We start from the raw sequence: 57,671 nt of genomic DNA, 5'->3' as shown, positions 1-57,671 counted from the left end.
GAGAACAAACACATCGGGCAATGTGTCGGGGTAATGCTATAATGCGCCACAAAGATCAGGGGATACAAAATCAATGGCAACGACAACATTGCATGACGTGCTGGCACTGATTTGGGCATTATGCTGGTGGACCGGATATACATTTTATGCCGATAGCAGTTCCCGTCGACGTAAAAGCATTTCGGCCCTGATGGCCCGAAACCGCCATCGCTGGATGGAACAAATGTTGCAGCGAAACCTGCGCATGATTGATACGGCCATTGCCGGAAACCTTATTACGGCAATCAGCTTCTTTTCATCAACGACCATTCTGGTTCTGGTCGGTCTGGGTGCACTTCTGGGTTATAGCAAAGAAGGCATCGAACTGATTTCTGCCCTGCCCTATGCGGCACCATCGTCGGCCATGTTATGGAATTGCAAGGTCGTATTTTTAATGCTGATCTTTATCTATGCGTTCTTTAAATTCACCTGGGCCTTTCGCCTGTCAAATTATTGTTCAATCCTGATTGGCGCGGCACCCGACCCGTCACACGCCAAAGGTGCCCATGTCGCCGCCCAGGCCGCCCGCATGAGCATGATGTCCGCCCACAATTTCAACCGAGGCATCCGATCCTATTTTTTTGCGCTGTCTGCCCTTGCGTGGTTTTACCATCCCGTTGCGTTTATCATTGGCTCTAGCTGGGTGACCATTGTCCTGTATAACCGCGAATTTCGATCACACGCCTTGCAAATTATGATGGGACGTTAACACGCACCAGGCGCCCATGCCCGTTCGTGGCGGCAGGAAAAAGATTTAAATGTGCACAAATACCTTGAACAACTTTTGATCAGTATTTATGTGCCAAAAGTATAATTTCCACTACTTTTGAGCATATCAAAACTGTGGTTCCCAAAAGCTGTTGCAAGTTCAGAAAGTGTGTCGCATGGCGTTTTTTAAACCTTCACCCGAAATAGCCGAAAAAATCGAATGGCTTGAAATTTTGTCGCGTCACTCCGGGGTCGGGTTGTGGGACGCGATCCTTCACAATGGCGATGCCATGCATGCCAAGTCCAAATGGACATGGACACCTGAATTTCGCCGTTTGTGCGGTTTTGACAGCGAAAAAGAATTCCCCAATGTTGTGCAATCCTGGTCGGACCGCCTGCATCCGGAAGATGTTGCCCCAACTTTCGCGGCATTCACCAATGCGCTTGAAACCGGCAAAACATATGATGTTCTGTATCGTCTAAAGGTTAAAAACGGGTCTTATCGCTGGTTCCGGGCAACTGGCGGAACCACCAAAGACGCAAATGGTGTGCCGCGTCGCGCCTGCGGATCACTTGTTGATGTTCATGACAGTAAACGAGCCGAAGCTGAACGTGAGGAAATGCGCCAGAAAATGGCCAACAGTTTCGAGGCATCGGTTGGAAAACTGGTCGAAGCCGTTTCGACATCTGCTGGCACGCTCGACAAAGCCGCGCACTCGCTAACATCTACCGCCACAGAAACCACCAGTCTGTGCGACGTTGTTGCCTCGGCTTCCAGTGAAACCACCCAAAATGTGCAATCTGTAGCTTCGGCTACCGAAGAATTGTCTTCGTCCATTAACGATATCAGCAAACGCGTTAATCAATCATCCCGTATCATCACCACGGCGGTTTCCGAGGCCCAGGAAACCAACAGCAAAATTGAAGGTCTGGCAGTTGCAGCCCAAAAAATTGGCGACGTGGTCAAACTGATCAACGATATCGCCGGCCAAACCAACCTTTTGGCCCTGAACGCCACAATCGAGGCAGCTCGTGCTGGTGACGCAGGCAAAGGATTTGCCGTGGTTGCTTCGGAAGTTAAAACGCTGGCAACACAGACGGCGCGTGCAACGGAAGAAATCGCAAACCAGATTAAAGCAATTCAGGACGAAACCCAAAATTCGGTTCAAGCTATCCAGAATATATCCCGAACTATTAATGAAGTTGACGAAATTTCTGCAGCAATTGCGGAAGCCATTGAACAGCAAGGGGCCGCAACCCGGGAAATTTCAGCCAGCGTCCAACAGGCGGCCCACAGCACAGAGGCCGCACAAGCAAACATTCACGCAGTAACCCAGGCAGCCGACGAAACCGGCCGTGCTGCTGGCCGTGTTCAGGCGGAAACATCTGAACTGGCAAAAAATGGCGACAAATTGCGAGACCAGGTTGCCGAATTCTTGCGATCAATCCGTACCTGAGCCATTTGCGTGAGCAATCCGCAACCACCCCGACAACGGGGTGGTTGCGTTTTCACTGACCTACAGTGCTTTTCTTTTCAGGCTGTGTTTATAGACGCCATATATCGTCACAATTAACATCACCAACCCGACAGGCAATGCCGCCGACATCAACAAAACAGACCAACCTGCCCCGGCATAAATCGATCCGGCGGACAGCGACGCAACCGCGACCGTCCCAAACACTACAAATTCATTGATCGCCTGAATACGAGCCTGTTCGGATGGCCGGTAATTTTCGGTTAAAAGCGATGTTGCCCCGACAAACATAAAATTCCAGCCAATGCCAAGCAAAATCAGTGCGGGCCAGAAATTCGTCAGTAAACCAATCCCGGAAAGCCCGACAAGCAAACAGAGCAGTGTAATAACGGCCCCCACCTGAATAATCGCCAATGTACCAAAACGGCGAATAAGGTTACCCGTCACAAAGCCCGGTGCATACATGCCCACGACATGCCACTGAATAATAAATGCGGCATCCCCAAAGGCATAGTTACAATCAAGAATAGCCAATGGTGTTGCCGTCATCACAAAACTCATAACTGCATAGCCAAGGGCGGCACCAATGATCGCCACGACAACACCGGGTACGCGCAAAATTTCACCAAGGGGACGCGCGGGCTCAGTGTGGATTTTTTTATGGGTTTCGGGCAGACGCAATTGGGCAATTGCCAGCATCAGCAACAATTGCAAACCAAACAGGGCCACAAATGTCCCCATAAAGGGCACTGTATCGATCCAGTTGCGGGCATGACTGGCCAGATTAGGCCCGATAAATGCTGCTAATACTCCACCCAGCATTGTAAGCGAAATGGCGCGAGAGCGAAATTCCGCTGGAGCAGCCTCGGCTGCTGCAAAGCGGTATTGCATGGCAATGGCATTCGCCGATCCAATAAACGCCCCTGCGGCGCACATGAGCCAGAAATTACCCAGATAAACTGCGCCAATGCCACAAAAAGCCCCGCACATGCCGATCATACAGCCAATTGAAAACCCAATCCGGCGGCCATATTTTTTCATCATGAAGGCTGACGGTGCCGTTGTGATCAGCATTGCAATCATGGTGGCAGAAACCGGAAGTGTCGACAGGGATTTGTCAGGCGACAACGAATAACCAATGACTGCTGCAACTGTAAAAAGAAGCGACATTGCACTGGCAGAAAGTGCGACACACAGGCTTAGAACAATTACATTACGTCTGACGTCGGGGCTGGTCATAGTGGCATTTCCCTGATTGGCGTGGTGGCGCCTTGTGATTATTATGCGGCGAATTATTGAAATATTGGCCAGTTCCGGGTTGCCCGCAGGCAATAGCCTGTTATATTTGACCAGCAACAAACGGGAAAGCATCAATGCACGGCAAGGCCGACAAAAAATTGATGACGTCAGAATTGACCGCAGACCACAATGGTGGTGCGGCGTTTTTTGCTGCCCAGAAAGTCGCCTTTTCCGAAGTGCGAACTTGACCCCATCCCAAAATTCGTTTTCTTGTGCAGACTTCCCGTTATAACAACGGGTATAAGGTGTGCGCCTTGATTATTTCGCCCGCATAATAAGCAGAGTTGAGCAGAACATGATTGCCCTTACGCTTCCGGACGGCGCCGTACGTGAATTTGACGGTCCTGTTTCGGGTTTCGATGTTGCAAAAAGCATCAGCAGTTCCCTGGCAAAGAAATCCTTTGCCATTATCGTTAACGGTGAAGTCCGCGATCTTGGCCGCGAGATCGATACTGATGCAACCATCGAGATCGTAACCAAGGGGCATGACGAAGTTTTGCCGCTGATCCGCCATGACTGCGCCCATGTGATGGCCGAAGCCGTGCAGGAACTTTATCCTGACACGCAGGTCACGATCGGCCCATCCATTGAAAACGGCTTTTATTACGACTTTGCCCGCAAAACGCCCTTCACGCCCGACGATCTGGTCAAGATCGAAAAGCGGATGAAGGAAATTGTCGATCGTAACGAAAAGATCGAACGCGAAGTGTGGGATCGTAACGAAGCGATCAAGTTCTTTCTTGATAAGGGCGAAGATTACAAAGCCGAAATCATTCGCGATCTGCCGGAAACGGAAACGATCACCTGCTACCGCCAAGGCAATTTCATTGACCTGTGCCGCGGGCCCCACGCGCCCTCGACCGGCAAAATCGGCAAAGCATTTAAATTGATGAAACTTGCCGGTGCCTATTGGCGCGGTAATTCCGACAATGAGATGCTGCAGCGCATTTACGGCACCTGCTGGGAAACGCAGGAACAGCTTGACGCCTATCTGCACATGCTTGAAGAAGCCGAAAAGCGTGACCATCGCCGCCTTGGCCGCGAAATGGACCTGTTCCATATGCAGGAAGAGGCTCAGGGATCGGTTTTCTGGCACGATAAGGGCTGGAAGCTTTATCGCAAGGTCGAAAACTATATCCGTGGTCGGCTTGACAATGCCGGTTATCAGGAAGTGCGCACGCCGCAGCTGGTAGACCGTGTATTGTGGCAAAAATCCGGTCACTGGGAAAAGTTCCGTGAAAACATGTTCACGACGGCCCCTGATAGTGATGAAAAAGTTCTGGCCCTTAAGCCGATGAACTGTCCCTGCCACGTGCAGATTTTCCGTATGGGCAGCAAATCCTATCGTGACCTGCCGCTGCGTATGGCCGAATTTGGCTGCTGCCATCGTAATGAACCGTCCGGTGGTTTGCATGGCATCATGCGCGTGCGCCAATTCATTCAGGATGACGCGCATATTTTCTGTACCGAAGACCAGATCGTTTCAGAAACCAAGATTTTCTGTGACCTTCTGAAATCGGTTTACAAGGATTTCGGCTTTACCGACATCGTCGTCAAATTCTCGGACCGCCCGGAAGTTCGTGCTGGTTCGGATGAAATTTGGGACAAGGCGGAAAACGCCCTGCGTGAAGCATCCGAAGAAGCAGGCCTGAAACTGGAAATCAATCCTGGTGAAGGGGCATTTTATGGCCCGAAACTGGAATTTGTTCTGCGCGATGCCATTGGCCGTGACTGGCAGTGTGGCACGCTTCAGGCGGACTTTGTTTTGCCCGAACGCCTTGATGCCACCTATATGGGGGAAGATGGCGAAAAATACCGTCCCGTCATGCTTCACCGTGCCATTTTGGGCTCGCTTGAACGCTTTATCGGCATTCTGATCGAAAACTATGCCGGGCGCCTGCCCCTGTGGCTTTCGCCGGTTCATGCCGTGATCTGCACCATCACCAACGAGGCGGATGATTACGCCCGTGAAGTGAAAGAAGCATTGGTTGCCAAAGGCTTGAATGTTGAACTTGATCTGCGCAATGAAAAGATCAGTTACAAGGTTCGTGAACACAGCCACGCGAAAATCCCGCTGATTTTGGCACTTGGTAAACGCGAAGCCGAAGAAAAAACCGCATCCGTGCGCCGTCTTGGTTTCAAACACCAAAAAACGGTCGCAATTAATGAACTGGCTGAAAACATGGTCCGTGAAATTCAGGATCGGGTTATCGAAGCTGATTTTTAAGGCAATTGCCTGATCAGCAGGAAATTGAAGAAAGGCTCGCCATCCACCGGCGAGCCTTTCTTTTATCCTGTCTTCACTGTACTCTCACATATACGTTATGTTTAGTGTACGAGCTGTGACACCCCGATTGCAGGACAACGGCTATATTGGACGCGAAAGTTGCCTATCGCCCCCCTTAAAGCCATCCCCCTCTTTTAAAACGAGCTCCCGATGAACAGTCAGTCATTCGTCAAATTCGCAAAAATAACGACCATCGCAGGTGCGATCTGTCTTTACAGTTCAGCCGGTTTTGCCGCGGGCTTTTTTAGCAGTTCAAGCGACGACACACCGACCGATTTACCAGCTGTCGTTAAACTTATCGATGCCGGAAAATATTCCGACGCCATCGACAGCCTGGAAAAAATGAATGAATCTGACCCTGATAACGCTGACGTTCTAAATTACCTGGCCTACAGCCAGCGCAAATCAGGGGACCTCAAGTCGGCCGAAGCAAATTATGACAAAGCCTTGAAAATTAACCCGGATCATCCCGGGGCACTGGAATATCAGGGCGAGCTTTACATTCAAACCGGGCGCATCGATATGGCAAAAGACAATCTGGCCCGCCTGAAAGATGTCTGTGGTACTGACTGTGAACAATATGAAGACCTTAACGAAGCACTTGCCGGAAAATAAGCCCGTTTCGGGCCTGTTTTTCGATTAAACGTGTTGTGCTGAAAAACCTTTCCCGGCGGTTCGCCCGGAAAGGTTTTTCATTTCCGAGAGGATATCATCAGAGCGTTCAGGCATCTCAAAGCCATTAAACTTTCATTTTCTGTTTGATCTATCTTGTTTAAGCAACAACCCGAACAATATAAAATTAGACTTGAATCAAATTAAGCAAGGGAACGGTTCGTGTGGCCGGGCAATCGCACATTATTTATCCTTTCCTCCTGTATCCAGGCTGGAAAAACAACATATCGCACCGCAACAAGATATCCCTTTGTATAGATATACATTCCCGTAAGATCAGGGCATTTTATCGATTGAACCGTTTTAATTTGTGAGTACCTAATGGCTGGCAACCTGCTTCGCAAAACCTATACTGTTATGGTTACCCGCACCACCGGGGCTCAAATGGAGCTGGAAACTGCGACAGAATACGCCGCGGCCATGACATCGGCCAAAAATGCGTTGAACAACACCAATAATGTTGAAGCCCGCGTGGTTGAAAACAAATATGACGATGCAACGCGCCGCGAAAAGAAACAGGTTGTCAAAATTTTGAACCGGGAAAACCTGGCAGCTTCACAAAACGGAACCACCTCTTCCGGGTCGGGGCAAATGGTTCTTCCACCCGAAATTGTTTCGCGCGCAACCAAGTCTGTCATCAATATTGCATTAGCTGTTACTGTTTTGATTTTATTGGGTGGTATCGTTTTCCAGCTGTTGAACCGATAACACATTTTATATCCCGGATCGTATAACTGCGCCTTGACACTTCCCCACTCTACGACATGATAAGCGACAGAAAACGCTTTAAACAAACAATCGGGAAATGTGGGGAACAATGGCGAAATCCAGCTTTTCATTCGGGAACGGCACTTTTCGCCCGGCACTGCGCCTGTTATTAGCAACACTGCCTGCTGCGGCTGTCTTAACAGGGTGCGCGACAGGCAAAACAGGATCGGAACCGGAACGGCCAAATGTGATGGCCAATATTTCCGAACAACCGACGCCCCTTGCCGATTTTAGTATCGCCCAGCAAATGGCCGCCTGTTCCCTGTTTATCGATGCTGAACCTGCGCGGGGGATCTATCTGTCTTCCAGTCAGAAAAAAAACCTGCCGGCAGGCACAGGACGTATAACAATCAGCAACAGCCCGGAAAATGACCTGCGTAAAGCAATCGAACTGGAACTGGCCGGTTATCATACCGAAGCACGGCAATTGTATCTGTGGTTGACCGCAGCCAACCCGAACAGCGAATTTACCATGCCATGTGGCAATGGCGTTAACCTGTCGAGCAAGATTTCCCGGCTGGCACAACAGCGCCTGGCCGCAATGGACAAACAGAACCCGGACCTGGCCAAATCAGACGAGATCGATGAAAAGGTCGAACTGGCAAAAGTTGCGCCAGGCCCGACACTGCCGTCTCCCCCCAAAGTGAAACGCAACACCGATTTTTATCTTACCGCTGGCCCGGTTGATACCATGCCGGAAGATGACCGCCCCCCGGCGCCGCCTTTTGCCATCGAAGTTAGCCCCAATACCGAGGCATTGGCACGCGTAACGCCGCCCAGCGAACCGGTCAGCCTGACCAGCGAGAAAGCCGTAAGCATTAACAATGTAACAACCCGGCACCCCGATGACATGCCTGATGATTCTGACATTCTTGAGCTGACAGGCGGTGTTGGCGCAGCCAGTGTGCGTAGTGCGGGCCTGCAGCCTAATAGCAACCCGACCGAAGAAGGTAATCTGCAATCAATGCCTGCGGCACCAAAGGTTGCCGACTCCCCGCTCCCGCCCGTCGCAGACGACATGGTACCCGGAGCAGATGAACCCGCACCGGCAACAGCAACGTCTTTGCCACAAAACACGGAAGTGGCGCAGGATAAAACCACAACCACCCCGGCACCCAAAACAGAACCGGCGCAAGAACCTGCATCCATGATGCAAAGACCGGAGCGACAGGGACCACCAATGCCAATGCCGGAAACCAGTACCGCACCGGCACAGGTAACCGGCGGGCGTCCCTATTACGCCCTGCAACTTGCTGCCTATCGCAGCAGGGAAATGGCCGAAAGCAGTTGGCTGCGCATTCAGAAAAAATCACATGGCCTGCTAGATGGTGTTGACCACGAAATTAGGACCCTCGCAATCAAGGATAAAGGCCTTTATTTTAGATTGCTGACCGGCCATTTCGAGGAAAAATCGATCGCGGTCAAAGTTTGTGACGGTTTTAAAGCCGAAAAACTCGATTGCATTGTTCGCCATATCGAACCCTGACAATCCTCACCAATCACATCCAAAACACTTTCAAAACGCGCCAACACAGTTATCGTTTGGCGCGTTTTGTTGTTTGGCGTAAATCCTCTTTTGCTCGAACCCTGCCAGTCTCTGATGGTCAGAAATGATTAACCAACGTAAATCAGCGAACAAAATCAAATTGATATGGGGTTAACCACATTACATGCCATGCTGTGCCGTCTCCCCAGCCTGTTTTCCTGGCGTTACTATTGGCAAATAACGGTGACTAATCATCGCCCCGCACGTTAGTTACCCCCTGCCCCTATCATGTCGAAACGACAAACACCGGATTATAGATAATTGGTACAGGTCATAAATACCTGGGAGCAGGTCTTTTGTGCATAATAGCCACAGACGTATTTTGCGGCCTGTTTGCACGTTTTGCCATCAACCCTGTGTAGATGTTTTTTGGCGCAAACGGCGTTGAATGGGCCCGGGATCTGTTTTGCGCAAATGCACCACAATCCAGCCCGGCGCCTGATAAAGCGCTTTTTCCAGCACGTGATTGCGTTGTGCCAGTTTCCATCGGCATCTCTGGATCAACCTGCGCGCCCGTTTGGAACCACTACCCAGCATCGGTATCGCAATGGCAATAAGGACCATTCCAAAAAACGGCGGCGGTAATGGTATAAATGCCAGCCCCGTTACCAACAGCAATGTCCCACCACCAACCAGCCAGAATGACCGCAAGAACCGCATGATAACAACTTTCAGAATTGCCAAGAACGCACGGCCTGTCCTTGCTGGCATCGCAGCACAAACAGATAGTTGTGGCATTATGTATTTTCCCGCCAGGCGATTAAAACGAAACTATCAAGACAATTTGATGGATCGGTGATTGCACCAATTCAAAACCCCGCTACATTGCGGGTAACTTCTTTCCCTATTCAGACAGGTTGACCATGTTTAATTCTGTTCCGCCCGAAAAATCACGTCTCCCAAACAAGGCCGATGCCCTTCCCGGCCGTGACGAAGCCATTACGGTACCAGACGCCCACGTTGTAAATGGCAACCCGTTACAGCCTCCTTTTCCGGCTCATCTCCAAACTGCCATTTTCGGCATGGGATGCTTTTGGGGGGCAGAACGGCTTTTCTGGCAACGCGATGGTGTATACAGCACTGCTGCCGGTTATGCTGGCGGCTATACAAAAAACCCGACATATCGCGAAGTTTGCTCGGGCTTAACAGGTCATGCGGAAGTTGTTCTGGTCGTGTATGATCCGGCAATTGTAACCTATAATGACCTGTTGAAACTGTTCTGGGAAAATCATAACCCCACCCAGGGAATGCGCCAGGGCAATGATATCGGCACGCAATATCGGTCTGTCATTTATCCCGTGACCGACGAGCAAAAGACTATCGCCCTGCAATCACGCAATGATTATCTGGCTGCGTTGAACGGGGCCGGTATAGGCGACATCACCACCGAAATTGAACCCGCGCCAACCTTCTATTACGCGGAAGATTTTCATCAACAGTATTTATACAAAAACCCCGACGGATATTGCGGGCTTGCAGGCACCGGTGTTACCTGCCCCGGAAGCTAGGTTTTTCGTATATGTGACACGGCAGTTTTAAGTATTCTGGTTTACCCAAACAACAAACGGCCCGCCTTGCATTGGCGGGCCGTTTCGTTTGCTGCGGGCAACCCCAATTGTCATTTACTCGCCAGGGTACACGTTGCTCATCGTCACTCCGTGCGCAACAAGTGAAATTAGTCGCCCCCCAAGACCCGTCGCCAAATATTATAAACACAGCCAAATATGGTGGCCTAAACCGGCTTCCCACCATATTCCCGGCTTAGATCGGCGCAAACCCGGCGGATCAAACTGCCAAACACCGAAATGCGATCCTGGGGAATGCGAGCCGCCGGGCCAGACAACGACAGGGCAGCAATAGGAACCCCGGTTTCATCGCGCACGACACCAGCCACACAGCGCAAGCCGACAGCATGTTCTTCATCATCCAGAACCCAGCCCTGTCGCCTGGCTATTTCCAAATCCGCTTTCAGGCTTTGCGATGTTGTCCTGGTGCGTTCTGTCATTTGAGGCAAACCATGTTGCTCTATCACCATATCGACATCCTTGGCCGGCAAAAAAGCCAGCAGCGCCTTGCCCACCCCCGAACAATGCATTAAGGCCCGCCGCCCTGGTGTAACAAGGGCGCGCATCATTTTGCGGCATTCCACCTGTGACAGAAAAATAACTTCGCCGCCATCTGCAACGGCAAGATTAACCGTCTCACCACTTTCTTCCATCAATGCCCGCATATAAGGACGCGCGATCAGGTTCAAATTACGGTTTTTGGTAAAGGCATTGCCAACGCTGAATGCCTGCACGCCAACAGACCATAATGTTCGTTCGCCATCAAAGGTGACGTAACGTTCATGCTGCATTGTGGTTAGCAAACGGTGCACTGTTGACGGCGGTAATGTAACCCGTTGCGAAATCTCGGTCAGGGTCATTCCGTCGTCACTCTCGGCAAGAGTGTTTAAAATACCAAGGGCGCGCATCAGCGATTGAACCTGCTGCATGTATGATGTTCCTCCCGAACCGATTTGCGTTTTTCAATCCGGCAACTTCAGACAGGCAGCACGGCCCAAAAGCTATTGCCCGGCCTGCGCAGTTTCCCTGCTGCGCCACCAAACGACGCTGGAATAGCAAACAAGATAGATTGTCGCGGCCCCAAAAGCGAGAAGCGTTCCCTCGCCAATTCCAAAACGCGGATAGGTAAAGCTGACCGATACAATATAAATCAGCAATGCCCCCATTCCGCGAGGAAAATTACGAATAACGGTGTGCACCGGTGCGACACCATAGGACCAATGTAAAATCAGCATCATCGGATAAAGTGTTACCGGGAAACCGGAAAACAAACCGGACCAGCGCGGCCCGATAATGGCGGCAGCACCACTTATCGCAACGACAATCATCGCTGCCGTTGCCGCCCGCATGGCAACAATCTTATGTGTAATTTTAACGCGTTGCGAAATGCTGACATTTTCAATGGCACGAAACAGCACGATCGCCACAATCATGGCAGCGACCAGCGACAAGCTGGCACTAAGCAGCGTAAACCGGACCATCTGCCCAAGCCATGAAACAAAAACAAAGGTCGCAAATGCCCCCAGCGATGCCCCGGCAACCTGCACCAAAACCGCATGACGCAGCAACCACTTCGATATCAGATAATAAGCGTATAAAAATGCCAGCGTGGCAATCAGCCCGGGCAAGGCATAAACCGCACTTTCACCGGCAAAATGCACACCCTGTTCAATCGCGATGAAAAACAGCAAAATTGCCGTTCCCAGAGGATAGCCTGACAGGACACCGGCCACACGCGGCCCTGCCCGTTCAGCCAACATCGACAATCCCAGAACAACAAGGATCGAAACGGCAAGTTTGGCAAAAAACAGCGACATGACCATCCATCCGGTAAAAGAACAACGAAGACAAAACGTTATCGAATTGTTGCAATTTTACCTATATTGCGCCAGATTTTTTTCACCTGCATACTCATACAATGCAAAATGACCTTATTTCCTGCCGATATCAAACTGTCACGTTCGGGCACTTTGCCAACGCAGGTTATACGCCCGGTCACACAAAAGGCACACCAGGTGTTCGCGATTCCAGCATTCGCAGAAATACATGGCAAAGACAGGTAGCTATCGAAACTTACAGTCACGACAACTGATATGGCACACAATACTACCGTTCACTTTAGGAAACTGCAGGGCCATGCGTCCCCGGCCCGGTCCCGACTATGCCTGTGTCATGTCTTGAATTTGCAAGTCGAATTCTCCCTGCGCAACAACATGTCCATTCACCATAATTTCAATGCGCTGCATACCTGCATAGTATTTTCGCGTTGTAATAGCCCGGACCGGATGCCGACGGCTTAATGCAACTTGCTCGTCTTTTTTCAAGCGCAGCTTTTTCCACTTAAAAACTTTCGCCGTCTGGCTACCGTTGGCCTTACGGTGGTGAATTGCATAATCAATCATCAGATCGCGGGAGATATTTTCGCAATTTTTGATTTGCAGCGAAAATTCCACCGAGCCCCCCAATTGCACCACCGAATTTTTCATTACCAGGTCTGATGCAGTGACATTGACTGGTCCAAAGCCCAATGCTGCCAGCGTTGGCCCATGCCCTTGTTTGAGCAGACTGCGACACGCGTGCCGAATAATACGCTGGCGCGTTTCAGGTGCATCCTGAAGCCATTCTTTTGCAATAGACGCGACCCGATCAGGATGATCTTTCGAAATATCGTTCAGGCTATTGGCCACGGATCTGCGCACATATTCTGCGCGATCATCACGCAAGGTTGTTAAAAAACCAACGATCGGCGACGGATCCTGAACAAATGCGGGCAGTCTTATCCCCCAGGGTAAGCGCGGCCGTGTCCCCTCTGAAATCAATCGTCGTACATGCACATTAGGGTCATTAATCCAGCCTGCCAAAATTGCCAGCGTTTGTTCCGTATGGTTCATCAGAAACGGGCGAATGGCAAACTCTGCGGTAAAGCGCTGGGTTAAATGATAAAGACTATCCATTGATAATTCGACATTATTCTGACCATGCCTGGCAATATAATCGGCCATTGGCATAATCCCCCATCCTCGAATGCCCGGGCCTGCAGGGTGCTGTTGCGGATCAGTAATGTCGTTTATATTGCCGTCCGGCGCCGGGGCCAGGCTATTGACAATAATAGTTGCGGCGTCGCTAAATTCACGTGGCAAATGGGCCGACAACGCATCAAGAACCTGATTGCTACGCTGTTTAAGTTCGAGCTTATCCATGTCATGGCAAGCAACATGAACAAAACGATCCCGGTCAAATCGCTCGTAATGCAACGCAATATTGTCTGCCATTGCCGCGACAAGTTCAGGTGAAAACAAATCTTTTAGCAACGTCCCCATGCAGGCTCCTTGTCGGTATATCAACCATTCAAAGGTCTTACTGCCGTTTAATGAAAACCACCATGAAACACGCACTGGCATCCTGACATCCCCTGACAGCAGAGATTGCGGCAAAATAGAAAGAGCACAAAACCGCCCCGGTTATTCCTGCATGTTGAAGGCCACAAACAATAACAGGCAGACGCAAAACGCCTGCCTGAAATTAACAAGTCATTATCGAAAACAGTCTATCCGGCGACAGTTTCAAGCTGTCCCTGACGTACTTTAGACCGGGCACTTGCCACATGCCCCCGCACAGATCGCAAATCGTTGCGGGGCTTTTGCACAATCACCCCGCGCCAACCCAGCCCCTCATAAGTTTCGTAACCCGGCGTCAGGGCAAAGGCAACGATACTGCCATCTTCCAACAAATAGGAATCCTTGTCGTTCTCGCCCACCTGCAACATAAAACGTTCGTTACGGTTCGACATACCATCAGACGCGGCTATAACATTGTAATTGCGGTCAACAATCATGACCCGGGTTCGCGGGGCCTCTTCCTCGGCAAAGCTGATTGAATTTACCACGGAATCAGCCTGCACCTCCCAATCAAAGAAAATACCCATTGCGCCGATGATTTCCCCGTCCGCTTCACCTTCTGCCCGAACGGCAGTTGCATACGTTGCTGTTGCCTTGCCACCCAGATGCTGGTTTCGTTCAATATCAGCGACAGAATATTCGGTGCCGTCATGAGTCGCCATCGCCTGACGAAACCACGACTCATTGCTTACATTCAAACCCTTGACCCGATATTTGTCAGGCCGGCCATTGGCAATCACATTGCCATTTTTATCGGCCACCCACAAATCAAGATAAACAGTGTAACTATCAAGAATAACGCCTAACCGTTTGGATGCCCAGGCACTTGCCTTGGCATCGTCAGGGTCTGCACAGCCATCAACAACGGCACTATCCGTTGCCCACCAGCGCACATCGCAAGAACGTTCATAAAGATTACGGTCAATAAGTTCGATGACATAAAGCGCCAGATCCGAGAGACGTGCCCCTCGGACCATTTGCGCTGTACTCCGCAAGTCACGCGCCTCGGTTGCAAAAAGGTTTTGCAGTTCATTGGCAATGGATGTGACCTGTTGTGAAATGCTGTTTACTTCATTTGCCACCACAGCAAAGCCACGTCCGGCCTCCCCGGCCCGCGACGCTTCTATCAACGCGTTCAAGGCGAGAATTTTTGCCGCTTTGGTAACATTTTGTATTTCGTTGACCTTGGCTGTTGTCAGTTCTGACATTTTTGTAGCCGCATTCAAAATTCGCTCAGGCATGTTATCCCCCATTTTTATTGAAGTTCCTGATGAGAGAATGCTGGGCTGCCAAACCTGTTCGCACACGCAATATTTTTGTCATACAAATTAAAACGGTAATATTATTTCTATATTTTTCAATGACTTATACAGTTGTTTCAAATATCGAAAGAACTTTTTCCTAAACGTCACAAATGAAACACCAAAAATACGTAATACCAATTATTCATCAACACTATACTTAAGTGAATAGAAATAGGATCTTACATATAGATATACATCTACATTTTAATTTTTCACCCAACCTAATTTTAACACTCAAGATAGTGTTGTTAACAGAGTCGTCGCGGCATTTTTCCGTCCAAAATAGAATTTCATGCCGTATTTTTCATATTTTTAGAATTCCCTGCCAAATTGCCCTATACAACCGCTGAAAATGCAACAATCAGCATAAATTGCCGCACGGCCTCTTGGCACAAGGACGCCCCGACGAGGTATTATTCTATTTTATCGGCCAGATAGAAAATTTATGAAATTTTGTCACGACAGGCGGGGCTCCCCGCCCCTGCCCATACCAAAAGGGGCAGGATGAAATACACATCATCCTGCCCCGCACGATCCGATCACAAAATGAAACAACAGTCCCGGTTTTACAAAAAACCGTAATGTGTAAGGCCATCCCACAGCAGCTTAAGGCCCGTCATAAAAAGCAGCGCATAACAAACCCGATAAAAAAGCTGTTCGTTAATTTTGTCGTGCGCCCAAAGGCCAATCCATGTTCCCAAAATCGCAACCGGGGCCAAGACCACTGCGGTTTCAAGGTTTGATCCGTTAAACTGGCCCAACAACCAGTATGGAACCAGCTTGACGTAATTGACCACAATGAAAAACATTACGGTGGTACCAACGAAAACCGTTTTATCAAGCCGTTGTGGCAATAGAAAAACAGATATTGGCGGCCCGCCCGCATGAGCAACAAAACTGGTGAAACCGGAAATGGTGCCCCAGAACGTTCCCGGCAGCCATTTCGCTGATGTTGGCTGATCAACCGCTGACTTGCGCCGCAACCAGCGATCCATCGTAAAACCGATCGCAATCACCGCGATCAGCATTTTAACGGCCGCCTCGCTTAGATAGTTAAACGACAAGGCGCCAACCAATATACCGATCAACGCCGCAGGCACCAAAATCAGCATATTCCGCCGATCCCAGTTTTTACGATATGCCCAAACATTGGCCAGATCCATCAGGCACAATATCGGCAGCATGATTGCCGCAGCATCCTGTGGTGAAACAGCCAGAGCAATTAACGGTACGGAAATAATTCCCAAACCGCCACCAAACCCGCTTTTTGAAACGCCAGCGATTAACACCGCCGGGATCGACACCAAATAAAAAAACGGGTCGCTAATGATTTCCATGAGATATCCGTAACATATTCACTGGGTATTTAGGCCTTTCTGAGCATAACCAATCGTAAGACTGCATTCGATAAAGCCTGAGCCAATCGCGACACAACATGACTATGCAATGCAATCCAGCCAAACCATTACGCTGCGAGTGCAGCTCGCTGAAAATGGTGCATTTGCAAGCATCATTCTCGATTTAATTACCTGAAAACCGGGACCCTAACCATTATTTTTCCAGTAAGCGAGGCATCAGTTCAACGAAATTGCAGGGCCGATGGCGAAAATCAAGCTGATAGACCAGAATATCGTCCCAAGCATCCTTACAGGCCCCATTCGACCCCGGCAACGCAAACATATATGTCCCGGCAGAAACCCCGGCCACGGCCCGCGACTGAACGGTTGATGTGCCGATTTTTGCATAGGAAAGCCAACGAAACAGCTCCCCAAACCCGGTAATTTCCTTTTCATAAACAGCAAGATGGGCCTCTGTTGTTACGTCGCGCCCTGTAACACCGGTGCCCCCGGTTGAAATGATAACGTCAATATTCGGCTCATTGCACCACTCACGGAACTGCGCCACCAGCTGGTCAAATTCGTCGGGTAAAATTTTGCGCTCAACAATTGTGTGACCGGCACTTTCTGCCCGGCGCACCAGGATATCACCGGATGTATCCGTCTCCATATTGCGCGTATCGCTAACCGTTAATATGGCGATATTTACCGCCTTGAACGGCAGGGAAGTATCAATCTTTCCGGGCATTTCCTGTTCTCCGAAATGTATTTTACGGGCAACAGATTACTGCCCTTCGCCGGGCTTGCAAGCGATACATCGGAAAACTTTTTGTCGGGAATTTATCGCCGATACCAGCCCAAATGGATGCTGCGCCACACCAATGTGCCGGTTGTAACATCCATGCCACCGAGACAGTAATGCATCTCGCACCCTAGCCATGCAAAAATAGCTACATATATTATATTTTTCATCGCCTTATTTGCATAACCTGAAAAATCACATTAGATATATGTAATGCTGATTCGATAAACAACGGCATTGCAACGCCAGTTTTCTTGCCGTGCAACATATTTCGACGTAAAAAGCGGTAGGGTGATACCGAATTACCAACCGTATTCTCAAACCTTGGCATCCCCTTAATTCATAATAATGCTGACGCAGGAAACAGAGGTATCGACGATGACGGACATTCTTTGGCAACCCGGCCCGGAGCGCATTAAAAACGCCAACGTCACGCGCTTTCGCGAATGGATCAACGGGCGCAACGATGTGCAGTTGGAAAATTTCGTCGAGCTGTATGACTGGTCTGTCCGCGAGATGGAAAAATTCTGGCCCGAGCTGATTGAATATGCTGGCTTGAAAGCACAAAGCTGGGGCGATGTCGTTCTGGAAAATCCGAATAAAATGCCAGGTGCGGCCTTTTTCCCCGATGCCAGGCTGAACTTTGCTCAAAACCTGCTGCGACGCGATGATCAAACCGATGCCCTGGTTTTCTGGGGTGAGGACAAAGTGAAAACCCGTCTGTCATGGTGTGATCTTAACATTGCCGTCTCTCGTTTCTCGCAAGCCTTGCGCGCGCAGGGTATCAAGAAAGGTGACCGGGTTTGTGGCTATATGCCCAATATGTGCGAAACGGTCATTGCCATGCTTGCAACCGCCGCAATCGGGGCAACGTGGTCTTCCGCCTCGCCCGATTTTGGCGTTCAGGGCGTTGAAGACCGGTTCGGGCAAATCGAACCCAAAGTCATGATTACGGTCGATGGCTATTATTATAATGGTAAAAGCCACGATATTCGCGAAAAGGTGAAGGATGTTGTCGATCGCATCCCAAGCCTGGAAGCAGTGGTTATTGTGACCTATGCCTTTGATGGTGAAAACACCACAGGCATTCGCAATGCAATTTCCTATGCAGAATTTACCGGACGTTACGACGCCGAAAAAATCGAATTCGAGCAAGTAGAATTCAACCACCCGCTTTATGTAATGTTTTCGTCAGGAACAACAGGCAAGCCAAAATGCATTGTTCATGGTACTGGCGGCACACTTCTCAAGCAGGTATCTGAACATCTGATGCATTGTGACGTGGTGCCTGGCGACCGAGTATTTTATTTCACCACTTGCGGCTGGATGATGTGGAACTGGCTGATGGGCGGGCTTGCCGCCGAAGCCACCCTGCTTTTGTATGACGGATCGCCGTTTTATCCCAGCGGTAACATTCTGTTTGATTATGCCGATGCGGAACGCATGACCCTGTTTGGCACATCAGCCAAATATATTGATGCATTGGCAAAAGCCGAACTTAAACCGGCACAGACCCACGACCTGTCAACTGTTCGCGCCATGACCTCAACGGGGTCGCCCCTGGCCCCCGAAAGCTTTGACTATGTTTACAACAACATCAAACAGGACATTCATCTGGCATCCATTTCCGGTGGCACAGATATCCTTGGCTGTTTTGTTTTAGCCTGCCCGGTGTTACCCGTGCGTCGCGGTGTTATTCAAACCCGCGCCCTGGGCGTTGCTGTTAATGTGTATGATGACAATGCCAAGCCTGTTTTAAACGAAAAAGGCGAGCTTGTTTGTACCGCACCCTTTCCATCCATGCCGGTTGGTTTCTGGAATGACCCCGATGGCCAGCGATATCACGACGCCTATTTTGACCGTTTCCCCAATATCTGGTGCCACGGCGATTATGTCGAACTTGATGATACCGGCGGCATGATCATTTATGGTCGGTCTGACGCAACCCTTAATCCGGGCGGTGTGCGTATTGGCACCGCCGAAATCTATCGCCAGGTAGAGCTATTACCGGAAATTCAGGAATCAATCGTTATTGGCCAGGAATGGGATAACGACGTGCGCGTGGTCCTGTTTGTTGTTCTTAAACCAGGAGTAGTGCTTGACGATACCTTGTCTGATCGCATTCGCAAGCAAATCCGGAGCAACTGCACACCGCGCCATGTGCCAGCCAAAATCGTAGCCGTCGATGATATCCCCCGAACAAAATCGGGAAAAATTACTGAACTTGCAGTGCGGGATATCGTTCATGGACGCAAGGTAAAGAATCAGGAGGCACTTGCCAATCCCGAGGCACTGGATCTTTATGCCGATCTGGATATCTTGAAAAACTAATTCTTGCAACGCAACAAAACCAGTCTTTCGCCCCGGTATTCCGACAGGAATCCGGGGCATATTTTTTGCTAAATCCTTGTGATCAGCGCTCCCGCCAGAGCAATTATGCAAGCGGGTAACAAATGCTCCGATTCCGCATTGCAATGTCGGTTATTTTTTAATCAGAACGATTTTTTGCCATTTTTTTACACACAAATACATGATCAGAAAAAAAATGGCGCGAAAATGGCACGGCAACCTGTCCAAAAAGGCAGGAATACAATCTGTTGATATAAAAGAGTTTTCTATACGTTTGCATCAGATTTGCGATTTTCAAAGCTAATAAGATTACCCAAACGTTCCATTTTCATGCCGAAAATTGCCCTTCATTTTGAAGCGAAAATATTTTTCATACTTGACACATACGGCCCTAAAATTCCTTAATTTGGCTGTCCTCAACAAAAGGACAGAACAGATATGCTGTTTTGGCATGTCTGGGGTGGCATAGAAGTTACCAAAGCCATTAAGAATGCTTTGCTAATGAGGGAGCTAATAAATGAAAATGAAAACGATCCTGGCCGCTGGCGCAATGTCTGTTGCTGCCATCGCCGCAAACAACGCCCATGCAGGCGCGGTGCTTGATGGCATCAAGGCCAAAGGTTTCGTTCAGTGTGGGGTAAACACTGGGGTGCCGGGTTTCTCGGCTGCAAATGCAGAAGGCAAATGGGAAGGCATTGATGTTGACGTCTGCCGCGCAATTTCTGCGGCAGTGCTCGGTGATGCAAATAAAGTACAATATACGCCGATGACTGCTGCCCAGCGTTTTACTGCTTTGCAATCTGGCGAAATTGATATTCTGTCACGCAACACCACAGCAACCCTGACCCGCGATGCAAAGCTAGGCCTGACCTTTGTCGGTATCAACTACTACGACGGACAAGGTTTTATGGTCCCAAAAGCACTAGGTGTAAAAAACGTAAGCGAACTTGATGGCGCGACCATCTGCGTAGAGCCGGGCACCACGACAGAACTAAACATGGCGGATTACTTCCGCGCCAAAGGCATGAGCTTCCAGCCTGTCGTCATCGAAAACATCAACGAAACCACTGCCGCTTTCTTTGCTGGTCGTTGCGATGTTTACACCACCGATGCTTCGGGTCTCGCATCTGTTCGTCAGACCATGGCTCCGAACCCGGATGACTATGTGATTCTGCCGGAAATCATCTCCAAAGAACCCTTGGGACCGTCGGTAGCGCAAGGTGATGATCAATGGGCTGATGTTGCGCGCTGGGCTATGTTTGCCATGCTGGAAGCGGAAGAATATGGCGTTACCAGTGAAAATGTTGATGAAATGAAAAAAAGCGAAAGCCCCGCCATCCAGCGTTTGCTGGGTGTGTCGCCTGGCATGGGAGAAGCTTTAGGGCTAGACGAAGAATGGGCCTATCGCATCATCAAACAAGTCGGCAACTACGGCGAGAGTTTTAAAGTTAATGTTACCGACAAACTTGGTCTAGAGCGCGGAATCAATGCGTTATGGACCAACGGTGGTCTGCAGTATGCTTGGCCAGTCCGCTAAGCGTTAGAGACGGCTATTAAATCGCCTTTAAAGCTCCGCCCCAATGCCTGATCGCATGGGCGGAGCTTTTCGTTAGGCACCTAAAATTGGATACAATCTACACCTGAGGGTCAAATGAGTAAGACTCAAAATACTCCGGGGGGTGTTCGTTCCAAAACCGTCGCTGATTACCTGAATGACGAAAATATTCGCGCCATAATTTATCAAATCGTCGCGATTGGCCTCGTCGTATTAGCGGGCTGGTACCTGGTTTCCAACACACTGGCAAACCTGGAACGGCAAAACATCTCAACCGGTTATGGCTTCCTTAATCTGGAAGCATCGTTCGGGATCAGCGAAAGCATGATCGACTACACGCCGCAAAGCAATTATGCAACGGCGCTGATGGTCGGCTTTCTCAACACCGTCAAGGTGGCATTTCTCGGCATTATCTTATGCACCATCATTGGCACGATCTTTGGTGTTGCACGCCTTTCCTCGAACTGGATCGTTCGTAAACTTGCGACCGTCTATGTCGAGACATTCCGGAACATTCCGGTCCTGTTGCAGCTTTTTTTCTGGTATGCGATTATTCCCGGTGCTTTCCCGGCCGCACGGAATGCTTTCCAGCCCCTACCCGATGTCCTGCTAACAAACCGCGGGATGTATATCCCAGTCCCTGTCGCCGACAATGCCTACGACTTTATGGGTATTGCCGCAATCATCGCGTTCATTGTCATCTATTTCGTCAAGAAATGGGCGTCAAAACGTCTTGATGCCACGGGGCAGCCCTTCCCCATTGTCTGGGCTAGCCTGGGCATTTTCTTTGGTCTTGCTCTGCTTGCCTATCTGGTTGGCGGCGCACCAACCGCCATGGATATTCCCGCATTAAAGGGCTTTAACATCCAAGGCGGCTATAATATTTCGCCCGAATTTATGTCGGTGCTAATCGGGTTGACAATTTACACATCAACCTATGTTGCTGAAGTTGTCCGTTCCGGCATTCAGGCGGTTCCAAACGGCCAATGGGAAGCAGCCGAAAGCCTCGGACTTAAACGGTCTATAGCATTGCGGAAAATTATTTTGCCGCAATCGATGCGCGTTGCCATTCCGCCGCTGACCAACCAGTATCTGAACCTGACCAAAAATAGCTCTCTTGCTGTTGCAGTTGGCTATCCCGATCTGGTGTCAATTTCGAATACCACCATGAACCAGACAGGCCAGGCGATCGAGGCAATATCGATTTATATGGCAGTTTATCTGGGCCTTAGCCTGATCACGTCACTGTTCATGAACTGGTTTAACAAGAAAATGGCATTGGTGGAGAGGTAAGATGGCAAACAGTCTCAAACTACCACCGGGCCCGGTTGGTACCGTCGGCCAACGTTCTGTTACCTGGGTTCGCAAGAACCTGTTTAACAGCTGGTTCAATTCACTTTTGACATTGCTTTCTATTGCCTTTGTTCTGTGGATCGTGCCACCGATCATTGAATGGGCCTTTGTCAATTCCACACTCACCCCAAGCATTGATGCATGTCGTGCGGTTACGGGTGCCTGCTGGGGTTTCATTAACGCGAACCTGCGCCTGATCCTGTTCGGCGTTTATCCCTACGACGAACAATGGCGTCCGCTTCTGGCCATGATCGTTCTGTTTGGTGTAATTATCGCCAGCCTTGCAGGCGTTAAATATCCGCGCATGCAGAAACTGATCATTCCGATGTGGGTGGTTGGCATTCCCGTGATTGCTATTTTGATGTGGGGCGGCATGCTTGGCCTCACCTACGTTCAAAACAGCTCATGGGGTGGTTTGCCACTGACCTTGATCCTGTCGACAATCGGTATTGTCTTTGCCTTTCCGCTTGGCCTGCTGCTGGCCCTTGGCCGTCAGTCGAACATGCCGGCAATCAAGACCCTGTCGGTGGTTTATATCGAAGTCATTCGTGGTGTGCCGCTAATTACGGTGTTGTTCATGGCATCTGTCATGTTCCCGCTGTTTTTGCCCGATGGCGTTTCAATAGACAAGCTTCTGCGTGCCCAGATCGGCATTATCCTGTTTACTGCGGCCTATTTGGCCGAAGTATTCCGGGGTGGCTTGCAAGCCGTTCCACGCGGCCAGTTTGAAGCCGGTGATTCGCTTGGCCTTTCCTATTGGCAGTCCATGCGACTGATCATTCTGCCGCAAGCATTGCGGTTGGTGATCCCGCCAACGGTCAACAGCTTCATCTCGATGCTAAAAGACACGACACTGGTTGTCATTATCGGCCTGTTCGATCTTTTGGGAGCAGTGAAACTGGCTCTGCGCAGTGACCCTGCCTGGACCCGCTACTATGTCGAAGGTTACGTTTTCGCTGCCGCGATCTTCTTCCTGATCTGTTACTCGATGGGCCGCTATTCCGCATATCTTGAAAAAGAACTGCGCAAGGGCGAGCGCCGGTGAGGAGAGAGGAAAAACAAAATGACTGCTACTGAAACCATGAATAAAGTTGCTCCGCCGCCGTCCGATGAAGATGTGATCACCATCAACAAGGCGAACAAGTGGTATGGCAACTTTCACGTTCTAAAGGATGTGGACCTTACAGTTCGCAAAGGTGAACGTATTGTCATCTGCGGACCTTCGGGTTCGGGAAAATCCACCCTGATCCGCTGCCTGAATCGGCTTGAAGCCTATCAGACGGGAGAAATCACGGTGGATGGCATTTTGCTGGGTGATGATGTGAAGAACATCGAAGCCGTGCGCCGCGAGGTTTGCATGGTGTTCCAGCATTTCAACCTGTTCCCGCACATGACGGTACTGGAAAACCTGACACTGGCACCGATCTGGGTTCGCAAGACCCCGAAGAAAGAAGCCATTGAACTTGCCATGCACTATCTGCAACGTGTTCGCATCGCCGAACAGGCCCATAAATTCCCGGGCCAGCTTTCAGGTGGTCAACAACAGCGTGTTGCCATTGCCCGCTCATTATGCATGCAGCCTAAAATCATGCTGTTTGACGAGCCGACATCGGCACTTGACCCGGAAATGGTCAAGGAAGTGCTGGACGTGATGGTTGAGCTGGCAAAAGAAGGCATGACCATGTTGTGCGTGACGCATGAAATGGGCTTTGCCAAAGAAGTTGCCGACCGTGTCGTGTTTATGGATGCTGGCGAGATTGTTGAAATGGGCGAACCCCATGACTTTTTTGATAATCCCAAAAGCGACCGCACCAAACTGTTCTTAAGCCAAATCCTGTCGCACTAATCGACAAATTTGGTCTGAACACGCAAACGGCCCCGAAATTTTCGGGGCCGTTTCGCATTTCACACATTTCATCCTTGCACCCGGCCCACCAAGCAGCGACTATCGGCAATCCTTGTATTCCGATAACATTGATTGCCCCATGACATTCCCCAGCGATAACGACGAAAATTCAAAATCAAATGGTCCGGCCTTTTTGCAACTGGAAAAAGTCGGTAAAAAATTCGGCTCCCATACTGTGCTGGATAATGTCAGTCTTTCCCTTGACCGGGGGCAGACAATGGCAATCATCGGGCCGTCGGCGGCCGGTAAAAGTGTACTGCTAAAATGCCTTGCGGGTATTTATCCCGTTGATCAAGGTAACATTCTGATCAACGGTCAGGATATTTCTGAAAAACAACCCGCTGACCAGGGCCACTGGACCGATAAAATTGGCATGTTGTTTCAACAAAATGCCCTGTTTGACAGCCTGCCCATCTGGCAAAATGTGTGTTTCCAGCTTATCGAAAACGGAACCCTTAAACGCAAAGATGCGCGTGACAAAGCCGTTGATCTGCTAGGTTTGGTTGGCCTTGACCCGGACAGCAGCAAATTGCGCCCGTCCGATTTGTCTGGCGGGATGCAAAAGCGCGTTGGCATTGCCCGTGCCATTGCCAATGACCCCGAAATTCTGTTGCTCGACAATCCGACAGCAGGACTGGACCCGGTATTGTCCAATCATATTGAAAACATGATTGAAACCATCGCCAAAAAGCGGATGACAACGGTTATTACCGTAACCAATGACATGGAAATTGCACGTAATCGCTATGATTACCTTACCATGATGCATGAAGGTCGTGTTTACTGGTCCGGCTCGCGCAACCAAGTTGAAACAGCCCAAAACCCGCATCTGACACAAATGCTTAGCGGATCATCTCAGGGGCCGATTGCCATGCGAACCCAAAATAGAGGTCAACATCTGGTCGCATGATGACAGTGAAATTAACGTAACACCGGGCATCTTGCTACAATAACCTCCCTGCCCGCCTGGCGCGCAGGAGAGGCTTTTAGCATCTGAATTTCGTCATGCGGAAAGATTGTTAATCAGCGCAATAAACTGACAAATCGGCTTGCTCCAGAATACTGTCCCACGCCTTTCCTGGCGCAATATCGGTAAACAGGGCATCGACTTCGGATAAATGCCCAAGGCGCACCATCGCCCGGCGACCAAATTTCGATATATCTGTACATAAAAACGTTTGCCGGGAATTGGAGATAATTGCCCGGGCAACCCGCACTTCACGATAGTCAAAATCCATCAGGCTACCATCTTCATCAACGCCTGAAATGCCGATGATGGCATAATCCACCTTGAATTGGCTGATAAAGTCGATGGTTGCCTCGCCAATAATGCCAAAATCGCGCTGCCGCACCACCCCCCCGGCAATGATCACCTCAAACCCGGGATTTGCGGCGCAAATTTCGGCAACATGAAGATTATTGGTAATAATTTTCAAGTTTTTATGATCAGACAGGGCACGGGCGACTTCTTCTGTTGTCGTGCCGATATTGATAAATAAAGAGGCCCCTTCGGGGATATGCTGGGCCACCAGACGGGCAATTTTTCGTTTGGCATCCAGGTTCAAGACCTGACGGTCAGTATAGGCGGTGTTTTCCGTGGTAGACTGACTGGCCGCCCCGCCATGATAGCGTGCAATCAGGCCCTCTTCGGCCATTTCATTAATATCACGCCGGATTGTTTGCGGGGTAACATCGAAATGCGTCGCCAGGGCATCAATTGTCATAAAGCCGCTTGCGGCAACTTTTTCCAGAATTTCGCGGCGACGCCTGTCTAATTTACCCATTTTTGCTCCGATCCGGCGAATTTGATTTTATAAGGGGTTGTTGTCTTTCGCAGGTTCTAAAATGCGGGGATCGGACAAAAGATGCAAGACCATTGCCCAAAATCAAAATACAACCGGCACCAGCACGATGGCCAATATCACCAGCAAAACCAGTGCGCAAATATTCAATAGCAACCCGGCCCGCACCATATCGTCTATTTTTAAATAACCACTGCCAAAAACGATGGCGTTGGGGGGTGTCGCAACCGGCAACATAAACGCACAACTTGCCGCCAGTGTCACCGGCACGACCATAATCATGGGATCAATCCCCTCGCCGATCGCATAAGTCGCCAGCAAGGGCATAAAGGTTGCCGCTGTCGCCGTGTTGGAGGTTAAATGGCTAACCAGAATGATAACGGTGGCAATCAGACATATTTGCAACATCAATGGCATTTCGGGCATTGCCTGCATGTTCAACGCAATAACCCTGGCGAGGCCGGTATCGCTAATCAGGGCACCAAGAGACAACCCGCCCCCTACCAGTAACAATATCCCCCATGGCAATCGCAATGTTGCCTTCCAGTCCAGCACATACAGGTTTTGCCGCGCACGTACTGGCAGAGCAAACAAGCAAATGGCGGCAAAAACCGCAATCGCGGCATCGCTCAATGCAATGTGCGGAAAAATCTGGCTGATTATCGGGCGGAATAACCACAACAATGCCGTTGCCACAAATACAATAGCAACACGCTTTTCGCCCCCGCCCATCGGCCCCAACCGGGCAATCCGTTCCTTCAATGCTATTTCAACAGAATCAGGCAAATGATCACTTAACGGATAAATAACCCGACATAACAAATACCAGCAAATCACCAGCAAGATTGTGGCAAAGGGCACGCCGACCAGCATCCATTGGCCAAACCCGATTGTGATGCCGTAATTTTGCGCCATATACCCGGCCAGCAAGGCATTGGGCGGGGTGCCAATAAGGGTACCCACCCCGCCGATCCCGGCCCCATAGGCAATGGCAAGCAGCAAGCAGCGCGCAAGATTATGTGTAGCCGGGCTTAACCCGTCTTCAGGCAGAGGGGCATCAGCATTTTCGTCTGTTTTTACCGGCATGTCTGACGGGCCACCCGGTTCGGTTCTGTCCTGATTTTGGCTGCGATCAAAATTGCTGAAAAGCGTAATCAGCGAAACAGCCACCGGTAACATCATGGTTGCTGTAGCGGTATTGCTGACCCACATCGACAAGAATGCGGTTGCCGCCATAAACCCGGCCACCAATGCTGAAGGATGAAACCCGACCTTGCTAATGATCATAAGGGCAATCCGCAAATGTAAATTCCATCTTTCCATCGCCAAGGCAATGACAAAACCGCCAAAAAACATAAAGATCAGCGGGTTGGCGTAATTGGTACTGATATCGGCCGTGGTCCCAATGCCCAGAACCGCGCCAAGAGCCAACGGCAACAGGGCTGTTGCCGCCAATGGAATGGCCTCGCTGAGCCACCATATTGCCATCAAACTGGCAAGACCTGCGGTATGCCATGCAGCAACCGGTACATCACCAGGTGGCGAAAACACCAGAAAACCGGCAAAAACCAATGGCCCCGCCACCAACCCGATAATACGCCGCACGCTGCCCGGCCGCCGGGGTGATGCCGGGTTTGCCGCAGTGCCTGAAATCGGCAAACGATCGATTAATGGAAAACGGATCATTGCCGCCCCTTCGCACACATTTATTAAAACGGCAAATACCGTTGGCAATGTTTAGCGGAGGGGCCGTTTCTGGCAATTGAAACCGCGCCAGTGGTTGAATGGTTCTAAAAATCAGGGGTATCGGGCATATGTGCCGCTGTCAGTAAATCAGAGGCGGCGTGGGTTTCTTCTCGGATAAAATCGGCCAGCAATCGAATCCGTGCGACGTTGATCATGTCGCTATGGCAAACCATCCAGTAATCTCGCATGATTTTAACCGTTGCAGGCAAAACCGGTATCAGATCATCAAAATCAACGGCCATAAAATAGGGTAAAATACATAATCCAAAACCGGCCCGCGTGGCCTTTAGCTGGGCAAAAACGCTGGAACTTTGATATCCCGCGCGCAACCCCGGCAGCAGTTCCCCCAGATAGTTCAGCTCCTGGGTAAAAATCATGTCTTCGATGTACCCGACAAAAGGATGTTCCGCCAGTTGCACGCGATCCGTGATGGGAGGATGCCCGGCCAGATATTGTTTTGATCCATAAACATATAATGCGTAGCTGGAGATTTTTTCGCGATGATAGGACCCGGTTTTAGGCGTGTTGAGCGCCACCGAAATATCGGCTTCGCGCCTGGAAAGTGAAACAATCTGCTGAATATTGACCATTTCAATCGCCAGACTGGGGTGGCGTTTGGCAAAAAACGGCAATTTTTCACCAATAAAAAAATTACCAAAACCCTCCGGCACACTAAAGCGCACAACACCGCTTAGGGCAAAAGACCCGGTGCCCACCTCGCCCAGCAATTTATCGGCTTCCTGGGCCATCATTTCGGTCGGCCCCATTAAACGTGCACCTAACGGGGTTAAAACATATCCACGCGGGTTCCGTTCAAAAAGTTTGGCCCCCAAACGTTGTTCCAGCCGGTCAATGCGCCGGGCAACGGTGACATGACTGGTGCGTAATCGCCGTGCCGCAGCAGAGAGTTGCCCCTCACGTGCAACAGCCAAAAAATACTGTAAATCATCCCACGAAAAATTGTTCATCCAGCCTTCTGTTCATTTTTGTACAGATAATGTCCAAAATTATATATTTGTTGACGTTTTCGTCAATGTTAGCGTTCATATCGAACAACAAAACAATAACGTCACTTGCCGCAAGGTCAGAGCAGGTGAACACTATCAGGGCATCGATATAAATTCCGGTGCGTTACAAAAACAAACAAGTACACGGCACAGTGTACGCCTATCCGTCACCTGTCCCGCCGCTGTCGTATGACCAGTGGTCAAAACAGTTTTCGGGAAACAGGAACGTCACCCGTTCTTCACCATGAAGGACGGTAACAACATGGTTCAGTTAGGGAGGAACCTCAGATGAAGAAACTCGCGATGGCATCCGTTGCCGTCATGGCGGCCGCTGCTGCATTTCCGGCTTATGCGGCCGGTGTTTCCGACGATATCGTTAAAATTGGTATTCTAAACGACCAGTCCGGCGTGTATGCAGATTTCGGCGGCAAATGGTCTTATGAAGCAGCGAAAATGGCTGTTGAAGATTTCGGCGGCACGGTTCTGGATAAAAAAATCGAAGTCATCACGGCAGACCATCAGAACAAGCCTGATGTAGCAGCCAACATTGCCCGTCAGTGGTATGACGAAGACAAGGTTGACGCCATCATGGAACTGACCACATCGTCAGTTGCGCTGGCTGTTCAGGGTATTTCCAAGGAAAAGAAAAAGATCGACATCGTTACCGGCGCGGCAACAACCGCCCTCACCGGTGATCAATGCTCGCCTTACGGTTTCCATTGGGCCTATGACACCCATGCACTGGCAGTTGGTACCGGTGGGGCGCTGGTCGAAAACGGTGGCGATACCTGGTACTTCCTGACCGCCGATTACGCCTTTGGCTATTCACTGGAAGAACAAACCTCGAAATTTGTCACCGACAATGGCGGCAAGGTTCTGGGTTCGGTTCGTCATCCGCTTTCCAGCACCGACTTTTCATCCTTCCTGCTTCAGGCACAGGCATCAGGTGCCAAGGTCATCGGCCTTGCTGATGCAGGCCTTGATACCGCCAATGCCATCAAACAGGCATCGGAATTTGGCATTGTTCAGGGCGGTCAACGCCTTGCGGCCTTGTTATTTACCCTCTCCGAAGTTCATGGTCTGGGTGCCGAAGCTGCACAGGGCCTGTCGCTGACCGAAGGGTTCTACTGGGATCGCAACGACGAATCACGTAAATTTGGCGAACGCTTCCATGACCGTACCGGTCGCATGCCCAACATGATTCAGGCTGGGACCTATTCGGCCGTATTGCAGTACCTTAAAGCTGTCAAGGAAGTCGGTACCGACGAAACCGAAGCCGTTTCAAAGGCTCTGCATGAAATGCCGGTCAATGACGTCTTTGCCCATAACGGTAAAGTCGGCGCCAATGGCCGCATGATTTACGACATGTATCTGATGGAAGTCAAAAAGCCGTCCGAAATGAAGGGCGACTGGGACTATTACAACGTTCTTGCCACCGTTCCGGGCGACAAGGCGTTTATCAAACCATCCGAAAGCGGCTGCGCGCTGGCGCAGTAAAAACATGATGGCAACCGGAGAACGTCTAAATCCCGGTATGTCGCAAAACGCGAACGAGGCACGAGTGGTTCTCTCCGCTCGTGACCTTCGTCGCGATTTTGGTGGCTTTACCGCGGTCAACAATGTCAACCTTGATGTCGAACACGCCAAGGTGCATGCGCTGATCGGCCCGAATGGCGCAGGCAAAACCACTGTTTTCAACCTGTTAACAAAATTTCTTCAACCCACCAGTGGTAAAATCACATTGCTGGGGCAAGATATTACCAAAACCGCACCGGCCCGTGTGGCCCGTATGGGGCTGGTACGATCATTTCAAATTTCCGCCGTTTTCCCGCATTTGACCGTTCTGGAAAATGTCCGTGTCGCCCTGCAACGGCCGAGCGGACTGGCGGTTCAGTTTTGGCGATCGATGAACACCCTGGATCGGTTAAATGACCGGGCCGTTGAACTTTTGACATCAGTCGGGTTGGAAAAAGACATCGATAGCTATGCTGCAGATTTGTCTTATGGCCGAAAACGCGTGCTGGAAATTGCAACCACCCTGTCGCTGGACCCCAAGGTACTGCTGCTAGACGAACCTATGGCTGGCATGGGTCAGGAAGATGTGGGCCGTGTCGCCGAAATCATCCGCGAAGTTGCACGAACCCGTGCCGTTCTGATGGTGGAACATAACCTTAAGGTCGTGGCTGATCTGTGCGACCACATCACGGTTCTTCAGCGCGGCGAAATTCTGGCCGAGGGCAATTATGACACCGTCAGCAACGACGAACGCGTAAGAGTTGCCTATATGGGGACAGACGATGAGTGACAAGGAAATCCTTCTGTCCGTCAGGGATTTGAATGCCTGGTATGACGAAAGCCATGTTTTGCACGGCGTTAACCTTAATGTCCGGCGCGGTGAAACCGTTACCATTCTGGGGCGCAACGGGGTTGGAAAAACCACCACATTGCGTTCCATCGTCGGCATCTTGCGCAAACGCACCGGCGAAATCGAATTTAACGGCCATAACCTGATGCGCCTGCCCCTGCATAAAACCGCCAAAACCGGCCTTGGTTTTGTGCCCGAGGAACGGGGTATTTTTTCAACTTTAAGCGTTGAAGAAAATCTGATGTTGCCGCCAAAAATTTCCAATAGCGGCATGAGCATCGAGGAAATATACGACCTGTTTCCCAATCTTTATGAACGTAAAACCAGTTCGGGCACCAAACTTTCGGGCGGTGAGCAACAAATGCTGGCGATGGCCCGTATGTTGCGCATTGGTGTGGATATGCTGCTACTTGACGAACCGACAGAGGGCCTGGCACCGGTAATTGTGCAGCGCATTGGCGAAGTTTTGCAGACCCTGAAACAGCGTGGCATGACCATTTTGCTGATTGAGCAGAATTTCAGGTTCGCCAGCAAAATCGCCGACAGGTTTTACCTGATGGAACATGGCCTGGTTTCCGCCGGATTTGATGCGAATGAACTGCCCGACCGCATGGATATGCTGCACGAGGTTCTAGGAGTTTAAACGCCGTGATCATGATATTTGGAATTCCCATTCAGGCGTTTCTGGGACAATTGCTGATCGGGCTTATCAATGGCTCGTTCTATGCAATGCTCAGCCTTGGCCTGGCAATTATTTTTGGCTTGCTGCGCGTCATCAATTTTGCGCATGGGGCGCAATATATGATGGGTGCCTTTGCGGGCATGTTGTTGCTTACCTGGCTTGGCGTAAATTACTGGTTTGCGCTTATTCTGGCTCCGGTTGTGGTTGGCATTACCGGGATTATCGTTGAACGTTTTGCCCTGCGCCGCCTCTATAATCTGGACCATCTTTATGGTCTGCTATTTACCTTTGGTCTGGCGTTGGTGGTCGAAGGAACGTTTCGTTATTTTTACGGGTCATCCGGGCAACCCTATGCCACCCCAAAATTACTGAGTGGTGGGGTAAACCTTGGTTTCATGTATTTGCCAATCTATCGTGGCTGGGTCGTCGTTGCATCGCTGATCGTATGCATTGGCACATGGCTGCTGATCGAAAAAACCCGGCTGGGTGCCTATCTGCGTGCGGCAACAGAAAACCCGATACTGGTGCAATCCTTTGGCATCAATGTGCCACTTTTGCTGACTCTGACATACGGTCTTGGCTCGGGCCTTGCCGCATTGGCCGGCATTATGGCCGCCCCGATTTATCAGGTCAGCCCGCTTATGGGGTCCAATCTGATCATTGTGGTTTTTGCCATTGTTGTGGTTGGCGGCATGGGATCCATCATGGGGGCCATTGTTACGGGCTATGCCCTTGGCATCATTGAGGGCCTCACCAAGGTCTTTTACCCCGAAGCCTCGAATATCGTGATCTTTGTCATCATGGCACTGGTTCTTCTGGTCCGGCCTGCCGGTCTTTTTGGTCGGGATGCGTGATATGAAAACATCTTCCATGACATCCACTGCAACCACCAGCACCGCTACCCGTATCCAGTTGCTATTGCTGGGAATCGCCCTTTTAGGGTTGATCATTGCCCCCTTCACTTTCTACCCGATTTTCCTGATGAAGGTTCTGTGCTTTGCCTTGTTTGCCTGCGCATTCAACCTGCTGCTGGGCTATACCGGCCTTTTATCATTCGGCCATGCCGCATTTTTTGGTGGCGCTTCCTATTTTACTGCCTACGCGGTCAAAGAATGGGGCGTCCCACCGGAAATTGGCATTTTAATCGGGGTTATCGGCGCAGCTTTCCTTGGGTTAATAATGGGCATTTTTGCCATTCGTCGCCAGGGCATTTACTTTGCCATGGTCACACTTGCACTGGCGCAAATGTTTTATTTCTTTTGCCTGCAGGCCGAATTTACCCACGGTGAAGACGGACTGCAAGGTGTGCCGCGCGGTCATTTATTTGGCTTTATCGACCTGAACCAGCCGTTGAACATGTATTTCTTTGTGCTGGGAATTTTCGTCATTGGTATTTTTGCCATCTGGCGCATCGTGCATTCTCCCTTTGGCATGATCCTGAAATCGATCCGTGAAAACGAAGACCGGGCCATTTCGCTTGGCTATTCGGTTAGCCGATACAAACTGGGTGCTTTTGTCATGTCGGCAGCCCTCGCCGGTTTGGCGGGCGGCACCAAGACACTGGTGTTCCAGTTTGCCACCCTGACCGACGTTGCATGGCAAATGTCTGGCGAGGTTATTCTGATGACCCTTCTGGGCGGCATTGGCACGATTTTTGGCCCCATCTTTGGTGCCGGATTTGTCGTGACACTGCAAAACTACCTGGCAGCATCGGCTTTTCCGGTAACCGTTCTCACCGGGTTGATCTTTATGATCTGCGTTCTGGTGTTTCGTCGCGGCATTATTGGCGAATTTAATGCATCACGTTTGGGTGTCCGTCTTGGTTTACGGACAAAGCAGTAAGGTCGCCGCCTCATGAGCGAAGAAACATTCGACTATATCATCGTCGGAGCAGGTTCGGCGGGCTGTACGCTCGCCAACCGCCTGTCAGAAATCGGCAATGCCACCACCCTGCTACTTGAAGCCGGGGGCAAGGACCGCCACCCGTGGATCCACATCCCCGTCGGCTATCTTTATTGCATTGGCAACCCAAAGGTTGACTGGTGCTTTAAAACCGAAAACGAAGCCGGGTTAAACGGTCGTTCACTTTCGTATCCACGAGGCAAGGTTCTGGGCGGCTGTTCTTCAATCAATGGCATGATTTACATGCGCGGTCAGGCTACCGACTATGACCAGTGGCGTCAGGCAGGATGTCAGGGCTGGGGTTGGGACGATATTTTACCCCTGTTTAAAAAATCGGAAGATTATTATCAGGGCAAGGACGAGCTGCACGGCGAAGGTGGCGAATGGCGCGTTGAAGAAGCCCGCCTGCACTGGGACATTCTTGATGCGTTTCAGAACGCCGCAGAACAGGCCGGTTTCGCCAAGATTGACGATTTCAATCGAGGCAACAACGAAGGGTCCAGTTATTTCAAAGTCAACCAGCGCCGCGGTATTCGCTGGAACACCGCCAAGGCCTTTCTGCGCCCTGCCCTGGATCGCCCTAATTTACACCTGCAAACCCACGCCCAGGTTCGTCGGCTGATTATTGAAAATGGGCGCGCTGTAGGTGTGGAATTTGATCATCACGGCGCCATCCGCACGGTACGTGCGCGGCGCGAAATCATCCTTTCAGCCGGATCCATCGGCTCCCCGCATATTCTGGAGTTGTCGGGTATAGGCCGGGGCGACGTTTTGCAAAAAGCAGGTATCGCCGTTACCCATGAAAACAAATCGGTCGGCGAAAACCTGCAAGACCATTTACAATTGCGCTGTGCCTATAAGGTCGAAAATATCAAAACCCTGAACGAACAGGCAAACTCGCTGTTTGGCAAAGCATCCATTGCGCTGGAATATCTGTTCAAACAATCTGGCCCAATGTCGATGGCGCCCAGTCAGCTTGGCATGTTTACACGCTCGTCCAGTGCGTATGACATGCCAAATCTACAATATCATGTGCAACCACTTTCACTTGATAAATTTGGCGACAGTGTTCATCCGTTTCCGGCCTTTACTGCCAGTGTGTGTAATTTGCGCCCCGAAAGCCGTGGTTCCATTCATCTCACCAGTCCGGATTTCAAACAACAGCCTGCAATTGCGCCCAATTACCTAAGTGCCGAGGCCGACCGGCAGGTCGCGGTTGATGCCATTCGCCAAACCCGGCGGATCGCTTCGCAAAAAGCATTGCGGCCCTATAATCCGCAGGAATTTAAACCCGGTCCCACTTACGAAACAGAAGATGATCTGGTTCGTGCAGCCGGCGACATTGGCACGACTATTTTCCATCCTGTGGGCACCTGCCGTATGGGGGTAGACCCCGATGCGGTGGTTGACCCCACCTTGAAGTTCAATGGCATTGCCGGACTGCGAGTAGCGGATGCCTCGATCATGCCAACGATTGTTTCGGGTAATACCAATTCACCAACCATCATGATTGCCGAAAAAGCCGCGCAATTGATCAAGGCTGATGCCGCCTGATTCCATATGGCAAAATAATGCAAAAAGAACAGGGCCAGACAATTGATGTCTGGCCCTGTCTGTATTTCATGATAATGAAATTATGCCATCACGTGCCGGGCCGCTGGGCAACAATTCGTTCCCGCACAGCACCGGCAGTGCCCGTTTCTGCAACATCGCCATCGCCAATCACGATGGCCTCATGTAGCATTTTTTCGGCCAGACGCACCTGGTTTTCATCGCGGGTATGCGCCACACATAACGGCGATGCTGCCGACACTGTTTGCCCAACCCGAACAAAATCGGTGAAGCCAACAGCATGATCAATTTCCTGGTCGGCACGTGTTCGCCCGCCTTTCAGAGCAACCAGCGCCAAACCCACCTTGCGCGCATCCATCGACATAATTCGCCCGGTTTTGGTCGCCGCAATTTCCGACACCATCGGCGCTGCTTCCTGATGTTTGTCGATATTTTCAACAAAATCAACAGGCCCGCCCAAAGCGCCAACCATACGGCCAAAGACCTCGGCGGCACGCCCCGAGGACAACGCAGCCGCAGCCTTTTGCAAACCATCGGCGACATCAGTGGCAATGCCGGTCAACGCCAGCATTTCGGCGGCCAATGCCATGGTCACATCGTAAACGCGCTGTTCCTGGGTTTTACCGGTCAGAAAATCGACCGCTTCTTTCATTTCCAGCGCATTGCCAACTGTTTCGCCCAGTACCTGGTCCATATCGGTCAAAAGGGCTGTTGTCGGCACCCCGTTCCGCGTTGCGACCTCGGTAATGCTTTGGGCCAATTCACGGGCGCGATCATATTCATTCATAAAAGCGCCAGAGCCAAATTTGACATCCATCACCAGCGCATCAAGCCCCGCCGCCAGTTTTTTTGACAGGATTGACGCCGTAATAAGCGGGATGGATTCAACCGTCGCCGTAACATCGCGAATACCATAAAACCGCTTGTCCGCCGGGGCCAGATCCGCAGTCTGGCCGATAATCGCGCAGCCAACCTCGCGCGTTACCTTGGCAAATTCTGCCAGATCCGGCGCGGTACGATACCCGGGAATGGAATCAAATTTATCCAGCGTGCCACCAGTATGGCCCAATCCCCGACCTGAAATCATCGGGACATAAGCCCCGCAAGCCGCAACAATCGGCCCCAGCATTAAGCTTACCTTGTCGCCGACACCACCGGTGGAATGTTTATCCACCACCGGGCCCTTTTCCAAACCCAGTTTTTTCCAGTCAAGCACCGTGCCGGAATCGCGCATATTACGGGTTAATGCCGCGCGTTCGTCCATTGTCATGCCTTGAAAAAACACAGCCATGGCAAATGCGGCGACCTGACCTTCGCTAATAGAAAGGTCAGCGATCCCTTTGACAAAAAAAGCAATTTCATCTTCGCTTAAAACATCACCCTGACGTTTACGACGAATAATTTCCTGCGGCAGCATTTTTTTCCCCTGCTCGGCAGTTGATTAAAAATTCAAGGCGGGCGCCATAAAGCTGCCCGCCCAAAAACCCTGTTATAGCGGACTGTTGTTAATGGCTCCGGGCAAAGTAACGCAACAAAATGCGGATCAGGTTTGCCGATCCTTCCTTCGCCATTTCCAGTGTCTGTTCATGGCTTAATGCTGTTGCACTCATGCCGGCAGCAAGATTGGTAATATTGGAAACCGCTGCCACCCGGAAACCAAGACGCCGGGCCAAAATGTTTTCCGGCACAGTCGACATACCAACCGCATCGGCCCCCATTACCCGCAACGCACGAATTTCGGCAGGCGTTTCAAAGCTGGGACCAGTACACCAGGCATATGTTCCCTCAAACAGGGCAATACCAAGCTCTGCTGCCGTATGATGCAGGCCTGCACCAATTTCCGGGTCATAGGGAACATTCATATCCACGAAACGGTCCGTACCATGATAGCCAATTAACGGGTTGGGCCCAAACAGGCTGATATGATCAGTGATCAGCATCAGGTTTCCCGGGCCTGCTTCGGAAACCAAAGACCCCGCCGCATTGGTTAAAATCAGGCGATCCGCACCCAGCTTGCGTAAAACTTCCAACGGTTCCGCCATCAGGTCTGACCGGCCATGTTCATAATAATGCGCCCGCCCCTGCATTACAGCAACCGATACGGCGCCAATCCGCCCCAACACCAGTTGCCCGCCATGCCCGACCACAGTTGGTTTGGGAAACCCCGGCAAGTCGGCATAGTTGATGGTAATGGCATCGCTGACCGCATCCACAACACCGCCCAGCCCGCTTCCCAGAACCAACGCAACATCAGCGCTAAAGCCCGGTGCTTTTTGGGCAATAACAGCAAGGGCAGATTCAATATCGCTCATGACAAATTCTCCGGCCCAAAGGAATGCGGGATCAGCTCTTCGCGGGTTAATGTCAGCAGGGTTTTCCCGGCTTCGTTAATCACAAAAATGGTTGCGTCCGGGCCGGTAAATTCGCGAATTTTCTGACGGCAGCCGCCACAGGGTGTACAGGCAACGTCGCCACTGCCCACCACCACAATTTCGTTAATCTTGCGTTCACCGGCCAAAACCATCGCCGAAATGGCACCACCTTCGGCACATACGCCTTCGGGATAGGCGGCATTTTCAACATTGCAGCCCGCAATGACCACACCATTATCGGTTCGCAATGCCGCACCAACCAGAAATTTGGAATACGGCGCATAAGCATTTTTGCGCGCAGCTTGTGCCGCAGCCACCAGATCATCTGGTGCAGTCAATTTTGCGCCACTATGAGCCGAGTTATTTTCAATCATTTCTTCATCCAGTCGGGGCCCCGCCCCATAAACCACAAAATTTTAACGTTCCTTGACGTAAGGACGCCCCAGCGATTTTGGGGCCACCGCACGGCCAATGAAGCCCGCCAGCAAAATTACCGTCAGAATATAGGGCAGTGCCTGCACCAGCTGCACTGGCACCTCGCCAATACCAGGTAAAACCACGCCCTGAAGACGGGTTGCCGCCGCATCAAGAAAGCCAAATAAAATGCAGGCAAACATCGCCGGGAATGGCCGCCATTTACCAAACACCATGGCCGCCAGCGCGATATAGCCCTTGCCTGCGGTCATGTCCGATAAAAACGAAGCGCCCTGTGCGGTCGAAAGATACGCCCCGGAAATGCCGACAAGAAAACCGCTACACAAAACAGATTTATAGCGCATGCCAACCACGCTGATACCAGCGGTGTCAACCGCGCCGGGGTTTTCCCCCACAGCCCGCAGGCGCAAACCGAAACGGGTACGATACAAAATCCACCAGGAAGCGGGAACGGCCAGGAACGCAACATAAACCAGAATGTTGTGGCCGCTGATCAGTTCGGAATACAACGAGCCCAGGATCGGCACATCAGCAACAGCATCCGCACCCGGCAGGGTGATCGGCTGGAAACGGGCATCATGGTCAAGTGCCGGGGTTTTACCGCCCTGGGCAAACAGGGCAATACCCACAAGTGCTGTCAGCCCGGACATCAGAATGTTAATCGCCATGCCCGACACAACCTGGTTGCCCTTATGCGTGATGCAGGCAAAACCATGCAGCAGAGACAGGGCCATTGTTGTCAGCACTGCAGCACCAAGCCCCAGCCAGTGGCTGTCGGTATAATAGGCAACACAGGCCGCCGAAAACGCCCCACCCAGCATCATGCCTTCAAGGGCCAGATTAATGGTCCCTGCCCGTTCGGAAAACATCCCGGCAAGAGCAGCAAGGATCAGGGGGGTCGATGTCCGCATCGTTGCGTCAAGCAACAGGACGACCATTTGGAAATTATCCATTATGCTGCCTCCTGCGCACGCTGGCGCAACCGCCAGGCCGTATAGATCCGGGTGACACGCGGGCGGAACATATGTTCCAGCGCACCGGTGCACAAAATGACCAGGCCCTGAATAACCACAACCATGTCATTGGTAATGGTTGGAATTTCAAACGAAAGCTCCGCCCCACCCTGATAAAGCATGCCAAACAACAGGGCTGAAAGAAAAATGCCAAACGGGTGATTGCGGCCCATAAGGGCGACAGCAATACCGACAAAGCCATACCCGGCGGTAAAATCGATCAGCAGGCGATGCTGAACCCCCATGACTTCATTAAGTGCCATAAAGCCGCCAAGCCCGCCCGAAATCATCATGGCAAGAATGATATAACGGCCCGGTTCGATCCCGGCGAAGGTTGCTGCTGCGGCATTGGCACCCACGGTACGAATGGCATAGCCCCAGCGCGTATGCCAGATAAACAGCCAAACCAGCACGCAGCACGCAATCGCATAGACAAAGGAAAAGTTCAGCGGGCTGCTGGTCATATCAAACCCGAACCAGCCCGCCATATCGTGGATATAGGGCAGCGTCAGGTTTTCATCGATTGCGGCACTTTCAGGTGTCATCGAGCCTTGCGGGCGCAACACATTTACCAGCAGATAAACCATCAGCGATGAGGCAATGAAGTTAAACATGATGGTGGTGATCACCACATGCGACCCGCGCCGTGCTTGCAAATAAGCCGGGATATAGGCCCAGGCCGCCCCAAAAAGCGCCGCAGCAAGGATGCTGACAACCGGCATAAGGGGGGCTGGAATCCAGTTAAGGTAAAGGGCTGCCAGTGTCACGCCCAGACCACCAATATAGGCCTGCCCTTCAACACCGATATTGAACAGCCCGGCATGAAATGCCACCGCAAAAGCCAGACCGGTAAAGACGAAATTGGTGGTGTAATAAAGGGTATAACCCACCGCTTCTTCATAGCCGAATGCACCATACAGCATGATGCGCACAACTTCGGTCGGGTCTTCGCCAATGGCCATCACCACCAGCCCGGAAATAAGAAAGGCCAGCACCAGATTCATCAATGGCAAAACGCCAACGTCAATCCAGCGCGGAAGTTGGATGGTATCACTCATTTTCCGGCCTCCGCTTCTGCCTGTTTCGGGTCTACACCCGCCATCATCAGGCCCAGAACCCGTTCGTTTGCATCCGCGGCATTCACTTCACCAACAATAAAGCCATCACACATCACCAGGATACGGTCCGATAGCGACATGATTTCGTCAAGCTCAACCGATACCAGCAATACAGCCTTGCCAGCATCACGCATGGCGACAATCCGTTTATGAATAAACTCGATCGCACCAATATCGACACCGCGTGTAGGCTGCCCCACCAGCAACAAATCCGGGTCACGCATTATTTCACGCGCCAGAACCAGCTTTTGCTGATTGCCGCCTGAAAAATTTGCCGCCTTTAAGTGCGGGTCCACCGGGCGAACATCAAATTCTTCCATCATATGGCGGGTAGCATCGGCAACCTTGCCCCAATCAAGCAACAAGCCCTTTTGATACGCCGTGTCATCCTGATAGCCCAGAATAGCAGCTTCTTCGGCAGAAAAATTCGTCACCATTGCCATGCGATGGCGATCTTCGGGCACGTGGGCAACCCCACGCTGCCGCAGTTCAGCCGGGCCAACCCCGCGGCCAGGCGTTACATCCTGACCATTTAGCATAACCTGGCCTTCCGATACGGCCCGGATTCCCCCCAATGCTTCCAAAAGTTCGCTTTGGCCGTTCCCCGAAACCCCGGCAATACCCACAATTTCGCCTGCCCGCACGGTAAAGCTGGCATTTTTGACCTTGCGAACACCCGCACGGGTATCAACACACAGATTATCGACCTGTAAAACCGTTCCTTGCGGATTGGCGTTGCCTTTTTCCAAACGCAACAATACCTTGCGGCCCACCATTAATTCAGAAAGTTCTTCCGGGCTGGTGTCGGCCGTATGACGATGCGCCACCATTTCGCCCTGGCGCATCACCGAAACATTGTCTGTTGCGGCCATAATCTCGCGCAATTTATGCGTAATCAAAACAACCGTTTTGCCCTGTTGTTTCAGGGTACCCAGAATGCGAAACAAATGGTCCGCTTCCTGTGGTGTTAAAACGCCGGTTGGTTCATCAAGAATAAGAATTTCAGCCCCACGATAAAGGGCCTTTAGAATTTCAACGCGCTGTTGCAACCCGACCGACAACTCACCGACAATGGCGTCAGGGTCGATATCAAGGGAGTATTCGCGTTCAAGTCGGCGCAGTTCTTCACGGGCCTTGTCCACACCTTCGCGCAGTACAGCACCGCCTTCAACACCCAGTATCACATTTTCCAGCACACTAAACGGTTCAACCAGCATAAAATGCTGATGCACCATGCCGATGCCCACGGCTATAGCGTCTTCCGACCCGTTAATGTTGCAAAGCGTCCCGTCAACGTGAATGGTGCCTGCGTCTGCCTGGTAAAAGCCGTACAGGATGCTCATCAACGTTGATTTGCCAGCACCGTTTTCCCCGACAATGCCGTGGATGGTGCCTTTTTCTACTTTCAGATCGATTGAATTATTGGCGTGAACCGCACCAAACCGCTTATCAATTCCGCGCAGTTCAATGGCGGGCGGCACGGTACCGGTTTTTCCGGTACCGTGCGCTGAATGTATCGTATCCGACACGTCAAATCCCCGATTGTCTTGACGACTTACATCGGGCAAGCGCTGTCAGTCATGTAATCATGAACCTTCAGCGAGCCGTCGATGATTTCTTCTTTCGCCTTGGCAACGGCGGCTTTCATGTCGTCGGTGATCAGCTTCTCGTTATTTTCGTCGAGAGCCCAGTCAACGCCGCCATCCTTAAGGCCCAGAACGCTGGTACCCGAATGCCACTTGCCATTCGCAGCATCGTCAAATGCCTGATAAACGGCAACGTCAACACGCTTGAGCATCGAGGTCAAAACCGAACCCGGGTGCAATGCATTCTGGTTTGAATCCACACCAATACCAAGTTTGCCGGCATCAGCCGCCGCCTGAAGCACACCAACGCCAGTGCCACCAGCCGCATGATAAATAACGTCCGCACCCCGATCGAACTGCGATTTGGCCAATTCACCACCCTTTACCGGGTCATTCCAGGCCGCACCGGTCGTACCGGTCATGTTCTGGAAAACTTCGGTGTCGGCATTGGCATATTTAACGCCCTGGGCATAACCGCAGGAAAATTTATGGATCAACGGAATATCCATCCCGCCAACAAAACCGACCTTGTGCGTTTTGGAAGCCATTGCCGCTAACACGCCAACCAGAAACGAACCTTCCTGTTCCTTGAACAGGATCGACTGGACATTCGGCAGATCGACAACCGAGTCAACAATCGCAAAATTGGTATCCGGAAATTCAGCCGCAACTTTTTCAAGGGCGCTTGCCTGCGAGAAACCGATAACAACAATCGGGTTCATACCGCGGCGCGCAAAGTTACGCATGGCCTGTTCGCGTTGGGAATCGTTCTGGATTTCAAAATCGCGATACGCGGTGCCGGTATCTTCTTTATATTTTTCGGCCCCCATATGGGCGCTCTGATTAAATGAACGGTCGAATTTTCCACCCAGATCATAAACAACCGCCGGCTTGATTTCAGCAGCCGAAGCTACCGTTGCATAGCACGCGACAGCCGCGACCATTGTGGTCAGAAGCTTTTTCATTCCGATGCCCTTCTGTTGTTTGATTGTCTTATTTTCATTCCCGCCACTGCCCTTGACGGCGGAACTCCCTCATCGAAAAATTGTGCCCGTACCTTTTTATGAATTATTCGGGTCTGAATGCGCCTTTCCCCTAAAACCGGATACGGACACCATATGGTAACTACAAAATATGGGCCTGTGTAAATAGGCGAGGAACATTATCAGGTATAAAAGCTGTCCGTTTGGTCAGAACCGCCTTCGAAACATGTTCGCTTTACCCTGCCCTATCAGTGATTTCCCTTACATTGCCCGTTTAATAGGCACTAAAATAAAATTCAAGAAATTTACCCGGCCTTTGACTGATAGTTGTCCGAAAAAGTCACAACCCACACCGCGTTAACGCCACTGCCATCTCATAAACAACGGGTCGATTCTTTTTAGACTCGCCAAAATACCGGTTTTCGAGACCATGAAGATACCCTGCCATCTTTCCGACAGTCGCCATAACCACAAGTTTTGATCTCCGGTGCGTCCACACCCAAAACCATGCATGCCGTAACCATAGTTTCAGTCGACATTGGCGTGCGCCTGGCTACCATATCAAAGACCGAATTTTTAATAGATGTTTTCGCGATTTGACCGGAGCAAACAAATGAAACAGATGACATTGGGCCTGCTGGCAGCCTGTTCAATGATTACACTTGGCAGTGTACCTTCTTTTGCTGATTATCAACTGCGAATTTTACACACAAATGACGTTCACGACCGGGTAGAATCAGTCACGAAATATAACAATACCTGCGATGCGGCCGACGAAGCCGAAGGAAAATGTTTTGGCGGATATGCCCGCCTTGTAACGGCAATCCGCGATATCCGCGCCAAAGGCGACAATGTTGTGTTGCTTGACGGCGGCGATCAGTTTCAGGGGTCACTCTTTTACACCACCTATAAAGGCGACTTCACCGCCGAATTAATGGCTATGGCTGGCTACGATGCCATGGCCATTGGCAACCACGAATTTGATGACGGCCCCGAAAACCTGGTCCGCTTTATTGAAAACAATAAAACACCGGTTTTGTCTTCAAATCTGGTTGCCGGTCCGGGATCTCCGTTACATGAAAAGGTGAAAGCCTATAAAATACTGAGCGTTGGCGGACAAAAAATTGGCATCATTGGCCTGACAACCGAAGAAACACCTGAAATCAGCTCCATCGGCCCTGACGTGACATTTATGAAGTCCGAGGAAGCACTTCGCATTGCCGTTGCCAAACTGAAACTTGAAGGAATTAACAAAATCATCGTTGTCGGCCATGACGGGTCCTATCGTGATTTTGCAATTGCCAAACAGGTCGACGGTATTGACGTTATTGTTGGCGGTCATGATAACCAGTTATTTTCCAACACCGCCAAAGATGCCAATTATCCCTACCCGGTGGTCGAGCATACCCCGAATGGCGATCCTGTACTAATTGTTCAAGCCTATGCCTATAGCCGCTATCTCGGCGATTTGAAGGTAACCTTTGACGATAATGGCACACCGGTTAAATGGGACGGCAACCCGATCGCACTTGATAGCAGCATAAAACAGGCACCAGATGTATTGGCTGCGATTGAGGCCAAACGTGGCCCGGTCGATGCCATTCGCAACCAAACTGTCGGCGAATTTAGCACCTCCGCCGACGGATCACGCGAAAGTTGCCGGGCAAAGGAATGCGCCATGGGCGACCTTATAGCCGATGCCATGCTGTGGAAAGCTGGCGATGATTATCAAATAGCTGTGCAAAACGGTGGCGGTATTCGCGCCAGCATTGATGCCGGAAAGGTTGATATGGGTGAAGTCATGACAGTTTTGCCATTTCAAAACACGCTGGCAACCTTCAAACTTTCTGGCAAGGACATGATCGCGGCTCTTGAGCACGGTGTTTCAGGTGTTGCCGATGGTAAAGGCCAGTTTCCGCAAATTGCCGGGTTGAAATTTGAGCTAGACCTTGCTGCAGGCGATGGCAAACGCGTGTCGAACGTGATGGTAAAGGAAAATGGTACCTACACCGCGATCAACCCAGATCGGCAATATGGTGTCGTTTCAAACGATTTCATGCGTCGTGGTGGCGATGGCTATAGCATATTTCGCGATAATGGCATCGACGCCTATGATTATGGTCCCAACCTGGAACAGGCTGTTGCCGAATTTATAGGTGCAAATTCGCCAATGGCACCAACAACACATGACCGCATCATCATGAAATAGCATTCAGTTTCACTGACACAGATACCGAAACCGCTAATCAATAAATGACGGGGTGGCCAATTACGGCCTCCCCGTTTTATTGTTACAAGGATGGGATAAGGGCTGGGCGGTGTTGGCCTTTTCCTTGCCAGCACGCAAACAGATAACTATCAATCAGTCCTGTATGTGACTTTCGACACCGGCCTGCCTCCGCGCATTTTCATAACCCCGTTTCAAAGACGCCCCACATGTCCCTGTCTGCCAACATCCTGTGTCTGGGCGCTGCCCATTTTGACAGAACCATGCAATGCCTGAACCCTTTTGTAGCCGGGGCATCCAACCCGGTTAAAACATTGCATCGCAAACCGGGGGGTGTTGGGCGCAACATTGCCGTTCATTTACGGCTTTTGGGATGCAATGTTGGCATGGCCGGTGCCGTGGGCCGGGATGGCGACGGCACCCAAATCGTTCAGTCGCTATCGGAAATTGGCGTTGATACCCGGCTTCTGGACCGCCTGCCGGGCCAGCACACCCCCGGTTATACGGCCATTCTTGATATGGCAGGAGATTTGGCACTGGGCCTGATAGATGCCGAGACCTACGATAAATTAACGCCTGCGCATTTTCAAAGCCGCCTGCCCCAGCTAAAAAAATGGGATTGGTGGATAGCAGACGCCAATTTGCCAAGCGATACACTGGCATGGCTAAGCCGCAACAAAGGCAGTGTTCCATTATGTGCGGCAACAGTTTCCCCCTCCAAGGCACAGCGATGGAAAGAAATCGTTGGGGATATTGATCTGTTAATTACCAACCGGATTGAAAGTGAAATTTTAACCGATCAAACCGTTACCAATGTCGACGAAGCTTTGCGCGCAGCTCGGAAATTACATGCCAAAGGCGCGCCCCGGATTATCATCACCCTCGGTGCTCAGGGCATTGTCGCTTTAAATAAAGGGGAAACATCTTTCTGGGCACCACTACCGACACAGCTTGTCGACGCCAATGGTGCGGGCGATGCCTTTTTTGCCGGCTTTGCCGCCGCAATCGCGACTAATCGCACTGAATTTGATGGCGCTGTTGCCCAAGGTCTGGCAATGGCCAATCTGACAGCAGAAACACACGGCACCACCGTGTGGGACCTGGATTTAAAAACCGTGCAGGAACGCGCACAAACAGCCGTTAAACAGATGCAACCATCGTAAGATCAGGCCATGAAACAGCCCTGATGCCCCCATTATTGGCCGTTATCTCCGGCTCCGATGATAGGGGCGCACAAGATACTCCAGCCAGTTTTGTAATTCGATCAATCGTGAAGGCGCCTTTAAAACATCTTCACCAACGCCGTAACGCCATGCGAGGTCTGTTCGGGTCGGTGTTTCATGCAAGGTAAACCAGTCTGCGGCCATTTCATCCAGGGCCTGCTGGTTCTTAAATAATCCAGCGTCGATCAGGCGTTGTCCGTAACGGCGAAAAATGGCGGCCAGTTCAGCCAATGAATATTCCGGGTGATATTGCACACCCCAAAAACGATACTGAGATGTTTCAAATACGAACGCCTGAATAGCAGAATGGCGATTTGCGGCCAAAATGACCGCGCCGTCGGGCACCTGTGACACTTCGTCCATATGCACCGTCATGGCACTATAACAGGCGGGACGTCCGGAAAATAACGGATGTTTCATCCCCGCCTCGTTCAGCAATATTTCACGCCCGATGCCAATTTCGCGGCCTTTTTTACAAGGTTGCACCGTTCCACCAAAGGCCTGGGCCACAATTTGCATACCCCAGCAACTGCCGAAAACCGGCACTCCCGATTCAACACAGGCGCGTGCCAGCGGTAGCTGGTTGGTCACAGCAATTTCGTCCGAATAGGCATTCAAGGCCGATCCCGTCCAGGCAATGCCATCAAAATCGGTGAAGGTGACACCGGCAGGCAAACAATTCGGCCCATCATCAGCCGGGTGGACAATGGTCGCGTCAATTTCGGGATCAAGCGATTGCAAGGCGCTTACATAACCTTCGCCTGACGGCGACCCGCCCAGCGATTTATTAAGCTGGTTAACTGCTGCCAGGTTGCCATCAACAATCAGTATTTGTAAGGCCATTACATGTTCCCCGATCCCGAAAATTCCGGTCTGTAGTTAATCAGCCCAATTCACCAGCACAGGCACGACGATATATCGCTGCGTAATCCGCCACCGATAAATCAATCGGGTTACCACCGTCAGACGGATCCGCCTTGGCCTTGGTCGCGATTTCATCGGCACGGTCAACATCAACGCCAATTTCACGCAGGGTATTGACAATACCAAGCCGCGACCGGAACCCCAGAACCCAGTCAAACATGCTTTCAAAGCCAGGTGCTGCAGTGTTCAGCATCCGGCCCAAAACCACCATTTTATCATCGATGGCCTTGCGGTTGGCCCGCATGACATAGGGCATTAAAATAGCGTTGGTCAGGCCATGATGAGTATCAAAAACAGCCCCGATCGGGTGTGCCAGCGCATGAACACCGCCCAGTCCTTTTTGAAAGGCCGTTGCCCCCATCGATGCAGCGGCCAGCATATCGGCCCGTGCCTCGATATCATCGCCGTTATCATAGGCACGCGGCAGGGCTTCAGCGATCAGACGCATGCCTTCCAGGGCAATGCCATCTGCCATCGGGTGATATCCCGGCGCACAAAAGGCTTCAAAACAATGCACAAAGGCATCTACCCCGGTGGCTGCGGTTATATGTGCTGGCAAACCAACGGTCAGCTCCGGGTCGGAAATAACAATGCCGGGCAGCATTTTAGGGTGGAAAATGATTTTCTTTTCGTGGGTATCCTCGTTGGTAATAACACTGGCACGCCCCACTTCCGACCCGGTACCCGAAGTGGTTGGCACGGCGACAATCGGTGCTATTCCATCAGGATCAGCACGGGTCCAATTGTCACCCACATCTTCAAAATCCCACATCGGGCGGGTCTGCCCGGCCATCAATGCCACGGCCTTGGCCGCATCCAGCCCCGATCCACCGCCAAATGCAATCACACCATCATGGTTACCTGCGCGGTAAACCGCCAAACCGTCGTCAACATTTTTACCAACCGGATTTCCTTTTACGCCGGCAAACAGGCCTGTTGGTACTCCGGCTTCCTCGTTTGCGGCAATGGCATTGCGTACCATCGGCAAGTCTTTCAGGCCTTCATCGGTAATCAGCAGCGGTTTGGTCATTCCCAATGCCTTGCAGGCATCAGCCAGTTCAGCAATTCGGCCCGGCCCAAAACGCACGGGGGTCGGATAATTCCAGTTTCCGGTAATCTGTTTGCTCATGATCATTTCCTTTGGCGCGCTTGCGCCCATCCTTAAATTTTGGTCCGCAAGTGAAAACTTTTCGGGCGGGTCAGGCTTTCATAGCCGATTTTCGACAAGGTACAGCCCCGGCCCGAATTTTTAACCCCAACCCATGCCAGTGCCGGGTCAAGATAATCTGCCCGGTTCATAAACACGGTACCGGTTTCAAGTTGATCACCAATGCGTAATGCAGCTTCCTCGTCAGCCGTCCAGATCGATGCTGTCAGGCCAAATTCACTATCATTCATCAGTTTGATCGCTTCTTCATCCGAAGCAACTTTCATGATGCCAACAACCGGACCAAAACTTTCCTCGCTCATCACCCGCATCGAATGATCAACGTTGATTAAAACCTGCGGGGCCAAATAAGGGGAGCCTTCTGCGTTGGCGGTAAATTTGGCGGGATCAATCAATGGCTTTGCCCCTGCTGCAATGGCATCGGCAATTTGGCCCCGCACAAAATCGGCCGAACTGGCCCGCACCATCGGCCCCAGATTGGTGTTCGTATCAATCGGGCTACCCAATCGATATTGCGAAACCAAATCGGCTGCTTTGTCGGCAAACGCGTCAAAATGGCTTTCATGCACATAAATGCGCTCGATCCCGCAGCAGGACTGCCCCGTATTAAAAAACGCGCCGTCGATAACGTTTTCGACAGCATGATCCAGATTGACATCCGCACGAATATAGGCCGGGTCCTTGCCACCCAGTTCCAGCCCGGTTGCAATAAACTTACCCGTCACGGCACGTTGCACGGCATGGCCACCTGGAACAGACCCGGTAAAATTAACAAAATCGACGCGACGATCGCCCATCAGTTTTTCGGCATCTGCATGGCTTAGGTGCAGATACTGAAAAACACCATCAGGCAAACCCGCCTTGGTAAAAGCCTCGGCAAAGCGTTCGGCGCAAAGCGGGGTTTGATGCGAATGTTTAAGCACCACGCTATTGCCCGCCATCAAAGCCGGAATAACCCCGTTAACAGCTGTCAGATAAGGAAAATTCCACGGCGCAATAATAGCGACAACACCCAATGCCTCCCGGCGAATGAAACGGTTAAAACCCGCTTTTTCGCCAGGGTTATAATCCCCAAGGGCTTCGGGTGCTATGTCGATCATATAGGTGGCACGTTCTTCAAAACCGGCGACTTCACCCCCGGCCTGCGAAACAGGCCGCCCCATCTGCCAACTAATCTCGGCAGCGATTTCATCCTTTTTGCCAACAAACGCGGTAACAGCCTTGCGCAAGATTTCCTGCCGTTCGACAACGGGCACATTACGCCATGTGCGCTGGGCATCCTGCGCTTTATCAAGTGCACTATTAATTGCCGTTGCGTCTGCCAATGGCCGTTCGACATAAACAGATCCATCAACAGGCGAGATGGTTCTTAAAGTCTCTGACATTATTCCTCACAGGATAATAAAGATGGAGGTCTTGGTTGATTCTTGATGATGTAGAATGCAAGAAAAACAGCGCAAACTTTTGAAAAAAGATAATTTTACAAAAATCATATGATTTCAAAATAGCGCTGCATCTCCCAGTCGGTTATCGCTTTACGAAATTCGCGTTCTTCCCATTCACGCGACTGGGCGTAATGTTCAACAAACTTCGACCCGAACAAATCGTTAGCTGCCTTTGACTGGCGCAACCTTCCGGCTGCTTCATAAAGTGTCGCCGGAATTGTCAATTCAGCGGGAAATTCCTGTTCATAAGCATTGCCAACCACCGCAGCAGTCGGTTCAATTTTATGTTCAATGCCCCACAAACCCGAGCCAATACAAGCCGCCAGCGCGATGTAAGGGTTAATATCCGCCGCCGCAATGCGATATTCCACCCGCTGCGATTTACTGCTACCGGGGATCACCCGCAAGGCCGTGGTTCGGTTTTCAACACCCCATGTCGCATTGGTTGGTGCCCAAAAACCGGGAATAAGGCGGGAATAGCTATTTACCGTGCAAGCCACCATCGACAGCAATTCCGGCATCAGTTTTTGCTGCCCGCCAACAAACCAGCGCATTTCATCGGACATATTGTGGGGCTTGGCATCGTCAAAGAAAACGGATTTTCCGTCCTCTATGCCAAACAGGGATGCATGCATATGACCGGACTGCCCCGGCCACTCTGGCGACCATTTTGCCATAAAGGTCGCCATCCATTCGGATCGCTGCGCCAGAACCTTGGTAAAGGTTTTAAACAGGGCTGCCTTATCGGCGGCACGCAGGGCATCATCATGGGCAATGGCTGCTTCCAAAACTCCTGGGCCGGTTTCAGTATGCAGCCCCTCAATCGGAAAATCCATGGCCTCGCCCAGATCAAGAAGGTCACGGTAAAATTCGGCATGAACCGAGCTTCGCAACATCGAATAGCCGTAAAAGCCCGGCGTGATATTTTTAAGGTCACGATAGTTTTTTTCGCGCACACTATGCGGGGTTTCTTCAAACAGGAAAAACTCGAACTCGCACGCAGCTGTGGCGCGGTAGCCCATATTTGCCGCCTTGTTCAAGACCCGGCGCAACACCGCACGCGGACATACATTTTCCGCCTCGCCGTCAAATTCGCCTAAAAACAGAATGGTATCTTCTTCCATCGGCAATTCACGGCAGGTTTCGGGCAACAGGCGCACCGGCGCATCAGGATAGGCCGTATGCCAGCCGGTAAATTTGGCGCTGTCATAAAGCTGATCATTGGAATCCCAACCCAACACCACGTCACAAAAGCCAAAACCACCGTTTAACGACGACAGGAACTTGTCCTTATGCATGTATTTGCCACGCATAATACCGTCGACATCAAAAACACCGACCTTCACATATTTGATCTGGCGTTCTTCAATTAATTTCCGGGCATCTTCGGCAGTTTTAACCTGTTTCGCCTCCATGGGCGGCCTCCTGTTTGATCGTTTTTCAAGGATCGATCTTTTTATTTTATGGTTTTCCGCCTCTTCGTGCGGTGATGTCACAGATATTATTGTAACAAATTTTACAAAATTCCATCATTTTTTCGATAATTTGATTTATTTGTATAATTTATTACAATTAGTCAAAATCACAACGCCAAACATCACACGATCAGCCGGGAAACAGGCAGGCATTACAAAGGAATACCTGCCTGCAACACTTTATCCCGCCAGACAACCAACGGCAGAATCAGCTATAGCGATAAGGTGCGCCCGCCTTTTCCATGGTTTCGGCATATTGCTTGAGAATTTCAACAACCTTGGCGCATCGAGGGCTGGTCTGCGCTATTTCATCCCAGAACTTATGCGCTTCGGCTTCAACCTGTTTCCATTCCGCATCAGGGATGGATGTCAGTTCCATTTTGGTTCCCTGGGTCCGCAGCTTGGCTTCCCCCGCCCAATACCAGTAAAGCCGGTGGTAATGCGAGCTGTCCATACAGGCCCGGAACAGTTCCTTTAAATGGTCGGGTAATTCATTCCAGCGTTCTTCATTGGCAAAGTACGAACCACACCATGCACCGGAGATATTGTTGGTCAGGAAATATTTAGTCACATCGGCCCAGCCCACTGTGTAATCCTCGGTGATACCCGACCATGCAATGCCATCAAGCTCGCCGGTTTGCACCGCGACTTCCACATCTTCCCATGGCAAGGTTACCGGGACCACGCCAAAACGTGACAGGAATTTACCTGCTGTTGGAAACGTAAAAATACGTTTGCCTTTAAGGTCTGCCAGACTTTTGATCGGCGCAACCGTGGCAAAGTTGCATGGGTCCCACGACCCGGCAGAAAGCCATTTGACACCTTCCACTTCGTCATAGGCCTCTTCCCAGATCTTATCGAGGCCGTATTCGTAAAACAGGGTCGGCACATCAAGGCTGTACCGTGATGCAAACGGGAAATAACCACCAAAAACCGACACATCAACCGGTGCGGCAATCGAATCATCATCGGACTGTACCGCATCAATCGTGCCGCGCTGCATGGCGCGAAAAAGCTCGCCCGTCGGCACCAGCTGGTCGGCATGGTACAATTCAATTTCCATTTCGCCATTGGCAATTTTATTAAACCGGTCAATCGACGGTTTAATCACATGTTCCGCCAGTGCCGGGCCCGCATAGGTTTGCAAACGCCAGGTAATTTTCGCATTTGCCGCCTTCACATAGGGGGCCGCAAATGCCGTTGTTCCGGCTGCGGCGGTGGCCAACCCTGCTTTTCTAAAAAATTCGCGTCTTGAAGTCATTTTTTATCTCCCTGATCAATAAACAGGCGGGATTTTCCCCGCAATTTTGGCTCGCCAGACCGGCGAAACCGCCCCTCTCCGTTTCTCGAGTATCGGTCCCTCGGATGGTTTCTGTTTGTTGGACCTGCGTTCGGATTGTCACGAAATACAGGTCAATAGCGCATCTGTGGGTAATCAGTGACCGTATTGGACACCGGGTAACCACAAGGCGATCTGCGGAAACGCCATCACAAGGACCAGGGCCAAAACCATGATCAGCACAAACGGCGTAATGGATTGATAAATGTCTTTAAGAGTAACTTCCGGCGGAGCCATCGCCCGCATTAAAAACAGGTTATAGCCAAAAGGCGGCGTCATATAGGCGATCTGGCAGGTGATGGTATAAAGCACGCCATACCACACCAGATCGAAACCAAGGTGGCCGACCAATGGCACATAAAGCGGTGCAACAATCACCAGCATCGCCGTATCATCCAGGAACATACCCATAATGATAAACGATACCTGCATCAGGATCAGGATTTGCCATGGCCCCCACCCCATTTGATCGACGAAGAAATTTTCGATCGCACGCACGGCACCAAGGCCATCAAACACCGCACCAAAACACAGGGCAGCAAGAATGATCCACATGAACATGCAGGTAATGGACAGGGTTTTGCGCAGGGTTTCTTCCATCACATGGGATGTCAGGCGGCGCTTGAATATTGCCGCAAGCGTTGCCGCCAATGCCCCCACGGCCGAACTTTCGACCAGCGAGGTGTAACCCATCAAAAACAGACCGGTCATGGAAAAGAAAATGAACAGCGGGATCAAACCGGCCTTCAGCAAACTGACCTTTTCCGACCAGCTGACAGCAGCACGTTCTTCACGGCTAAGGGCCGGTCCCATTTCAGGCTTTAACCAGCACCGCACCGCAATATACAATACAAACAGGCCTGCCATCATCAGTCCGGGGAAAACTCCCGCCAGCCAAAGCTGACCGACAGGCTGACGCGCAATCATGCCATATAGCACCAGAACAACACTGGGCGGCACCAGAATACCCAGCGAACTGCCCGCCTGAATAACCCCTGTGACCATGATTTTATCATAACCGCGCCGCAACAATTCGGGCATGGCAATGCTGGCCCCAATCGCCATACCGGCAACGCTTAATCCGTTCATCGCCGAAATAGCGACCATCAACACAATGGTGCCAATGGCAAGCCCGCCGCGCACCGGCCCCATCCAAACATGGAACATACGATACAAATCATCGGCAATGCCCGATTCAGACAGCATATAGCCCATGTAAATAAACAGCGGCAGGGTCAGAAGCGGATACCACTTCATCAGCTTCATCGCGGCACTAAAGGCCATTTCAGACCCGCCATCGCCCCACAGGGCGAGCGAAAACACAACCGCAACAACACCAATCGCGCCAAAAACGCGCTTGCCGGTCAATAACAGCAGCATCATTGATGCAAACATCAACAACGCGATCATTTCATAACTCATTACAGAACCTCCCCGCGAATACGGGCCAGATCCCGAAAGAATGTCGCTATCGCCTGCAGCAACATCATAAACACGCCAAACGTCATGATCACCTTGATTGGTGCCATAGGCGGCGACCAGCTGGAATAGCTGGTTTCGTTATACTGCAGCGCATAAGAGGTAGAGGAAATGCCGCCATATAGCAAAAATGCCAGATAAAAAATCAGCAGCAGAATCGTTATGGCATCAACAATGGCCTGGGTCCTGGGCTTCCAAGATCCGTAGAACAGATCCATGCGCACATGGCTATCAAGCTGCATGGAATAACCACCACCCAGCAAAAAATAGGCAACCATTAAAAACTGCGCCGTTTCCAGTGTCCAAAGGGCAGGAAACAGAAAAACCTTGGTAAAGGAAGAATATAAAAGAACCGCCAGCATCGCAAAAATCAGATACATGGCAAACCGCCCGATAATGCGGTTTATCCGGTCCACCCACCGGACATAAGCTTTAATCACTTCAGGCATCGTACAATCCCATTCCCCGATGTCTTGGTCTCTATTTATGTGCCGGCCCTTTAAAACCGGCACATCAGATTCTGGATCAAGGCTGGCCAACCGGCGTGTCATGCCTGCAACACAAAATGACTACCATGCGTTGCAGGCCGGGCTATCGGGTTGTGATAAAAGCCGCAATTCACCAGTTCTCAAAGCAACCTGCCTTAAGAATGGTCGATTCAAGTGATGCAAGGAAAATGCATCTTCTTGCGGGCAAAATCCCATATGACGTCAACCCCTGCATTGCCGAAACAATGGACGTTACGTTTGTGCCGCCTCCCGGGCGATCAACTGCCAATTCAGACAGCCATTTTTAATTCGCGCCACCTTTGGTGGCATAGGGCATTTTTGCCTCTATGTAATGAACGTTACATCAAGCCTGTTTGAATGACAAGATTGTTAGTTGATGTAAAATTCATTACAATTCCATCCAAGGTGATGTGACAAATTGAGCAAGATGAACTATAGGAACCTTCCCACCGCTTGCCGCTGCTTGCAAAACCAGCCCTTTCCAGCTTTACCGCACGGGAATCACCGATTTGGACGCCATGGAAAAAACCACCCGGCCCAGTGTTGCCGAACTGATCACGCAAAAAGCGGACGACCTGACGGCTTCCGAACGTAAACTTGCGCAGGCATTGCTTGGTCATTATCCGATGGCGGGCCTTGAAACTGTTGCCACCTTTGCCGAAAGATGTGGGGTTTCTGCCCCAACTGTGCTTCGATTTGCAGGTAAGCTGGGGTTTGAAAGCTACCCCGAAATGCAATCGCGCCTGCGCGGTGAACTGGAGGCACGGCTGCAATCCCCCCTTACGCGAAGCGCCCTTCCCCGTGCTGCCGTGGCTGCAACCGGCCACCCGATGGGCGAATTACTGCATCATATGATTGACGCGGTTACATCAAACATCCGCTCGTCACTCACCAATATTGCCCCCACCGAACTGGCAGGCGCCGTTCAGCTTCTGGCCGACCAAAAGCGCGCTGTTTATGTACTGGGAGGGCGGTTTTCATCGGCATTGGCGGTTTATGCCTATGAGCATTTGCGTTCAATGCGCGGCAATGTGCGCCGTGTTTCCGGTCAGAATACCAAGTGGACGGAAGATTTACTTGATATCGGCAAACGAGACGTTTTGCTGGTGTTTGATGTCCGGCGCTATCAGCATGATGTTATTACCTTTGCTGAAACCGCCTCGCACCAGGGTGCCAGGGTTGTTTTGTTTACCGATCAGTGGCTAAGCCCGATTGCCCGGTTTGCCAAACATGTTTTTCCCGTCAGAATCGAAACAGCAACAACCTGGGACAGTGCGACTGCAAGCATGGCTTTGCTTGAAACATTACTGGAAGGTGTTGGCCGCGCCAATCCGGATCATGTTCGCGACCGGATCGAACATCTTGAACGGTTACGCCGCCGCCCGATTGGCGAATAACCAATTCCGGCAGGTTTGCTTGCCCCTAATTCACCCTGCCCCTGCACAAATTATTGAAACGGCGCGCCAGCCAAGCTAGCTTGGCCGCTTGTTTAATCCATTGCGGAGACGCCACCATGCATCCCTTCTTTATTTTCGTGAAATGCGAACTTGGCAAAGCCTATGACGTCGCCGCCGCGCTGGTAGAAGAGGTCGAAGGTGTTTCCGAAGTCTATTCGATTTCCGGCCCGTTTGAATTACTGGTCAAAGTCTATATCGAAGACGGACAGGATATTGGCCGCTATGTGAACGAAAAAATTCACGCCCTGCCCAATATCAAGGACACCCAAACCATCATCACCTTTAACGCATTCAGCTAAACAGCCTGACGGGTCGTAATGGCCGGTTTAAAGCTGCGAACGAGGCCACATGAAAACGCAGGAAACAGATCGTCTTATTCTGAGGAATTTCAGAAAAGACGATGCAGATGGTCTTTATGCCTATTTACATATGCCAACCGCAAGCTGCTTTCTGTCTTTGCGGCTTGATAGCCCCTTAAAAGCCAACGACGAAGCTGAGAAGCGCAGCAAAAGTGACGATTACATCGCTGTCTGCGAGAAAAGCTCGGGTAAACTGATAGGTGATGTCTTTGCTGTGGCCGAAAAGCACGACAAGGACGTGTTTGCCATTGGCTGGAATTTCAATCCGGATTTCCAGGGACATGGCTTTGCCAGCGAAGCTGCCAGAGCCCTTCTCACCTATCTTTTCACGGCACAAAACGCCCGACGCCTTTATGCCTATGTCGAGGACACAAACACCCCTTCGGAAAGCCTTTGCCAAAAGCTGGGGATGCGAAAAGAAGGGCATTTCATCGATTTTGTGTCCTTCAAAAACGACGAAACCGGCAGCCCCATCTACGAAAACACAATGCAATACGCCTTACTGAAACGGGAATGGGAATCCCAGCAGACGACATAATCAAAATGGTTTCATTTCAGGTTCTGTTGCGCGGCTGTTTTGCCGCCTGAACGCCAAAATAGTGAATATCCCAAACGAAAAAAGGCTCCCTTTAAGGGAGCCTTTTTCACTGGCGGGCAAGGAGGGATTAGGGGGCATAACTTGGCGAAAAATTATTCATGTTATTTCAATGTATTAACTCAAATCGAACCACCCAATGTGTACCAAAATGTGTACCAAACCGTGTACCAGATTGAAAACAAGTTGACGTCACCCCCTCCCTGCTTTAGATAAGAACAAAACAGGAACATTTGAGGTGAGCGAAAGGTAAGCCAATGGCAGATTGGCGCGAATACAATTGGAATCTTGCGTCTCTGCATGGATTCGCGATGAATGACGACCATTGCAACATCAGCTGCATTCATTGCGGATATTCGGCGAAGCTATATTTTGGGCCGCTGCTGATCAAGCACGGCCCCACCTTCAAAATGGGGCCGCATCTTAAAAACCTGCGCTGTTCGCAATGCAATGGCCGGGGTGCCACCCCGCGCACCAGTTCCCATATCCCGGAACGTGAGAAAGCCCCGTTTTTCTGCCCGATCA

Annotated in this window: 50 protein-coding genes; 25 read left to right on the top strand and 25 right to left on the bottom strand. The window is 50.9% G+C overall.

What is annotated here, in order from left to right; translation table 11 throughout:
- The first annotated feature begins 73 nt into the window (after positions 1-73).
- Positions 74-748: a DUF599 domain-containing protein gene (locus tag THS27_RS16985; protein WP_085592996.1), complete on the top strand. Its 675-nt coding sequence runs from the start codon at positions 74-76 to the stop codon at positions 746-748.
- Between the two features lie 175 nt (positions 749-923).
- Positions 924-2,204: a PAS domain-containing methyl-accepting chemotaxis protein gene (locus THS27_RS16980; protein WP_085592994.1), complete on the top strand. Its 1,281-nt coding sequence runs from the start codon at positions 924-926 to the stop codon at positions 2,202-2,204.
- A gap of 60 nt (positions 2,205-2,264) precedes the next feature.
- Here the strand turns inward: THS27_RS16980 and THS27_RS16975 are convergent, their stop codons facing one another.
- A complete protein-coding gene (locus THS27_RS16975; protein WP_085592992.1) occupies positions 2,265-3,461 on the bottom strand; it encodes an MFS transporter in 1,197 nt (398 codons plus the stop codon).
- Positions 3,462-3,816: 355 nt separating this feature from the next.
- Between THS27_RS16975 and thrS the strand changes: the two genes are divergently transcribed.
- The 4 genes from thrS to THS27_RS16955 all read left to right on the top strand — a co-directional run bounded on the left by thrS (position 3,817) and on the right by THS27_RS16955 (position 8,734).
- Positions 3,817-5,748: a threonine--tRNA ligase gene (gene thrS, locus THS27_RS16970; RefSeq protein WP_085592990.1), complete on the top strand. Its 1,932-nt coding sequence runs from the start codon at positions 3,817-3,819 to the stop codon at positions 5,746-5,748.
- 210 nt (positions 5,749-5,958) lie between these two features.
- On the top strand, positions 5,959-6,423 hold the full coding sequence (locus THS27_RS16965) for a tetratricopeptide repeat protein (protein WP_085592988.1): 465 nt from the start codon (positions 5,959-5,961) through the stop codon (positions 6,421-6,423).
- Positions 6,424-6,801: 378 nt separating this feature from the next.
- The gene (locus THS27_RS16960; protein WP_085592986.1) at positions 6,802-7,188 is read left to right on the top strand and encodes a hypothetical protein; all 387 of its coding nucleotides are present in this window, start codon (positions 6,802-6,804) and stop codon (positions 7,186-7,188) included.
- 109 nt (positions 7,189-7,297) lie between these two features.
- A complete protein-coding gene (locus THS27_RS16955) occupies positions 7,298-8,734 on the top strand; it encodes an SPOR domain-containing protein (protein ID WP_168184924.1) in 1,437 nt (478 codons plus the stop codon).
- A gap of 408 nt (positions 8,735-9,142) precedes the next feature.
- On the opposite strand, the gene THS27_RS16950 is transcribed toward THS27_RS16955, so the two are convergent.
- Positions 9,143-9,478: a PGPGW domain-containing protein gene (locus THS27_RS16950; protein WP_085592982.1), complete on the bottom strand. Its 336-nt coding sequence runs from the start codon at positions 9,476-9,478 to the stop codon at positions 9,143-9,145.
- A 179-nt stretch (positions 9,479-9,657) separates the two neighbouring features.
- Between THS27_RS16950 and msrA the strand changes: the two genes are divergently transcribed.
- The gene (gene msrA, locus THS27_RS16945) at positions 9,658-10,302 is read left to right on the top strand and encodes a peptide-methionine (S)-S-oxide reductase MsrA (protein ID WP_085592980.1); all 645 of its coding nucleotides are present in this window, start codon (positions 9,658-9,660) and stop codon (positions 10,300-10,302) included.
- A gap of 224 nt (positions 10,303-10,526) precedes the next feature.
- Here the strand turns inward: msrA and THS27_RS16940 are convergent, their stop codons facing one another.
- From THS27_RS16940 to moaB, 6 genes are all read right to left on the bottom strand, one after another.
- Positions 10,527-11,288: an IclR family transcriptional regulator gene (locus THS27_RS16940; RefSeq protein ID WP_085592978.1), complete on the bottom strand. Its 762-nt coding sequence runs from the start codon at positions 11,286-11,288 to the stop codon at positions 10,527-10,529.
- Positions 11,289-11,360: 72 nt separating this feature from the next.
- The gene (locus tag THS27_RS16935; RefSeq protein ID WP_085592976.1) at positions 11,361-12,176 is read right to left on the bottom strand and encodes a hypothetical protein; all 816 of its coding nucleotides are present in this window, start codon (positions 12,174-12,176) and stop codon (positions 11,361-11,363) included.
- Between the two features lie 342 nt (positions 12,177-12,518).
- Entirely contained in the window at positions 12,519-13,511 is a 993-nt protein-coding gene (locus THS27_RS16930) for a DNA alkylation repair protein (RefSeq protein WP_139835620.1), read from the bottom strand.
- A gap of 395 nt (positions 13,512-13,906) precedes the next feature.
- Entirely contained in the window at positions 13,907-14,965 is a 1,059-nt protein-coding gene (locus THS27_RS16925) for a methyl-accepting chemotaxis protein (RefSeq protein ID WP_305791117.1), read from the bottom strand.
- Positions 14,966-15,627: 662 nt separating this feature from the next.
- Positions 15,628-16,398, bottom strand: coding sequence for a sulfite exporter TauE/SafE family protein (locus THS27_RS16920; protein WP_085592972.1), 771 nt, complete (start codon positions 16,396-16,398; stop codon positions 15,628-15,630).
- 214 nt (positions 16,399-16,612) lie between these two features.
- Entirely contained in the window at positions 16,613-17,146 is a 534-nt protein-coding gene (moaB, locus tag THS27_RS16915) for a molybdenum cofactor biosynthesis protein B (protein WP_085592970.1), read from the bottom strand.
- A gap of 432 nt (positions 17,147-17,578) precedes the next feature.
- Here moaB and THS27_RS16910 point away from each other — a divergent pair, with 432 nt between their 5' ends.
- The 6 genes from THS27_RS16910 (at position 17,579) to THS27_RS16885 (ending at position 25,273) form a co-directional block, all read left to right on the top strand.
- Positions 17,579-19,531, top strand: coding sequence for an acetoacetate--CoA ligase (locus THS27_RS16910; protein ID WP_085592968.1), 1,953 nt, complete (start codon positions 17,579-17,581; stop codon positions 19,529-19,531).
- A gap of 535 nt (positions 19,532-20,066) precedes the next feature.
- Entirely contained in the window at positions 20,067-21,086 is a 1,020-nt protein-coding gene (locus THS27_RS16905) for an amino acid ABC transporter substrate-binding protein (protein WP_085592966.1), read from the top strand.
- Between the two features lie 114 nt (positions 21,087-21,200).
- A complete protein-coding gene (locus THS27_RS16900; RefSeq protein WP_085592964.1) occupies positions 21,201-22,397 on the top strand; it encodes an amino acid ABC transporter permease in 1,197 nt (398 codons plus the stop codon).
- 1 nt (position 22,398) lies between these two features.
- The gene (locus THS27_RS16895) at positions 22,399-23,502 is read left to right on the top strand and encodes an amino acid ABC transporter permease (RefSeq protein WP_085592962.1); all 1,104 of its coding nucleotides are present in this window, start codon (positions 22,399-22,401) and stop codon (positions 23,500-23,502) included.
- A 36-nt stretch (positions 23,503-23,538) separates the two neighbouring features.
- The gene (locus THS27_RS16890; protein WP_168184925.1) at positions 23,539-24,303 is read left to right on the top strand and encodes an amino acid ABC transporter ATP-binding protein; all 765 of its coding nucleotides are present in this window, start codon (positions 23,539-23,541) and stop codon (positions 24,301-24,303) included.
- A 139-nt stretch (positions 24,304-24,442) separates the two neighbouring features.
- Complete coding sequence (locus THS27_RS16885; protein WP_085592958.1) at positions 24,443-25,273, top strand: ABC transporter ATP-binding protein; 831 nt, start codon at positions 24,443-24,445, stop codon at positions 25,271-25,273.
- Positions 25,274-25,382: 109 nt separating this feature from the next.
- Here the strand turns inward: THS27_RS16885 and THS27_RS16880 are convergent, their stop codons facing one another.
- The 3 genes from THS27_RS16880 to THS27_RS16870 all read right to left on the bottom strand — a co-directional run bounded on the left by THS27_RS16880 (position 25,383) and on the right by THS27_RS16870 (position 28,879).
- Complete coding sequence (locus THS27_RS16880; protein ID WP_085592956.1) at positions 25,383-26,147, bottom strand: DeoR/GlpR family DNA-binding transcription regulator; 765 nt, start codon at positions 26,145-26,147, stop codon at positions 25,383-25,385.
- Positions 26,148-26,249: 102 nt separating this feature from the next.
- The gene (locus THS27_RS16875; protein ID WP_085592954.1) at positions 26,250-27,851 is read right to left on the bottom strand and encodes a DASS family sodium-coupled anion symporter; all 1,602 of its coding nucleotides are present in this window, start codon (positions 27,849-27,851) and stop codon (positions 26,250-26,252) included.
- A 104-nt stretch (positions 27,852-27,955) separates the two neighbouring features.
- Positions 27,956-28,879, bottom strand: a complete 924-nt coding sequence (locus THS27_RS16870) for a LysR family transcriptional regulator (protein ID WP_085592952.1) — start codon at positions 28,877-28,879, stop codon at positions 27,956-27,958.
- A 327-nt stretch (positions 28,880-29,206) separates the two neighbouring features.
- On the opposite strand from THS27_RS16870, the gene THS27_RS16865 reads away from it, so the two are divergent.
- Genes THS27_RS16865 through THS27_RS16840 form a run of 6 tightly spaced genes read left to right on the top strand, consistent with a single transcriptional unit; the run spans position 29,207 to position 35,421 of the window.
- Positions 29,207-30,415: an ABC transporter substrate-binding protein gene (locus tag THS27_RS16865; protein ID WP_085592950.1), complete on the top strand. Its 1,209-nt coding sequence runs from the start codon at positions 29,207-29,209 to the stop codon at positions 30,413-30,415.
- Between the two features lie 7 nt (positions 30,416-30,422).
- A complete protein-coding gene (locus THS27_RS16860) occupies positions 30,423-31,223 on the top strand; it encodes an ABC transporter ATP-binding protein (protein WP_246833003.1) in 801 nt (266 codons plus the stop codon).
- A complete protein-coding gene (locus tag THS27_RS16855) occupies positions 31,216-31,926 on the top strand; it encodes an ABC transporter ATP-binding protein (protein ID WP_085592946.1) in 711 nt (236 codons plus the stop codon). The genes THS27_RS16860 and THS27_RS16855 overlap by 8 nt, the downstream gene beginning before the upstream one ends.
- 8 nt (positions 31,927-31,934) lie before the next feature.
- The gene (locus tag THS27_RS16850) at positions 31,935-32,819 is read left to right on the top strand and encodes a branched-chain amino acid ABC transporter permease (protein ID WP_210402930.1); all 885 of its coding nucleotides are present in this window, start codon (positions 31,935-31,937) and stop codon (positions 32,817-32,819) included.
- A 1-nt stretch (position 32,820) separates the two neighbouring features.
- Positions 32,821-33,807, top strand: a complete 987-nt coding sequence (locus tag THS27_RS16845; RefSeq protein WP_210402929.1) for a branched-chain amino acid ABC transporter permease — start codon at positions 32,821-32,823, stop codon at positions 33,805-33,807.
- Between the two features lie 12 nt (positions 33,808-33,819).
- Complete coding sequence (locus tag THS27_RS16840) at positions 33,820-35,421, top strand: GMC family oxidoreductase (RefSeq protein ID WP_085592940.1); 1,602 nt, start codon at positions 33,820-33,822, stop codon at positions 35,419-35,421.
- Between the two features lie 88 nt (positions 35,422-35,509).
- Here THS27_RS16840 and deoA read toward each other — a convergent pair whose 3' ends face one another.
- The 7 genes from deoA to THS27_RS16805 all read right to left on the bottom strand — a co-directional run bounded on the left by deoA (position 35,510) and on the right by THS27_RS16805 (position 42,928).
- The gene (gene deoA / locus THS27_RS16835; protein ID WP_085592938.1) at positions 35,510-36,856 is read right to left on the bottom strand and encodes a thymidine phosphorylase; all 1,347 of its coding nucleotides are present in this window, start codon (positions 36,854-36,856) and stop codon (positions 35,510-35,512) included.
- A gap of 88 nt (positions 36,857-36,944) precedes the next feature.
- Positions 36,945-37,751, bottom strand: coding sequence for a purine-nucleoside phosphorylase (locus THS27_RS16830; RefSeq protein ID WP_085592936.1), 807 nt, complete (start codon positions 37,749-37,751; stop codon positions 36,945-36,947).
- Positions 37,748-38,185 carry a cytidine deaminase gene (gene cdd, locus THS27_RS16825; protein WP_085593027.1) on the bottom strand — a complete coding sequence of 146 codons (438 nt, stop codon included), beginning with the start codon at positions 38,183-38,185 and terminating at the stop codon, positions 37,748-37,750. Before cdd ends, THS27_RS16830 begins: the two co-directional genes overlap by 4 nt.
- 42 nt (positions 38,186-38,227) lie before the next feature.
- Positions 38,228-39,199 (bottom strand): ABC transporter permease, encoded by a 972-nt coding sequence (locus tag THS27_RS16820; RefSeq protein ID WP_085592934.1) that lies wholly within the window; start codon positions 39,197-39,199, stop codon positions 38,228-38,230.
- Entirely contained in the window at positions 39,199-40,317 is a 1,119-nt protein-coding gene (locus tag THS27_RS16815) for an ABC transporter permease (RefSeq protein WP_085592932.1), read from the bottom strand. Before THS27_RS16815 ends, THS27_RS16820 begins: the two co-directional genes overlap by 1 nt.
- A complete protein-coding gene (locus THS27_RS16810) occupies positions 40,314-41,906 on the bottom strand; it encodes an ABC transporter ATP-binding protein (protein ID WP_085592930.1) in 1,593 nt (530 codons plus the stop codon). Before THS27_RS16810 ends, THS27_RS16815 begins: the two co-directional genes overlap by 4 nt.
- Positions 41,907-41,932: 26 nt before the next feature.
- Positions 41,933-42,928, bottom strand: coding sequence for a BMP family protein (locus tag THS27_RS16805; RefSeq protein ID WP_085592928.1), 996 nt, complete (start codon positions 42,926-42,928; stop codon positions 41,933-41,935).
- 631 nt (positions 42,929-43,559) lie between these two features.
- Between THS27_RS16805 and THS27_RS16800 the strand changes: the two genes are divergently transcribed.
- A complete protein-coding gene (locus THS27_RS16800) occupies positions 43,560-45,155 on the top strand; it encodes a bifunctional UDP-sugar hydrolase/5'-nucleotidase (protein ID WP_085592926.1) in 1,596 nt (531 codons plus the stop codon).
- A gap of 227 nt (positions 45,156-45,382) precedes the next feature.
- Positions 45,383-46,336, top strand: coding sequence for a PfkB family carbohydrate kinase (locus THS27_RS16795; protein ID WP_085592924.1), 954 nt, complete (start codon positions 45,383-45,385; stop codon positions 46,334-46,336).
- 42 nt (positions 46,337-46,378) lie between these two features.
- On the opposite strand, the gene THS27_RS16790 is transcribed toward THS27_RS16795, so the two are convergent.
- From THS27_RS16790 to THS27_RS16760, 7 genes are all read right to left on the bottom strand, one after another.
- On the bottom strand, positions 46,379-47,239 hold the full coding sequence (locus tag THS27_RS16790) for a type 1 glutamine amidotransferase (RefSeq protein WP_085592922.1): 861 nt from the start codon (positions 47,237-47,239) through the stop codon (positions 46,379-46,381).
- A gap of 40 nt (positions 47,240-47,279) precedes the next feature.
- Positions 47,280-48,449 (bottom strand): iron-containing alcohol dehydrogenase, encoded by a 1,170-nt coding sequence (locus THS27_RS16785; RefSeq protein WP_085592920.1) that lies wholly within the window; start codon positions 48,447-48,449, stop codon positions 47,280-47,282.
- Positions 48,450-48,481: 32 nt separating this feature from the next.
- Positions 48,482-49,873, bottom strand: a complete 1,392-nt coding sequence (locus THS27_RS16780; protein WP_085592918.1) for an aldehyde dehydrogenase family protein — start codon at positions 49,871-49,873, stop codon at positions 48,482-48,484.
- A gap of 104 nt (positions 49,874-49,977) precedes the next feature.
- Positions 49,978-51,348 carry a glutamine synthetase family protein gene (locus tag THS27_RS16775; RefSeq protein ID WP_085592916.1) on the bottom strand — a complete coding sequence of 457 codons (1,371 nt, stop codon included), beginning with the start codon at positions 51,346-51,348 and terminating at the stop codon, positions 49,978-49,980.
- 268 nt (positions 51,349-51,616) lie between these two features.
- A complete protein-coding gene (locus THS27_RS16770) occupies positions 51,617-52,669 on the bottom strand; it encodes a TRAP transporter substrate-binding protein (RefSeq protein WP_085592914.1) in 1,053 nt (350 codons plus the stop codon).
- 174 nt (positions 52,670-52,843) lie between these two features.
- A complete protein-coding gene (locus tag THS27_RS16765; RefSeq protein ID WP_085592912.1) occupies positions 52,844-54,169 on the bottom strand; it encodes a TRAP transporter large permease subunit in 1,326 nt (441 codons plus the stop codon).
- Entirely contained in the window at positions 54,169-54,675 is a 507-nt protein-coding gene (locus tag THS27_RS16760; protein ID WP_085592910.1) for a TRAP transporter small permease subunit, read from the bottom strand. Before THS27_RS16760 ends, THS27_RS16765 begins: the two co-directional genes overlap by 1 nt.
- A 578-nt stretch (positions 54,676-55,253) precedes the next feature.
- Here THS27_RS16760 and THS27_RS16755 point away from each other — a divergent pair.
- From THS27_RS16755 to THS27_RS27185, 4 genes are all read left to right on the top strand, one after another.
- Positions 55,254-56,132, top strand: coding sequence for a MurR/RpiR family transcriptional regulator (locus THS27_RS16755; RefSeq protein WP_085592908.1), 879 nt, complete (start codon positions 55,254-55,256; stop codon positions 56,130-56,132).
- Positions 56,133-56,248: 116 nt separating this feature from the next.
- Complete coding sequence (locus THS27_RS16750; protein ID WP_085586171.1) at positions 56,249-56,491, top strand: Lrp/AsnC ligand binding domain-containing protein; 243 nt, start codon at positions 56,249-56,251, stop codon at positions 56,489-56,491.
- A gap of 49 nt (positions 56,492-56,540) precedes the next feature.
- Positions 56,541-57,089 (top strand): GNAT family N-acetyltransferase, encoded by a 549-nt coding sequence (locus tag THS27_RS16745; RefSeq protein WP_085592906.1) that lies wholly within the window; start codon positions 56,541-56,543, stop codon positions 57,087-57,089.
- Positions 57,090-57,457: 368 nt separating this feature from the next.
- Positions 57,458-57,671, top strand: a 214-nt coding sequence (locus tag THS27_RS27185) for a hypothetical protein (protein WP_210402928.1), incomplete at its 3' end; no start/stop codon positions are given.

The organism is Thalassospira sp. MCCC 1A01428 (genome assembly GCF_002115825.1).
GTDB lineage: Bacteria > Pseudomonadota > Alphaproteobacteria > Rhodospirillales > Thalassospiraceae > Thalassospira.
Note: the sequence above shows the minus strand (reverse complement) of the source record. Positions and strands in the feature narration are given on the sequence as shown.

Bases quoted from the DNA above. Each gene is read 5' to 3' on its own strand.
- THS27_RS16920 (WP_085592972.1), bottom strand. From the start codon at position 16,398: ATGGAAATCATTAGCGACCCGTTTTTTTATTTGGTGTCGATCCCGGCG.
- THS27_RS16790 (WP_085592922.1), bottom strand. From the start codon at position 47,239: ATGGCCTTACAAATACTGATTGTTGATGGCAACCTGGCAGCAGTTAAC.
- THS27_RS16960 (WP_085592986.1), top strand. From the start codon at position 6,802: ATGGCTGGCAACCTGCTTCGCAAAACCTATACTGTTATGGTTACCCGC.
- THS27_RS16910 (WP_085592968.1), top strand. From the start codon at position 17,579: ATGACGGACATTCTTTGGCAACCCGGCCCGGAGCGCATTAAAAACGCC.
- THS27_RS16980 (WP_085592994.1), top strand. From the start codon at position 924: ATGGCGTTTTTTAAACCTTCACCCGAAATAGCCGAAAAAATCGAATGG.
- THS27_RS16845 (WP_210402929.1), top strand. From the start codon at position 32,821: ATGAAAACATCTTCCATGACATCCACTGCAACCACCAGCACCGCTACC.
- THS27_RS16925 (WP_305791117.1), bottom strand. From the start codon at position 14,965: ATGTCAGAACTGACAACAGCCAAGGTCAACGAAATACAAAATGTTACC.
- THS27_RS16785 (WP_085592920.1), bottom strand. From the start codon at position 48,449: ATGAGCAAACAGATTACCGGAAACTGGAATTATCCGACCCCCGTGCGT.
- THS27_RS16885 (WP_085592958.1), top strand. From the start codon at position 24,443: ATGACATTCCCCAGCGATAACGACGAAAATTCAAAATCAAATGGTCCG.
- THS27_RS16745 (WP_085592906.1), top strand. From the start codon at position 56,541: ATGAAAACGCAGGAAACAGATCGTCTTATTCTGAGGAATTTCAGAAAA.
- THS27_RS16890 (WP_168184925.1), top strand. From the start codon at position 23,539: ATGAATAAAGTTGCTCCGCCGCCGTCCGATGAAGATGTGATCACCATC.
- THS27_RS16865 (WP_085592950.1), top strand. From the start codon at position 29,207: ATGAAGAAACTCGCGATGGCATCCGTTGCCGTCATGGCGGCCGCTGCT.
- THS27_RS16870 (WP_085592952.1), bottom strand. From the start codon at position 28,879: ATGAACAATTTTTCGTGGGATGATTTACAGTATTTTTTGGCTGTTGCA.
- THS27_RS16795 (WP_085592924.1), top strand. From the start codon at position 45,383: ATGTCCCTGTCTGCCAACATCCTGTGTCTGGGCGCTGCCCATTTTGAC.
- THS27_RS16750 (WP_085586171.1), top strand. From the start codon at position 56,249: ATGCATCCCTTCTTTATTTTCGTGAAATGCGAACTTGGCAAAGCCTAT.
- THS27_RS16975 (WP_085592992.1), bottom strand. From the start codon at position 3,461: ATGACCAGCCCCGACGTCAGACGTAATGTAATTGTTCTAAGCCTGTGT.
- THS27_RS16775 (WP_085592916.1), bottom strand. From the start codon at position 51,348: ATGGAGGCGAAACAGGTTAAAACTGCCGAAGATGCCCGGAAATTAATT.
- THS27_RS16755 (WP_085592908.1), top strand. From the start codon at position 55,254: ATGGAAAAAACCACCCGGCCCAGTGTTGCCGAACTGATCACGCAAAAA.
- moaB (WP_085592970.1), bottom strand. From the start codon at position 17,146: ATGCCCGGAAAGATTGATACTTCCCTGCCGTTCAAGGCGGTAAATATC.
- THS27_RS16985 (WP_085592996.1), top strand. From the start codon at position 74: ATGGCAACGACAACATTGCATGACGTGCTGGCACTGATTTGGGCATTA.
- deoA (WP_085592938.1), bottom strand. From the start codon at position 36,856: ATGCTGCCGCAGGAAATTATTCGTCGTAAACGTCAGGGTGATGTTTTA.
- THS27_RS16875 (WP_085592954.1), bottom strand. From the start codon at position 27,851: ATGATCCGTTTTCCATTAATCGATCGTTTGCCGATTTCAGGCACTGCG.
- THS27_RS16940 (WP_085592978.1), bottom strand. From the start codon at position 11,288: ATGCAGCAGGTTCAATCGCTGATGCGCGCCCTTGGTATTTTAAACACT.
- THS27_RS16905 (WP_085592966.1), top strand. From the start codon at position 20,067: ATGAAAATGAAAACGATCCTGGCCGCTGGCGCAATGTCTGTTGCTGCC.
- thrS (WP_085592990.1), top strand. From the start codon at position 3,817: ATGATTGCCCTTACGCTTCCGGACGGCGCCGTACGTGAATTTGACGGT.
- THS27_RS16780 (WP_085592918.1), bottom strand. From the start codon at position 49,873: ATGTCAGAGACTTTAAGAACCATCTCGCCTGTTGATGGATCTGTTTAT.
- THS27_RS16800 (WP_085592926.1), top strand. From the start codon at position 43,560: ATGAAACAGATGACATTGGGCCTGCTGGCAGCCTGTTCAATGATTACA.
- THS27_RS16955 (WP_168184924.1), top strand. From the start codon at position 7,298: ATGGCGAAATCCAGCTTTTCATTCGGGAACGGCACTTTTCGCCCGGCA.
- THS27_RS16820 (WP_085592934.1), bottom strand. From the start codon at position 39,199: ATGGATAATTTCCAAATGGTCGTCCTGTTGCTTGACGCAACGATGCGG.
- THS27_RS16760 (WP_085592910.1), bottom strand. From the start codon at position 54,675: ATGCCTGAAGTGATTAAAGCTTATGTCCGGTGGGTGGACCGGATAAAC.
- cdd (WP_085593027.1), bottom strand. From the start codon at position 38,185: ATGATTGAAAATAACTCGGCTCATAGTGGCGCAAAATTGACTGCACCA.
- msrA (WP_085592980.1), top strand. From the start codon at position 9,658: ATGTTTAATTCTGTTCCGCCCGAAAAATCACGTCTCCCAAACAAGGCC.
- THS27_RS16880 (WP_085592956.1), bottom strand. From the start codon at position 26,147: ATGGGTAAATTAGACAGGCGTCGCCGCGAAATTCTGGAAAAAGTTGCC.
- THS27_RS16765 (WP_085592912.1), bottom strand. From the start codon at position 54,169: ATGAGTTATGAAATGATCGCGTTGTTGATGTTTGCATCAATGATGCTG.
- THS27_RS16855 (WP_085592946.1), top strand. From the start codon at position 31,216: ATGAGTGACAAGGAAATCCTTCTGTCCGTCAGGGATTTGAATGCCTGG.
- THS27_RS16895 (WP_085592962.1), top strand. From the start codon at position 22,399: ATGGCAAACAGTCTCAAACTACCACCGGGCCCGGTTGGTACCGTCGGC.
- THS27_RS16770 (WP_085592914.1), bottom strand. From the start codon at position 52,669: ATGACTTCAAGACGCGAATTTTTTAGAAAAGCAGGGTTGGCCACCGCC.
- THS27_RS16840 (WP_085592940.1), top strand. From the start codon at position 33,820: ATGAGCGAAGAAACATTCGACTATATCATCGTCGGAGCAGGTTCGGCG.
- THS27_RS16860 (WP_246833003.1), top strand. From the start codon at position 30,423: ATGGCAACCGGAGAACGTCTAAATCCCGGTATGTCGCAAAACGCGAAC.
- THS27_RS16830 (WP_085592936.1), bottom strand. From the start codon at position 37,751: ATGAGCGATATTGAATCTGCCCTTGCTGTTATTGCCCAAAAAGCACCG.
- THS27_RS16805 (WP_085592928.1), bottom strand. From the start codon at position 42,928: ATGAAAAAGCTTCTGACCACAATGGTCGCGGCTGTCGCGTGCTATGCA.
- THS27_RS16965 (WP_085592988.1), top strand. From the start codon at position 5,959: ATGAACAGTCAGTCATTCGTCAAATTCGCAAAAATAACGACCATCGCA.
- THS27_RS16900 (WP_085592964.1), top strand. From the start codon at position 21,201: ATGAGTAAGACTCAAAATACTCCGGGGGGTGTTCGTTCCAAAACCGTC.
- THS27_RS16935 (WP_085592976.1), bottom strand. From the start codon at position 12,176: ATGTCGCTGTTTTTTGCCAAACTTGCCGTTTCGATCCTTGTTGTTCTG.
- THS27_RS16815 (WP_085592932.1), bottom strand. From the start codon at position 40,317: ATGAGTGATACCATCCAACTTCCGCGCTGGATTGACGTTGGCGTTTTG.